The following is a 57,671-nucleotide window of genomic DNA, read 5'->3' as shown; positions in this document are numbered from 1 at the left end:
AGTTTATAATATTTTGAAAATAGACTCTATAGACATAAGTTCTTTACAACCAATAATATTTGAAAAAAAACCTATCCATAAAATTTTAAATAAAATTTGTGATTTCGCTGTGGAAAATAAACTAATAGAAGATACTACTAGCCAGAGAGATTTATTTGATACTAAAATAATGGGAGAATTTATTTTAAAACCAAGTGACATAACCAAAAAATTTAAAAAAGACTATGAAGTTTCACCAAAATTAGCCACTAGTAATTATTATGAGTTTTCTCAAAATACAAATTATATAAGAATGGATAGAATAGAAAAAAATCTTCACTGGCTATCTAAAACAGAATATGGAAATTTAGAAATAACTATTAATCTTTCTAAACCTGAAAAAGATCCAAGGGATATAGCAAAGGCTAAACTTATTAAATCTTCTTCTTATCCAAAATGTCTTCTTTGTAAAGAAAATGTTGGATATTCAGGAAATCTAAATCATCCTGCAAGACAAAATCATAGGATAATTCCAATAAGTTTAGAAAATGAAGCTTGGTTCTTACAGTATTCTCCATATGTATATTATAATGAGCATTGCATTGTTCTTTCTGGAGAACATAATCCTATGAAAATAAATAAAGATACTTTTGAAAAATTATTTGATTTTATAGATATCTTCCCTCATTATTTCATTGGTTCAAATGCTGATTTACCTATCGTCGGAGGTTCTATATTAAGCCATGAACATTTCCAAGGGGGATGTCATGATTTTCCAATGGCAATAGCTTCTAAAGAAAAAACTTTTACTATAAAAAATTATGAAAATATTCAAGTTGAAAAAGTAAAATGGCCTATGAGTGTTATAAGACTTAGAGGAAAAGATAAAAAAGCTCTAATAGAATTAGCTAATAAAATCTTTATAAAATGGAAAAATTATTCAGATCCTAAATGTGATATCTTAGCTTTTTCAAATGAGACTCCTCACAATACAATAACTCCAATAGCAAGAAAAAAAGATGATGAATATGAGTTAGATCTTGTTTTAAGAAACAATAGAACATCTGAAAAATATCCTTTAGGAATATTTCATCCCCATGAAGAACTTCATCATATAAAAAAAGAAAATATTGGACTTATTGAAGTTATGGGACTTGCTGTTTTACCAGGAAGATTAAAGGAAGAAATTTCAATTCTTATGGAACTTTTACTTAAAAATGATTCGATTAATTTAATAAAAAATAATACAAAAGTTTCAAAACACGTTAAATGGTGTGAAACTTTATTAAAAAAATATAATAACAAGTTAAATAAAAATAATATTGAAAATATCTTACAGGAAGAAATAGGCTTAATCTTTTCTAAAGTTCTTGAAAATGCAGGAGTTTTCAAAAATGATATCAATGGAAATAACGCCTTTGAAACCTTTATAAAATCACTTAATTAATTTGTTTTTTCTCCTTTAATTTATTTTTTTGTTGACAGGATAATCTTTTTGTGTTAATATCCTAATCAAATAAATTAAAAGGAGGAAAACATGATGTTACTAAGGAATTTCAGGATAATGACTAAACATAATAAAACTATTATTCTGAATGTTCGATTAACGTCATAATTTTTTAATTTACTTTTTTATAATTAACAAAATTATTAGATTTGTTTTGCCAACATTCCCTTATGTTGGCTTTTTTTATTTGAACCAGTGTATTTAGAATAATATCTAAATCACTGGTTTTTTTTGTAGGAGGTTAAAATGTTAAAAGTAGGAATCATTGGAGCTACTGGATATGCAGGGCAACAACTTGTTTGGTTACTAGTAAACCACAAATTTGTAAAAATTGAATTTATGGCTTCTAATAGCTATTTTGGTGAAAAATTTAGTGAAATTTATCCTAACTTTAAATACAGGTTGGACTCTAAACTTATATCCCCTGAAGAAGCTTCTAAAAATCTTAAAAATATTGATGTTTTATTTTTAGCTCTTCCTCATGGAAAATCTGCTAATTTAGTAAAATTAGCTGTAGAAAATAATGTTAAAGTAATTGATCTTGGAGCTGATTTTAGATTAACTGATCCTGAAATTTTCTCCAATTGGTATAAAATAAAATTTAATTTCCCTGAACTAATCAAGGACTCTATATATAGTTTACCTGAATTAAAATCAAAGGAAGAAATACAAAAAGCAAAAATAATTGCTAATCCTGGATGTTATGCAACTGCTAGTTTACTAGCTCTTGCTCCTTTAGTTAAAAATAATTTAATTGATCTTAATTCCATTATAATTGATGCTAAGTCAGGAGTTTCTGGAGCTGGTAGATCTTTAAAAACAGGAAGCCTATTTTGTGAATGTAATGAATCTATAAAAGCTTACGGAGTTGGAACTCATAGACATACTGCTGAAATAGAACAAGAACTTTCTTTAATTGGAAACAAAGAAATAAAAACTTTATTTACACCACATCTTGTTCCTATGAACCGTGGAATTTTAGCAGTATCATATGCTAGTTTAAAAGTTTCTAAATCTTTAGAGGATATTTTAAAAATTTATAAAGAGTTTTATAACTCTAGTTATTTTGTTAGAGTTCTAGATTATCTTCCAGAAACAAGATTTGTAAAGGGAAGTAACTTCTGTGATATCAGTTTAAAAATTGATCCTAGAACAAATAAAATAATAGTTATTTCAGCTATTGATAATTTAATAAAAGGAGCTGCAGGTCAAGCAGTTCAAAACATGAATATTTTATTTAATTTTAATGAATTTGAAGGCCTAACGTATTTGGGCATGAATATATAAAAAGGAGAAACATATGAAAATTTTAAAAGACGCATCTATTACAACAGTTAAAGGAATAAAAGCTGCAGGAATATCGTGTGGCCTTAAAAAAAGTGGAAAAAAAGACTTATGTTTAATTTATAGTGAAGAACAATCAATAGCTGCTGGAGCTTTCACACAAAATAAAGTAAAGGCTGCACCTGTTATTTTAAGTATGACTAATATAGAAAATACAAACACTCAAGCTTTAATAATAAACAGTGGAAACGCCAATGCATGTAACGGAGAAAATGGATATGAAGATGCTATTAAAATGACTGAACTTGTTAGTAAAAATTTAAATATCTCACCAAAAGAAGTACTTGTTCAATCAACTGGAATAATTGGTCTTCCTCTTCCAATGGATAAAATAACTTCTGGAATAAATAATATTTGTACAAAATTATCAAAGGATGGAGGAAATGACGCTGCCTTAGCAATACTTACAACTGATACCTTCCCTAAACAAGTTACAGTTCAAATGGAAATTGATAACAAAACAGTTACTCTTTCTGGAATTGCAAAGGGATCAGGTATGATTCATCCTAATATGGCAACTATGCTTGGAAATTTATTTACAGATATTAATATTTCAAAAGAATTACTAAAAAAAATCTTTAAAGAAAGTGTGGACAATACTTTCAATATGATATCTGTTGATGGAGATACTAGTACTAATGATATGTGTATTATTATGGCAAATGGAGCTGCTAAAAATAAATTAATAGATAGTGAAAATGAAGATTTAAAAATATTTAAAGATGCTCTTGATTATGTTAATAAAACTTTAGCTAAATTAATTGCAAAGGACGGAGAAGGAGCTACTAAACTTTTAGAAGTTTCTGTATTAAACGGGAAAACAAAAAAAGATTCTAAATTAGTTGCAAAATCTATAATAACTTCTAATTTAACTAAATGTGCTTTCTTTGGAGAAGATGCTAACTGGGGAAGAATTTTATGTGCTGTTGGATATTCTGAAGCTGATTTTAATATAGAAAACATTGATATCCATTTAAACGCAAATGAAAATTCTATGCAAGTTGTTAAAAATGGAGCTGGAGTCCCATTTAATGAAGATCATATTAAAGAAATTTTAAAAGAAGATGAAATAAATATTTTAGTTGATTTAAAAGATGGAAAATATAATGCTAAAGCATGGGGATGCGACCTTAGCTATCAATATGTAAAAATAAACGGTTCTTATCGTTCATAAAAGGAGAAATTATGGAAAAAAAAGAAATTAAAACTAATGCCTTTATTGAAGCTATTCCTCATATTAATAATCTGGTTGGAAAAATTATAGTTATTAAATATGGTGGTAATGCTTTAGTAAATGAAAATAAAAAACATGAGTTTATAAAAGATATTATCTTTTTAAAAAAATTAGGAAGTCATCCAGTTGTTATTCATGGAGGTGGACCTGATATTAATAAGATGCTAAAAAAATTAAATAAAGATTCTGTTTTCTTAAAAGGAAACAGGGTAACTGATGACGAAACTATGGAAATAGTTGAAATGATTTTATCTGGAAAAGTTAATAAAAACCTAGTTTCTTTAATCAATAAATATGGTGGAAACTCAATTGGACTAAGTGGAAAAGACAGTAACCTTATTCTGGCAGAAAAAAAATATATAATTGATAATAATGAAAAAATTGATATTGGAAATGTAGGGGAAATCTTAGATATTAATCCTAAAATTTTATATACACTTATAAAAGAGGATTATATCCCTGTTATTTCAAGCATTGGGATTGATAATAATGGAAATACTTATAATATAAATGCTGATTATGCTGCTAGCTCAATTGCTAGTAAACTAAAAGCTCATAAATTTATATTTATTACAAATGCTCCTGGAATAATGACTGATATTAATAATTATTCTTCTAAAATAGAATCTTTAAACTATCATGAAGCAAAGACTCTTATTGAAAATAAAATTATTACAGATGGAATGATTCCAAAGGTTGAAGCATGTCTATCTTCTTTAAAAAATGGAGTTGACCATGTTCATATAATTGATGGAAATCTTGATCACTCACTACTTCTTGAATTATTTACAAATTCAAATACTGGAACTACAATTATAAAAAATTAAAGGGAGGAATTTAATGAATACTAACAATGTTTTAAATACATATAATAGATTTGATGCTATATTTACAAAGGGAAAGGGTGTTTATCTTTATGATATAAATAATGAAAAATATTTCGATTTTGTTTCTGGAATTGCTGTAAACTGTTTAGGACATAGTAATCCTGAAATTGTAAAAACTATAAAAAACCAAAGTGAAACTCTTATGCATATATCAAATCTTTATTGGAATGATAAGCAATTAAATCTTGCTGATAAATTAAACAAACTTGGAGATTTAGACAAGGTGTTTTTCTGTAATAGTGGAACAGAAGCAAATGAATTAGCTTTAAAAATAGCTAGAAAATTTGGTAAAAACTTCTCTAAGGATAAAAACAAAATACTTTATATGAAAAACTCTTTTCATGGAAGAACTTTAGGAGCTCTTTCTGTAACTGGACAAGAAAAATATCAAACTCCATATAAGCCTATCCTAGGTGGAACTGTCCAATGTGAATTTAATAATATAAAAGATTTTTATGCTAAGTTTGATAGAACAGTTTGCGGTGTAATTATTGAACTTATACAAGGAGAAGGTGGAATAATTGAAATAGATCCTGAATTTTTACAAACAGTTAAAAATTTATGTGATATAAATAATGCTCTACTTATAACTGATGATGTTCAATGTGGAATAGGTAGACTTGGAACATTCTTTGCCTACCAAAAATTTTCTGTAACTCCTGATATTATAACTGTTGCTAAAGGTCTTGGAGGTGGATTTCCAATTGGAGCTGTTCTTGTTGGAAAAAAAGCTGCTGACACACTAAAACCAGGAGATCACGGATCAACTTTCGGAGGTAATCCCCTAGCTTGCTCAGTTGCAAATACTGTTGTGGATCAATTAACTTCAAATAATATTTTAGCTGAAGTTAATAAAAAAGGTTCTTATTTCAAAGGAAAAATTAATTTGTTAATTGAAAAATATGAATTATTTGAAAATATAAATGGAATGGGCCTTTTACTTGGTCTAAAATTAAAAGATAAAATAAAGGTTGGTGACTTTGTAAAAAAAGCTTTTGAAAAACATTTCTTATTAGTTGGAGCTGGAAATAATACAGTTAGATTACTTCCACCTTTAAATGTTACTTACAAAGAACTGGATAAAGCTGCTGAACTTTTAGAAGAAACTATAAAAGAATTTTAATATTACTGGAGGGAAAAGATGAATAAAAAACATTTTTTAAAATTACTAGATTTTACACAAGAAGAAATTAATAATTTAATAAATTTATCAGCTAAATTAAAAAAAGATAAAAAATTAGGTATGGAAGAAAAAACATTAGTTGGAAAAAATATTGCTCTTATATTTGAAAAAACTTCAACTAGAACTAGATGTGCCTTTGAAGTTGCAGCTTCAGATCAAGGGGCTAATACCACATATCTTGATTCTTCAGGAAGTCAGATTGGAAAAAAAGAATCTATTAAAGATACTGCTAAAGTACTTGGAAGAATGTTTGATGGTATTCAATATAGAGGTTATAAACAAGAAAGTGTTGAGGATTTAGCTCTTTATTCTGGAGTTCCTGTTTGGAATGGACTTACTGATAGTTATCATCCTACTCAAATAATTGCAGATTTTCTAACTATTAAAGAACACAAAGGAAAACTTAAAGGTGTTAAATTAGCATATATTGGAGATGGAAGAAATAATGTAGCTAACTCACTTTTGGTAGGTGCTGCTAAACTAGGATTAGATTTTAGAATTGTTGCTCCTAAAGATTTATTTCCTGAAAAAAATTTAATAGATATTTGTTCTAAAATATCTGAAAAAACAAATGCTAATTTAACTTTCACTGATTCAGTTGAAAAAGGATTAGAAGATGTAGATGCTATTTATACAGATGTTTGGGTTTCAATGGGAGAAACAAAGGAAACTTGGAAAAAAAGAATTGCTTCTTTAAAGCCTTATCAAGTAAATGAAAAAGCAATGTCTTATGCTAAAAATGATGCTATATTCTTACATTGTCTTCCTGCTTTTCATGATTTAGAAACTGATATAGGAAATGAAATTTTCAAAGAATTTGGAACAAAAGAACTTGAAGTTTCAGATGAGGTTTTTCAAAGTGAAAACTCTGTTGTTTTTGATCAAGCTGAAAATAGACTTCATTCAATAAAAGCTATTATGGTTTCTTCTTTCAACAATTAAAAATTTTAATTATATACTTCACTTTAAATATAAAAAGGAATTAAGTTAATATCTAATTCCTTTTTTTTGTATTAATTCTAAAAAGAAATAAAAAAATATTGATTATTTAAGCTCTGTCATGTATAATAGTTTCTAATCGAAACTATACAGGAGGGAAAATTTATGAACAGTAATATTGTTAATTGTTTAAAACCATATTTAGAAACTGTGGTTCTTTTAAGAAGTAATGAAAAACCTAAAAATTCTATTCAAGCCCAACCAGAAAAATATGTATGTATAATGTCTCTTTATGCACAAGTTACTAAAAATAGTAAAATTGCAGTTTTTGATCGTGAAACCTACGGATGCCCAGGTGCTAAAGCTGGATTAGGATTTGGATCAGGTTATTCTAATAATATGGGAGGATATGAAACTTTTTCAGCTTTTTTCTCTAAAGGAATTGAAGACGCTAAAAATCCTGAAGAATATAGAAAAATAGCTGAGCAAGCTAATCCTCATGTTAGAAAAAAACTTATTGAAGGAGAACGGTTTCAAAAGACAAGAGAAAAAGCTTATAAATGGATTACAGAAGAATTACCTATTTATAATTGGCCAGAAAAATATGTAATTTTAAAACCTTTAAAAGATTTAAAAAAAGATGAAATTCCAGAATCTGTAATCTTTAATGTAAATCCTCTTCAGCTAACAGCTCTTATTACCCTTACAGGATCTATCAGAAAAGGAATTAATGAAACAATAACTCCTCAAGGAGCAGCATGTCAAATGATAGGAGCCTATGTTTTTAAAGAAGGAGAAAGTAATAATCCTAAAGCTGTATTAGGAATGATTGATCTAGCTGCCAGAAAAACTATACAAAATATTTTACCAAAAGATTTATTAACTTATGCTGTCCCTTGGAACTTATTTCTAGAACTTGAAAAAGAAGCTAAAGAAGGTATATTTAAGTCCCCTCTTTGGCAAGATATTATTAAATAATATTAACACTAAATAATTATACTAAAAGGAGAATCTTCATGAAAACAAAATTATCCATACTTTCCATTTCTATATTACTTATCATGTCTGGAGCAGCTATAGCTCCAGCTCTTGGAAACATAAGCGAAACTTTTAATAATTCTACAGATTTATTTATAAAAATGATTCTAACAATTTCTTCTCTTATGATTATTCCATCTAGTATAATCTCAGGAAAATTAACAGGCAAAATAAAAAAACGATCTCTATTAATCGTGGGAGTTAGCATTTATATTATAGGTGGTCTTGGAGGTGGATTTGCTAAAAATATTTATGTTTTATTTCTTTTCAGAGCTCTTTTAGGTATTGGAGTTGGATTAATTCTTCCTCTTTCAACAGGATTAATTATAGATTTTTTCAAAGGTGCCGAACGAAACAAAATGATGGGATATGCTATGGCAGTAAATAATTTAGGAGCTGTTATTGCAATAATTTCAGCTGGTGTATTAACCTCTATTAACTGGAGATTCTCATTTGGTGTTTATGGAATTGCCTTTTTTACATTATTTATGATAATTTTTAATTTACCAGAGCATCAAAAACATGAAGCTAAAAAATACAATAAAATTTCTCCTTTAAATAAAAATATATATCTATTAATGTTACTAATAGGAATAGTTAATATTGTTTTTTATTCTGTTCCAACTAACATATCTATAATTATAAAAAATATGCAATTAGGAGATGCACGTATATCAGGGATTATCATTTCTACATTAAATTTAACTTCTTTTGTAATTGGAATTTTTTTCCATACTTTCTCAAATTATTTTAAAAAATACACTTTAACTTTTTCATTAACAACTATGTTTATTGGATTCTTATTGCTAACAATATCTAATTCTATAATAAAAATAGTTTTTTCTTTAATTTTTATTGGTATTGGCCTAGGAATTATACTTCCTTTAATTTTTGTGACTACAGGAAAATATACTTCACATAAAAACAGTACTTTTGCCATGGCATTAGTTAACAGCAGTATGTACTTTGGACAATTTTTATCACCTCTATCAATAAATTTTACAGCAAAATGTCTTAATAATAATTTAATAAAATTTCCATTTATATTTTCTTTTATTTTAATTGGAATATTACTGTCAATTACACTATTTAAGCTTTCCAAAAATAAAATTTCTATTTTTGAATAAAATAAATTATAAATTCTGTCATAATTTGATATACTTTATAGTAAGAAACAATTTGAAAAGGAGATCTATATGGATATGAAATTTATCACAGGAAATGTTTCAATAGGTAAATATATTGATGTTACTTCAAGATATTTATTTAATTATATTTATAAAAAAGTAACCCCTTATAATATAAAAAGACATGAATTTAAAGTTTTAGTAGAACTTTATCATAATGAAGGAATCTGCCAAGAAGATATTGTTGAGAATTTAAAAATTAGAAAATCTGAAGTTGCCAAAGCAATTAAAGAACTAATTGCTAATGATTATGTTTATAAAATAAAAAATCCAGAAAACAAAAGGATTCATAATCTTTATATTACTAAAAAAGGACTAACAATAAAAAATGATATCATAAATATCCTTCTAAAAAGTAGTGAAATACTTACTCAAAATATTTCTCAAGAAGATTTAAAAGTTGCTAAAAAAGTTATGAAACAAATGGCAAATAATATCTATATTGAGGCTAATATAAAAGAAGAAAATGATGAATAATTAAATAAAGCTCCCTAGGGAGCTTTATTATATTATAACTTTTATCCATTTTCCTGATTTTAATCTAGGTATAATAAAGAATATTTTTGCTATATCTTCTGCACAAACAAACATATATACAATTCTTATATCCACTTTTAAATATATTGCTGAAAAGAAAGCTAAAGGAATACCTACTACCCATAAGCTCATCATTTCTGTATAAATAGCATATAAAACATCCCCTCCACTTCTAAATGTTCCTATAATTTGTAAGACTCCAAAAAATCTAAGTGGAAGAACTACTGACATAGTTCTTATTATAAAAATTACATCTTCTTTAACTGACTGAGTTACATTAAATAAAAGCATTACATAAGGAGCTACTATAAAAAATATTATTCCTATAATTATTCCTATTACTATTGTAAATATAGAAATATTATATGCATCTTTTTTTATTTCTAAAAAAGCTTTTCCTTCCCCAATATTATTTCCTATCATTATTGCTGCTGCTATAGCAATTCCTTGCCCGCAAATTAAAAATAAATTATTCATAATAAGAGCTATTTGCATTGTGGCAATTGATTCTGTTCCTAGTAATGCGTAAGCTTTAGAATAAAAAGTCATTCCCATTATCCATAGAAAATCATTTGCAATTACAGGGCTTGCTTTTCTAATATAAGATTTTAACATAAAACTTGAAAAACCAAACATTTCTTTAAATGTTGATTTAATTATATTATCTTTAGAATAAATCATGTATATTAAATATGATAATTCAAAAAATCTTGAAAAAGTTGTACCTATTGCAGCACCAGAAACACCCATAGCAGGTACCCCTAATTTACCAAAAATAAATATATAATTTAAAATACCATTAAAAACTAATCCAATTATACTTCCTTTCATTGGAAGAGCTGTTTGTCCTGTACTTCTAAGACAAGTTTGAATTGTAACAGATAAAGCTGTAAATATATAACTTAAAGCAACAAATTTTAAATATCCCACTCCTAAATTTATTACCTGTATATCATCTGTGAAAATTTTAATTATATATTCCGGATATATAAAGGCTACTAAAGCAAATAATATAGAAAAACCAACTGAAGATATTATTGCTATCCCCAAATATTTTTTTATACTTTTTATATCCTTCCTTCCCCAAAATTGTGACATAAATATACCAGAACCAAATGCACATCCAGTAACAGTCATAAAAAATATCAAATAATATTGATTTGCAAGACCAATAGATGCTATCTCACTAACTCCTAAATGTCCAATCATTATATTGTCTAGCAAATTTAATGATGCTGTAATTAAATTTTGTAATATTATCGGTATGGCTAAAATCACTAGGGATTTAATAAATTTATTGTCCATCTTTTTCATTTCTACTCCTTATTTAACAAAAAAAAATAGCAAGCTATATGGGTTGTTAAAGTCGCCCACCTGCTTACCTCCCATTATAATAACCTTTTTTATCTAATTAGTCAATATTATTTAGTGTTTTAATACACTTTCACAATTATTTTATAGTATTGTAATTTATTTTTTGATATAATTTAGGTGTAATAAAGTCGTAATTAATTGGAGGAATTTATGGGATGCAAATGCAGTGAATATGAAGTTTTGGAACTTGTATCTTTTGTTGGAAAATTATACCTAAAAAATGGAGCAGAAGTCTATAAAACTGAAGAAATAATTTGTACCATTGGTAAAAATTTTGGATACGAAGTTGAAACTTTTTCTACATTAACTTGTATCGTTGTATCTCTTTCAGGAAGAGATAAAGAGTATCGTTCTAAAGTCACTAGAATAAACTCTAGAGATTTGAATATTCAAAAACTTCATCTTGTAAATAACCTCATTAATAATATAGAAAATTATAGTTATAAAGATTTTTATAGAGAAATGACTAAAGTAAATGATAATTACTTCTTAGAATTTCATAGATATGTAATTGGATGTGTTATTGTTGGAATGTCATTTGGAATTGTTTTTGGTGGAGGAAAGTCAGAAGCAATTGTTGGTGCCTTTGGAGGATTTTTCCTAAGCCTTGCTACTTCCTTTTTTAATAAATATAAAATTAATGGAGTTTTAGTAAATATTGCAGGAAGCGCTGCATGTACAACTGTTGCATGTGTTGCTACTTATCTTGGATATACTGAAAAAACTTCAATTATTATTATTGCTTGTCTTATGATATTAGTTCCTGGACTAGCCTTTGCAAATGCAATGAGAGATTTTATTGCTGGAGATTTAATGGCAGGAAGTTCTAGATTAATGGAAGTTATTATGGTAGCCGCTTCACTTTCTGTGGGAGTTGGACTTGTTTTTAAAATATTTACTTTCATGGGAGGTGTTATATATTGATAACTCAATTTATCTTTTCTATCTTAAGTGTTGTTGGATTTACAATTATATTTAATGTCCGTGGAAAAATTGCATTTTGGTCTGCTATCGGTGGAGCTATTGGGTGGATAATATATTTATTTACAACTAAACTTGGATTTTCTATTGGAATTTCTTTCTTTTTAGCTGGAGCTTGGATAACTTTTGTTTCACAACTAATAGCTATCTATTTTAAAACTCCCATAACCTCTGCATTAATTCCAACATTAACTCCACTTGTTCCTGGAGGAGGAGCTTATTATACTATGTTTTATCTTATAAATAAAAAATACTCTATGGCCTTAAAAAAAGGAGCTGAAACACTTATTGTTTGCGGAGCTATAATTTTAGGTTTCCTTGTTGTTTCAGAATTATTTAGATTATATCTTAATAAAAAAACATGTGTGAAATAAAAAAAAGCAGCATGAAAAAAATGCTGCTTTTTAATTTAATTATTTTATAATAACTTCAACTGGGCAATGATCTGAACCTAATATTTCACTATGAATTTCTGCTGATTCTAATTTATCAGCTAAAGATTCTGAAACCATGAAATAATCTATTCTCCAGCCTGCATTCCTTGATCTTGCATTAAATCTATATGACCACCAAGAATATCTTTCTATTGCATCAGGATAGAAATAACGGAAAGTATCTATAAATCCATCATTAACTAAATTATCAAATTTCCCTCTTTCTTCATCTGTAAATCCTGCATTTTTTCTATTTGCTTTTGGGTTTTTTAAATCTATTTCTTTATGAGCTACATTTAAATCTCCACAAAAAACAACAGGTTTAGTTTTTTCTAATCCTTTTAAATATGATTTGAATTCATCTTCCCAAATCATTCTATAATCTAATCTTTCTAATTTTGTTTTTGAATTTGGAGTATAAATAGTTACAAAATAAAAATCTTCGTATTCTGCAGTTATTATTCTTCCTTCCTTATCATGCTCTTCTATTCCCATTCCATAAGTTACTTCAATAGGTTTTACCTTTGTAAATAAAGCTGTACCTGAATATCCTTTTCTTTCTGCATAATTCCAATATTGATGATACCCTTCTAATTCTAAATCTATTTGTCCTGCTTGTAATTTAGTTTCTTGAAGACAAAATATATCTGCATCTGCCTCACTGAAGAAATCTAAAAATCCCTTTTTTACACAAGCTCTAATTCCGTTAACATTCCATGAAATAAATTTCATTTTCCCTCCTAGTAATTTATAATTTAAAATATTTGTTCAAGTAATTTCCAACTCCACTTTCTTCATTGGAATCTGTTATTTCTTCTATTCTTTTCTTTACTATTTCCTTTGCATTTTTAACAGCTACAGCTAAACCTGCCTCTTCTAACATAGCTAAGTCATTTTCATTATCTCCAAAAGCTATTACATCATCTAGAGAAACTCCGCAATCTTTTGATACTATCTTAAGTGCATTTCCTTTATTAGATTCAATATTAACAATATCCATTATTCTATCCCCAGAGACAAAAACATTTACTACTGAAGAATATTTATTTTCAACATAATCTCTTAAAATTTTTAAATGATCCAAATCTCCATAAAAAACCATCTTTTCAAAATCTTTGGCAACTATATTTTTCTTATCCTCATTTGAAATAAAATTAAAGTTTTTTTCCTCAAGAGAAAATTCTTTATAATATTCAGTATCCAGTTGAGAATAACATATATCTTTTCCTGCTGTACCACTATAATTTATATTCATTTCTGTAGCTTTTTTCAATATATCAAAACAAATATCTTTATCTACAGTTTTTTGATATATTATTTCATCATTTTTATAAATCTTAGCCCCGTTCAAACAAATATGATATCTTATCTTCTTAATATCCTTAGTTATATCCTTTATACTTGTATAATCTCTTCCAGAAGCTACTACAAATTCTAGCCCTTTTTCTATTAAGGAATTTACTGCTTTTCTATTTGTTTTTGTAACTTCTTTACTTTTGTTAACAAAAGTCCCATCTAAATCCGTCACTATTAATCTTATATTTTTATCCTTCACTTTTCACCTTTCCTTAAATTTTATATTATAATTTTATCATATTATTAAAATTTCTTCTATATTTTTAAAATTTTTCCTTGATACTTTTATTTTTTAATTGTATACTAAGAGTAGTCTTTTTTAGAAAAGACTGTATTTTAGAGGAGGAAATTATGGAAGGTTACTTAAATTTAAAAGAAAAGGCCTATGACCTTATTAAGCATAAAATTATGGATGTTGAATTTAGACCTGGTGATTATTTAGAAGAAAAAAAGCTAAGTGAATTACTTGATGTAAGTAGAACACCTATAAGAGAAGCACTGGCAAGACTAGAATCTGAACTTTGGATTACAAGTCTTCCAAGAAAAGGAATGTTTGTAACAGAAGTTGATGAAACTATGTTAAATAATATTTTCCAAGCGAGGAAAAATTTTGAGCCTGTTATTGTAAGAATGGCTTTCCCAAATCTTTCAGAAATAAAATTAAAAATTTTTAAGAAAAGATTTGAAGCCTACAATTCTTTATCTCAAGAAGATAGAGATAAATTAGATAACGATTTTCATCTATATTTTTTAAATTCTGTTGACAACGTTTTTGTACAGTCTATGATGAAAACAACATTTGAACATCTTATTAGAGTTAGAAAACTTTCTTTTGATAAAAGAAGCATGGAAAGAATTTTTACATCTAATGACGAACATATTCACATTATCGATTTAATTTTAGATGGTAAAAAAGAAGAAGCTATTAAAGCTTTTGAAGAACATATTGAAAATTCTTATATTTATTATCTTGGATTATTATTTTAATGAAAAAGCCTTGGTTTTTACCAAGGCTTTTATATTTACTTTAAATTCATTTTATATAGAGTATATATTCCTCTAATACTTAATTTTGAACTACAAACATCTATTTCTTTAATTTTTTCACCCATTATTTTGCTAAGACCTCCTGTGGCTATAACAAAACAATCTTCACCTAATTCTTCTTTTATTTTTTCAATTAAATATTTTACCTGACCTATATAGCCGTTAAATATTGCTGCTTGAATTTGTTCCACTGTATCTTTTCCTAAAACAGTATCAATTTCACAATAGTCAACCTTTGGTAATCTAGCTGTTCTTCCAAATAAAGCATTAAATGTTGTTCTTATTCCAGGAAATATTCCTCCACCAACATAAACATTCTTTTTTAAGACCTCATAAGTTGTAGCTGTCCCAAAATCAAATATAATTAAATTTCTATCTGGATATTCCTTTAAAGCTTGTACTATATCTATTATCCTATCTGGCCCCATACCTTTAGGATTATTTCCCTCTTCAAATGTAAATGGTAATTTCTTATTAATATCTACTACAAAAATATCAATATCAAAATATTTTTTTGCAAAATATTTTAACATTTGAGTTACCATAGGTACCACAGATGAAACCATCATTCCTTTAATCTCATCTATTTTAATTTCATTAACCTCAAGCATACTTTTAAAAAAAGTATAAAATTCATCCTCTGTAGTCTTTTCATCAGTTGATTTTCTAAAAGTCTCCAAAACAAATCCATCATTTCTTAATATGCTAGTACACATGTGAGTATTCCCTACATCAAAAACTATATACATCTAATAACCCTCTCTTTTATGCTAAAATTTTATCAGCCATTTCTTTAGCTAATTTTTTTAATCTATTTACAATCTCTTCATCTGGAGCTCCTTTAGCCTCAACAGATTCTCCAATTTGTTCGATTCCTTTTACTTCATTTGCAAAACATTCTAAAGCTTTAACTCCTCCACCGCTCCACATCATATTTCCAAATATTCCTAAATATCTATTTTTAAGCCCGTAATTTTTTAATTTTTCTATCACAGGTAACATTTTTGGATATACTGCATTATTATGAGCACAAGAACCTAATATAAGACCTTGATATTTCCAAATATCACTAATAATTATTGATGAATCTGTTTTAGAAACATCATAAATTTTTACATTTTTCACTCCAGAATCAAATAATTCCTTTGCTATTATTTCAGCCATTTTTTCTGTATTTCCATACATTGTTCCATAAGCTATTACAACTCCTTTTTCTTCTGGAATAAAGCTAGCCCAATCAGAATAAAGTTTTATAACAGTTTCTACTTTTTCTTTCCATAAAAGACCATGAGATGGACAAATATATTTGATTTCTAATGGAGCTAATTTAGAAATAGCTTTATTTACTTGCATTCCGTATTTTCCAACTATATTTGCATAGTATCTTCTCATTTCATCTTTGAAATCATCAAATTCAACTTCATCATCAAAAATTCCACCATTTAATGCTCCAAATCCACCAAAGGCATCATTTGAGAATAATATCTTAGAAGTTGCATCATAAGTTACCATTGATTCTGGCCAGTGTACCATTGGAATTGTAGCAAAAACTAATTTATGTTTTCCTAAATCTAATTCTTCCCCTTCTTTTACACATTTAAATTTATTTTCATCAAAATCATGATAAAAAGCTTTTATCATTCTTAAAGTCATCATATTTCCTACTATTTTGATTTCTGGGAACATTTCCATAATTTCTCCCATAGCTCCAGAATGATCTGGTTCCATATGATTAACTATTAAGTAATCTATTTTTTTATCTCCTATTACATGTTTTATTTTCTTTAAAAATTCTGCACTAGCTCCTGTTTCAACAGTATCCACTAAGCAAACTTTTTCATCATCTATTAAATAAGAATTATATGTTACACCATAAGGTAGTGGTAAATAATTTTCAAATCTTTGTGTCTTTCTATCATTTATCCCTATCCAATATATATCTTCTCCTATTATTTTTCTCAAATTCATCTAATCCCCCTTTATAGTATAAAAAAATACGTTTCCTTTTACCTAGCTAAATTCTATATCATTTTAATTTTTTTTACAATATTTTTCTATTATTTTTTTTAAATAATTTATTTATTACTCATAAAATGATATAATCTAGAGTGAATTAAACATAAATACTAATAAATTTTAAAGGAGAAAACATGAACCCTATACTTTTTTCACTTGGAAAAATAAAAATAACTTACTACGGTCTTATGTATGCAATATCTTTCTTACTTGGAATAGAAATTGCAAAAAAATATGGGCAGAAAAAGGGAATTTCACCTGAAACCATAGAAAACTATGCCTTCATTGCTATGATTTCTGGATTAATTGGAGGACGTACATACTATGTTCTTTTTAATTTAGATTATTATCTTGCTTTTCCTAACGATATTTTCGCTGTTTGGAAGGGAGGAATGGCAATTCACGGTGGTATTTTAGGAGGAATAATTGGAACTTGTATCTATGGATATTTTAAAAAAATTAATCCTTTACTTTTAGGGGATTGCGCTGCTACTCCTCTTCTTTTAGGACAAGCTATTGGTAGAATTGGAAATCTTATGAACGGAGAAATTTATGGAGTACCCACTTTTACTCCCTTAAAATATATCTTCACTCTAAAGCCTAGATTCTATGAATGGTTCAATCAATATAATGCTTTATCTGTTATGGATAAAGGTAAATTTAAAGAACTTGTTCCTTGGGGATTAGTTTTTCCTAATTCTTCCCCTGCAGGTACTGAGTTTCCTAATCTACCATTACATCCTGCCATGTTATATGAATTAGTCTTAAATTTAATTGGAGTTTTATTTCTTTGGTTTTTCTTAAGAAAGAAAAATTATAAAACTGGAACTTTATGGTGTAGTTATATTATCATTTATAGTATTATTAGAATATTTGTTAGTTTCTTTAGAGCTGAAGATTTAATGTTTTATGGATTTAGAGCTCCCCATGTAATTAGCATTGTCTTAATAATAATATCTAGTTTATTTATATATAAACTTAATAAAAAAAATTAATACTAGGAGGATATATGAAAAAAGTTTTATTATCTATTATTTTAGGTTTATCTTTAATAGGATGTTCTTCTTTAAGAAAATTACCTAATCAAGATTTTCTAGGAAAAAGTTATTCTTTAGCTTCTTCTTCTAAGGATTATAAGATTTCTATTGAATTTGCAGAGGATAATTTCTTTGGATATTCAGGAGTTAATAATTACTTTGGTAAATATCAAGTTGAAGGAAACAACCTAAAATTTAGTGCAATTGGTTCTACTATGATGAGTGGTCCTACTAAAGCAATGAATGCTGAAATTAATTATCTTGATGATTTAAGTAAAGTTAATTCATTTAACTTTGAAAATGATCAATTAATTTTAAAAACTATTAATGGTAAAAAATTATTATTCAATAAAATAAAATAATAATAGAAACTAAAGGAGCTGTTACAATAAGTAACAACTCCTTTTTTTTATTTCAAATTTTTTGCTCTTTCAAGAGCTACATGTATATTAGGAACAAAATTATCTTCTCCTATTTTTTGTACATAACCTGCTTTTAATAAAGCTTTATAAGGTTGACTTTGAATATTTGAAATAATTATTTTTATATTATCCTCTTCACATTTTTTTATAAATCCTTTTATTACTTTCATTACTGAAACATCAATAGCTCCCACAGAACGCATTCTTATAATAATAACTCTTGTATTTTTATCTGGTAATATACTTAAAAAAGTTTCTGCTGCTGCAAAGAACATTGGTCCTTCAATTTCATATACTAATATATCTTTTGGAATTTCACGTAAATTCTCTGTATCCATTTCAGTTTCTGTCCAACGACGAACCTTTGTCTCATCAACCATTCTCTTCATAAACAATAAAGAACTTACAATTAATCCAACCTCTATAGCAATTACCAAATCAAATATGATAGTTAGTAAAAAAGTAATTACAAATACTGCTATATCAGATTTCGGAGCTCTTTTTAATATCCCTAAACATTCTCTCCAACCTGACATATTATAAGCTACCATAAATAAAATAGCTGCTATTGTTGGCATTGGAATTAAAGCTGCATAAGGCATTAAAACTATTAATACTAATAATAAAACTACAGCATGTACCATTGCTGCTATTGGAGAACGTCCCCCATTTTTTACATTAGCTGCTGTTCTTGCTATTGCTCCTGTTGCTGGTATTCCTCCAAATAATCCTGAAGCTATATTTCCAAGACCTTGTCCTATTAATTCTGAATTAGAATCATGCTTTCCTCCTATCATTCCATCAGAAACAACACATGAAAGTAATGATTCTATTGAAGCTAATATTGCTATTGTAAAAGCACTTGGTAATAATTCTGTGATTATATTAATATTAACTACTGGAAAATTAAAACTAGGTAAACTTGCTGAAACATTATACAAAGATCCTATTGTATTTACGTTTAATCCTAAAATTTTTACTGCCACTGAAGTAATAACTACTGCTATTAAACTTCCTGGTATTCTTTCATTTATCTTAGGCCAGAATATTAAAATAATTAAAGAAGCCGTCCCTATAATTAAACTTTCAGTTTTAATAGTATTTAAATTAATTATCACCTCATATATTTTATCTAAAGATTCTATTGGAGCTTTATTAAAAGTTAATCCTAAAAAATCTTTTATCTGTCCTATAAGTATTGTTATTGCTATCCCTGCAGTAAATCCCGTGACTATAGTATATGGAATGTATTTAATTAACGCTCCCATCTTAAATACTCCCATTAATATTAAAATAATTCCTGCTAAAATTGTTGCAACTACTAATCCTTCCATACCTTTAGTGGCAACTATTCCTGCAACTATTGTTGCAAAAGCTGCTGTTGGTCCACTAACCTGTACTCTTGACCCACCGAAGGTTGCTATTACAAATCCTGCTACTATAGCTGTATAAAGTCCTTCTTTTGGTCCCACTCCTGAGGCCAAAGCTAAAGCTATAGATAAAGGTAATGCAATAATAGCTACTATCACTCCTGCGATGAAGTCACTCATAAATTGTTCTTTTGAATAAGTTTTCAAAACTTTAAATAATTTTGGTGTATAACTAATCATATCCCAATATCCTCTCCCTCTTTTTTAAGTTAAACTATTTCATTATACAACTTTAAAACTATTTGTCAAAGTTATTTTTAAATAAAAAAAAAGCTACCACAACAAATATGATAGCTTTTAGAATTATTTATTTCTTTGATTTTATATATTCATCTATGGCAATCGCTGATTTTTTCCCTGCTCCCATTGCAAGAATAACTGTTGCTGCACCAGAAACTGCGTCTCCTCCAGCAAATATTCCTTCTCTTGAAGTTTGTCCATCATCATCAGTAACAATTCCATTCCATCTATTTATTTCTAAATTCTCAGTAGTTGAAGGAATTAAAGTATTAGATGAAGTTCCTAAAGCCATTATAACAGTGTCAACATCCATTATAAATTCAGAATTTTCAACTTCTATAAATGAAGATCTTCCTGATGCATCCTTTTCTCCAAGTCTTGTTCTAATACATCTCATACCAACTACATTTCCATTTTCATCTCCTAAGATTTCCTTTGGTAAAGTTAATTCATCAATGATAACTCCCTCTTCCTTAGCGTGATGAACTTCTTCTAATCTAGCTGGGAAATCCTTTTCACTTCTTCTGTATGCAATATGAGCTTCTGCTCCTAATCTTTTAGCAGTTCTTACAGAATCCATTGCAACATTTCCTCCACCGATAACTGCAACTTTTTTTCCAACTCTTACTGGTGTTCTATATTCATCTTTATATGCTTTCATTAGATTTACTCTTGTTAAGAATTCGTTTGCAGAGAAAACTCCATTTAAATTTTCTCCTGGTATATTCATAAATCTAGGAAGTCCTGCTCCACTACCTATGAATATAGCTTCATATCCTTCTTCTCCTAAAAGTTTATCTATTATTGTAGTCTTTCCGATTATTTCATTTGTAGCAAATTTAACTCCTAATTTTTTAATATTATTTATTTCTTTTTGAACAACATCATCCTTAGGTAATCTAAATTCAGGTATACCATATGTAAGAACTCCACCTGTTTTATGTAAAGCTTCAAATACTGTTACATCATATCCCATTTTAGCTAAATCTCCTGCAACAGTTAATCCTGCTGGTCCACTTCCAACAACTGCAACTTTTGCATCTTTCTTTTCTGCTATTTCAACATCTACAGGATTATTTAACATATAATCCCCTACAAATTTTTCTAATTTTCCAATTGCTACTGCTTCTCCCTTTATTCCTAGTATACATTTTCCTTCACATTGTGTCTCTTGAGGGCAAACTCTACCACAAACTGCAGGTAAAGAAGTATATTTCATTAATATTTCTCCTGCTCCCTTTACATTTCCTTTTTTTACTTCTTGAATAAATCCTGGAATATCAATTGAAACCGGACATCCTGCAACACATAAAGGATTTTTACAATTTAAACATCTTGAAGCTTCTTCCATAGCTTCTTCCAATGTATATCCATATGTAACTTCTTTAAAATTAGTAGCTCTAACTTGAGGATCTTGTTCTCTTACAGGAACTCTTCCTTTTATTTTAGTCTCAGTTTTTTCAATCTCATCATGATCGTGCCCTATTGGACAATCTTCTGCTGAATGAGTATCTCCATCTTCTTTAACTAAAATTTCTCTTCCCTCTTGTGTCTTATACATAAGTTGTCTTCTCATAGCTTCATCAAAATCAACCTTATGTCCATCAAATTCAGGACCATCAACACAAGCAAATTTTATATTTTCTCCTATTCTTACTCTACAAGCTCCGCACATTCCAGTTCCATCAACCATTAATGTATTTAGACTAACAATAGTTTTAATATTATATTCTTTTGTTTTTAAACATACAAATTTCATCATAATCATAGGACCTATAGCTACAACATAATCATAATGTTTCCCTTTATTTTTCACAAGATCTTCCAAAACATCTGTAACTAATCCCTTATATCCATAACTTCCATCATCAGTTGCAACATATACATCCCCTGCAACTTCTTTCATTTCTTTTTCTAGTATAACTAAATCTTTAGATTTAGCTCCTATAATAACATCTGCTGTCATTCCTTGTTTGTTAAACCATTTAACTTGAGGATATATTGGAGCTGTTCCAACACCACCTGCTATAAATAAAACTTTTTTATCCTTTAGTTCATCTATATTTTCATGTAAAAATTCGCTTTCTTTTCCAAGAGGTCCAACTACATCTTGGAAGAAATCTCCCTCTTTTAGCTCAGCCATTTCCTTAGTACTTTGACCAACTACAAAGAAAACAATAGTAACAGTTCCTTTTACTTCATCATAATCACATATAGTTAAAGGTATTCTTTCTCCTACTTCATCTATTTTTACAATTAAAAATTGTCCTGGTTTAGCAGAAGAGGATAGTTTCTTCGCCTCTATTTCCATAAGACATATTTTTTCACTTAGCCATTCTTTTTTTAGTATTTTAAACATTTTTTCCTCCCCTATCGTAAACTTTTTAAAATTAATTTATATTTTCAAGATTATATCATATATTTAGCTAGAAAAAAAATTTATTTTATATAAATTTATCTAAAGGTTAATTATTATCCTAATTAAGCCACCAGCCTAAATCTTTTCCTATTCCCATAGCTAAAAATAATAGTATTAATCCTGCTAATATCCTTTTTTTTCTATCATTACTCATAAATCCTAAAACAGCAAAAACTAACCCTAATACTGTTACTATAATTGACGCTATACTCATTTTCATATTTTTCTTCTCCCTATGATAAATTTTAAAACTATTTTTCTATTGAAGCGTTATAAATAAAAAATTTAGAAAAAATATTAATAAATTTTTTCATTTCTTCTATATCTTCCTTATCAAAATCACTATTGCAAAAATCACAATAATTTAGCCATTTATATGATAAAACTAAATTTTTAATTTTAGAATCTTCTATTTCTTCTATCTCATCTTCTAAAGATAAGTTTAAAATTTTATTTTCTTCTTTTTTTCTAAAATTAATTAGATAATCCTTTATCAGAAAATCAATTGATTTTTTGAATCCCATTCCAGCAATCTTATCAAGATTATTTTGTTCTGCAATTAATGATTGATTATACATTTCTATAAATCTTTTAGAAATATTATTTAATTCAATAGGTAATTCATTATTAATTTTTTTATTAGTATACACGTATTCTATAGGTTCTGCAACTTTTGTTCCAAAAGGTAATTTGTAAGCCATTGCAAAATATCTACTACAGCGTGGACACTGGGCCATTATTGCAAAAGTTCTTGTCTCTAAATCAGTTTCAGTTATAGATAAAACATATGGAGCTATTCCTTTATGACAATGAGGACATTCATTTACTTTTGGTACATTGTAAAATTTTTCCACCCCATTAATTTTTATAGATAATTTTTCAAAAACATATCCTGACATTCTTTCTCCTTCCCAATTTTTTATCTTATTTTATTTCTTTTTATTTATAATTTTATTAGTCTTTTCTCTTATATTTTATAGTCAATATATAGTGTTACATTCAATTATAACCTATAACTTATAAAAAAGTCCAATTAAAATTTTAATTGTTCATTTTACTAACATCAATTAAAAAAAATTAATATTAATCTAATAAAAAAAAGTGGAAAAGATATTTCAATTCCACAGTTATATATTCCACAATGGTTAGATTAAGGTTAAACTTCTTGATTAATAAATAATTCAAATCTTTACATTCCATAATGGTTAGATTAATAAGCAAACATATTTTATACAAAAAAATTGTAACATTATATAATTACAACCTTTAATAATATATTTTTTTAGAAAAAAATAGCCTCTTATTTCAAGAATAAGAACATTTTCACACTTTCCCCTTGTAATTACATAGGTTAATTTTGGCCTTCTAGAACCCCTCTAACAGGCACGTTAACCCTCCTTGTAACTCTTTTATTAAAAAGATTTTAAGAAGCAAAAAATACAAAAAACACCTATTTTTACTATTTTCCAGACAATTGTTCATTTAATTAGTACAAAATTAAGCATTTTTTGTTGTTTTTACCCTCATTAAAGGTAGTTTTAACTTGTTCCACAATGGTTAGATTAAATTTTAGAATTATTAAAAGCATCCATAATTTCTTTCTGATAATTTACATTCCACATTGGTTAGATTAAATTTTTATGCAGTGTCTGCTATACAGAGACTATTCATAAATTTACATTCCACATTGGTTAGATTAAATTAAACAAAGATGGTCTTATAGTAGCTCGTGCGGTATTAATTTACATTCCACATTGGTTAGATTAAATTACAGATATAACTCTGTTTCTCTTAACAATCCACCTCCATTTACATTCCACATTGGTTAGATTAAATTCCTATAATTTCCACTATAGGAACATTAATGTTATATTTACATTCCACATTGGTTAGATTAAATTGAACGGAGCAAAGGAAAATGTAAAAGATATAGTATTTATTTACATTCCACATTGGTTAGATTAAATTTCTTGATAAAAATTTATTATCCTTTAAAGATGCCATTGATTTACATTCCACATTGGTTAGATTAAATTGCTAGGACAAACTTTGTGTTTTTTCTGATGAACACAAATTTACATTCCACATTGGTTAGATTAAATTTAAGCTATAATCGAAGAGAGAAGTGCTTAACAGGGGATGAATTTACATTCCACATTGGTTAGATTAAATTTTAGGCACTAAAACTTTAATTTGTCCACCTAATTCATTTACATTCCACATTGGTTAGATTAAATTACCCTGACTATATTCCTGAAGATATGGTAAGCCCCAATTTACATTCCACATTGGTTAGATTAAATTCAAACAGTTGATTTAATATAGCCCCTTGTTTTTCTTTATTTACATTCCACATTGGTTAGATTAAATTATGACAGCAATCCACTAATAAAAATAAATAAAAAAGATTTACATTCCACATTGGTTAGATTAAATTCTATTTGAAAATAATAATTGTTGTAAACTTTTCCGGTATTTACATTCCACATTGGTTAGATTAAATTTCTTTTAAAGCTTTATTTAAAGAGCTTGAAAAATGAATTTACATTCCACATTGGTTAGATTAAATTCCCAGCTTATTTCTTTATAATTTGTGCTTTCAGTTAAATTTACATTCCACATTGGTTAGATTAAATTAAAAAGATAGAGCAAATAAAAGCAATGATGGTAGGTAGATTTACATTCCACATTGGTTAGATTAAATTAGGTACCCTTGTAACCTATTCAAAATTATAGCACAAGAAAGTCGTTTCTGTCGACCCCCTAAATTTTTATAATTTTTACTATAAGTTTTTCTTATCTACTCTCTCAATTTTTATATAATTCTTTTATTTTATTATTTTTATAAAAAACTGTCGATCTATAGGTAAAATTGCCTTATCGGAGGTCGACAGTTTTTGAAACTAATTAATTTTTAATATCAGTTATAGTTAAAATATCTAAAATATTTTGATTTAAAACTTTCACTCGAGATTCTATTAAATTCATTTTATTATATAAAATTTAATTATTCTCTCTTCTTTAATTTTTTAAAAATCCTATTTTTTTTTTATAAAAAATTTTATCTACTTCTTTTCCAATTTATAATATATTTTATTTCTAAGCTACTCCCATATCCTTCAGGCAGAGAGTGAATTACTTCATTTTTATATTTTGTTTGTATTTTTTTAATTTTCTTTAAAACAATATAAATGCTAATATAATTATGCATGAAAATGCTCACTTAAAAATGTAGTAGATTTATATTTAAATCTCACATTAGTGAGTTTAGTCTTTATACACCGAACAAGGACAAAAAGACGAATTTTACAGGTTTAAATCTCACATTAGTGAGTTTAGTCTATATAGATAAGTTTGGTATAAATGAATTTCAAAAATGTTTAAATCTCACATTAGTGAGTTTAGTCTTGTTACATAGAATGTTCAATGTTGATACTAAAAACAGTTTAAATCTCACATTAGTGAGTTTAGTCTATGATGATTCATAATCCTCTTACAGTTGGAATGGAGTTTAAATCTCACATTAGTGAGTTTAGTCTGACTGTATTCCGCAGCAATATTACTGTCAAGTACAAGTTTAAATCTCACATTAGTGAGTTTAGTCTCTTTTCAAAGTGATAAATATTATTTGAAGTTATAGTTTAAATCTCACATTAGTGAGTTTAGTCTATAAAGTTACAGATGAAATTTTTGATATCTCGAGCTTGTTTAAATCTCACATTAGTGAGTTTAGTCTGAGAAAACAAAAGAACAATTAAAAGTTTTAAAAAAAGTTTAAATCTCACATTAGTGAGTTTAGTCTTAAAACTCCACCCAAACCAAGTATGGAACTTTGAAGGTTTAAATCTCACATTAGTGAGTTTAGTCTAGGTAGTGATATAAATCTTTGATATCATTGGCTCAAAGTGTGTACTATTGTCGAACTCATGAAAAAAGCTCTTTTTTTTCACTACTAAAAATAGTATATTACATAATGATAATAAAATCAAGGAATTAAAAATCTGTCGATCTATAGGTGTTTTTTCCTTATCGGAGGTCGACAGTTTTTGAAAGCAAATAAAAAAATATCAAGTTGATATTAATTACAATTATTTAGCAAAATACTGAATAACTGCAATTGCTATATTAGCTATAAGGATAAATAAGTCCATATGTAACCTCCTAAAATTAGATTTGTCTTAACGACTCTTCATTAATAAAATCTATTTAAAAGATTAAAGCTAAAAATAACAACTTGATATTTTCAAAGCAATTATACCACTAAAACTTTTATTTGTAAAGACTTAAGAGTGTTTAACTTCCCAAAATTTAAAATCCCAATCATGTTTTAAATTTTTAGTTCTAACATCTATGTCCTTACCTCCAATTTTAATTTTCTTTTTATACTCAATTTCTTTAGCATTATGTTCTGTTTGATGAAGAATAATTTTATTATTCTTATAATCAAAAGTATTGTGATAATAAACTTTACTTGAATTATTTTTTAAATATCCTTTAATTTCAAAAAATTCTTCACTTTTTTTATTATCATTTTCATATTTAAATTCTATAATTATATTGTCAAACAATTCAATAGAACTATTTTCAGAATCATAATTAAGATACCTATCATCCATATAAACATTTAATTTATTATTTACTATTTCAAAATATAATTTTTTTACTAAATCTACATTTAAGCTATTATGAATTCTAAATGTTAATGCTTTTACATCATCTCTTTTTAAAATTTTATCTGTAATATATTTTTTAATTTTAATGGTCTTCTCTCTTTTATATAAACCAATCAATAAAGAAACATCTTCATTTAATTTTCTTATTAATTGCGCTTTTTCTAATTCATTATTATCTTTTTCTATATTTTCTATGTTTTTTGGATATTTTTCTGTTTTTCTATTTTTCTTTTTGATTAAATTAATTTCTTTCATTCCATATTTATCTTTAAAACCTTTTTTTATTTTTAAATCAAGCTCTCCTTTTTCAATATAAGCATTCACAAAATTAATAGTTTTTATTATTTCTGGATAGTTATCTTTTGTTAATTTATAAAAAGCTAATAATTCTTTTTCTTTAGATTGCTTAGATAAATAATCTTTCGAAGTTTTTTCTTTCATTCCATTTTCTGCTAAATATTTTCTTAAATTAAAGTGAAGCTGTTCTTTCCTCATATAAAAATCATTCATTATATTTTTATCTAAAGCTCTAAAATTAATAACACCTGATAATTCTTTAAAAACTTGTATTAATTTATCTTCCTCTTCTTTTAATTGCCCTTCATTATTTAAAACATCAATAAATAATTCTTTAAAATTTAAATGATCTATTTTATTTCTTAAATCTAATTTTGATTTAATGTTGCTTAAACTTTTTTCCATTTGTAATTTATCTATCAAATTAAATTTTTTTAATGAATATTTAATTACATTTGAAAAATTTAAATATTTTCCTGGTTTTATATCTTTTTCTAATTCATCTATTTCTAATTTTTTATTATTTTCTGAGCAATAAGCAAGTAAACAAGATAATTCTACATCATTACAAAGTTTAAATATATTTTCATAATATTTTATCAAAGTAACAAAAATATTATGTTTGAAAAAATCTTTTTCAACACCATTTCTTTTAAAGAATTTTCCTTCAATTCCTAGTTTAGTATATAAATTTTGTATTTCTATATCTCCACCATTTAAGAAAGAAAAATCATATGAAAAAATTTCTATTTTTTTGTTAATTGCCTCAAATCTTCTTAAATTATGAAAAAAATTATCTTCTTCATTTTCATTTTTTAATTCTTCTGATTCAAAATTATTGTTTTTCATTTGATAATAATTATGCTTTATAAATCCTAAAAAATCTCCTTTTATTTCTCTTGGAAGTAATAAATAAATTAAAGTATAAAATTTAATTAAATTATTCTCTACTTTATCCTTCAAAATACTCTCTTCCTTATTGTTATCTAAAGCTTTAGTTAAATCTTCTATATAACTTTTATTTGAGCTATCATCAATAGAAATTTTTAGATATTCAGCAACTTTATTAATCTTTTCTTGTTTAAATAATTCTGTTCTATTTAAATAATTTCCTTTTAAAGTATGTAAAATCTTCTCTTCATTTAATATCCCAAATGCAATTTTCATTTTATATTCTAACCTATTCAAAGAATTAAAATTTGTTATTTTTTCCATTTCTTGTTTCTTTTTAGTTTGAAGATTATTAAGATCTTTCAATCTTTTCTTCTGATCTTTATTCTTATAATCAATTAATGATGATTGCTCTGTTACAAGCTCTTTTTTTCTATTATATAATTTTTTATAGTCTTTAAATAAATGAATATCTGAATAATAAGCTTCTCCATTTAAAAGTTCCTTATCCTTATTACTTCTATTTTTAAATTTATCTAAATCTCTATTTTCAAAATCATTATTTATTAATTCTTTTACTTCTATTATTTCTTCACCATCATTATAAAAAAAACTATTTACATAATTATTAAAACCTCTTTTAGCATTACATATACGATTATAAAGATTATAGATAGTTTTAGCTTTTTCAGTTTTTTTACCTTGAAAAATTTCTATTTCATCTTTATCAGTTATATAATTTAATTTTTCTTTTAACTGAGCTTCTTTTATTTTTGATAATTCTTTAAAAATATTTAAATCAAGTAAATATTTTAATTTTTGAGATTCTTGTGAATTTAATTTTCCAGTAAAAAGATCATTAAAATATGAATAATCATAATGCATCAATTTATGCCTTAAATCAACTAATAATTCTAATATTTTATCAATGTCTAAATCTAGATGTTCTATTAATTTTTCTTTACTTATTTCAACTAACTCTTGATGTTGATGGTTATCCTTTTCTTTTAATTTTTCTATTCTCTCTTCATAATTTTCAATAAACTGAGATATATTTTCCTTTAATTGTTTCTTTATATCCTCTTTAATATTTTTTATGATATTTATATCTTTAACTTGAAAAATTTTCCAAATTTCTTTTTCATTTCCTTCTTTTAATGATAAATCTTCTTTTTTAACTGATTTCATAATAAAATAATTTATAAAAATATAATAATATAACATATTAGAACGATAATCTAAAAATCTATTTATATTATAAATTTTATTAGAATCTATTTTAGAAAAATCAGTTTTTTCTATTAGAGCATAATTTTTACAAACTTCTTCTTTTAATAATTTTCTAGTAGTTTTTGTTTTAATTGTTCTCTTATCTGAATCATTTTTATTTAATAAATCTTCTAACTCTACTGTTACTAAAATTTCGTTTGATTTTGTTTTTTCATATATTCCTGAAATCTTATAATTTTTTATCATTTCTCCTTCATAATATTTTTTAACAATAATATTATGTTCCTTATCAGTTTCACATTCTAATCCTATGTTTTCTCTTTTTAAAGTATCCTTTCTTCCTTTAGGAGTTCCCTCTACAAAGAATATTTTATTTGTTTCATCAGCAGTATCAAAATTTATTTTTTCCATCTGAATTCCAATAGTATCTACACCTGCATGCTTTTTATAAAGAATCTTTAATTCTTTAATTTTTTCATAATCAAAATTTGAAATAATAATTCTAACAATAGAGCTTTTATTTTTTATTTTTTTAGTCATAAATTTTTCTCCTTCTTACTAGTTTATAATTTATATTCCATACAATATTTTATAAAAAATTAGAGAAAAGCTAGAATTTTACATCTAGCTTTTCTCTATATTATTCACTCTTATCTTCCACCAACTAAAATTTCTTTAATTCTGATTGCTGGTTGTCCAACATTTGTAGGAATGCTTCCAGATACTGAACCACACATCCCTTGTCCATATCCTAAATTATCTCCTACCATGTCTATTTTCTTTAAAACTTCTCCACCATTTCCTATTAATGTAGCCCCTCTTACAGGTTTTGTTATTTTCCCCTCTTCTATTAAATAACCTTCCATAACTGCAAAATTAAAATCTCCTGTGGCTGGATTTACTGATCCACCACCCATATATTTTGCATATAATCCTTTTTTAGTATTTTTTATCATTTCTTCTAAATTAGAATCTCCATTTAAAATAAATGTATTAGTCATTCTAGATGTAGGAGAATATTTATATGATTCTCTTCTTCCGCTTCCTGTAGATTCCATTCCCATTCTTCTACCATTTAGCTTATCTATCATATAACCTTTTAATATTCCTTTTTCTATTAAAACATTTCTTTTTGTTTTTGTTCCTTCATCATCAACAGTCAAACTTCCCCATTCATTTTTCAAAGTTCCATCATCAACAAATGTTACTAAAGGACTTGCAATTTGCTCTCCAACTTTTCCTGCAAATATAGAATTCCCCTTTGCCACACTTGTAGCTTCTAGCCCGTGTCCACAAGCCTCATGGAAAATAACTCCTCCAAATTTATGATCAATTATAACAGGCATCTTACCACTTGGACAATAATCTGCATAAAGCATTGTTTTTGCAATTCTTGAAGCTTCCTTTGCATAGCTTTCAATGTCTAAATCCCTTAGGAATTCAAATCCCATTGAAGCTCCAGGACTTGTTCTTCCTGTTTGCATTTCTCCATTTTCTTCAGCAATACTTTCAATACTTATTCTACTTCTAACTCTTTCATCATCAACCCATAATCCATCACTATTTATTATAGTAACATTTTGTTTTACATCTAAATAAGATATTCTTACTTCTTTTATTATAGGATCATAATTTTTAGCCGCATTATATGCTTTTTTCATAATCTTAACTTTTTCACTTTTATGTACATCTTCTGGATAAACTTCTATTTTATTTATATTTTCATATTCTTTCTTTTCTAAATTTATAACTATATCTTTTTTTATTCCTTCTATAGCTTTAGATATTTTTCTTACTGAATTCATTAAATTTTCTTCTTCAATATCATTTGTATAACCATAGACAGAATAAGTTTCTTTAAATATTCTTATTCCCACACCAAAATCTTTTCCTGAATTTGATCTTTCTAATTTCCCTTCAGTCAAAAAAAGGCTGTTTACATTCTTTTTTTCTATAAAAATTTCTGCGAAATCTCCCCCTGTGGATAGAGCTTCTTCTAAAATTTTATTTAATAATTTTTTATCTAGCATTATTATCACCCTTTCTTATAAGTCTTCTAGTCTTATTATAACATAGTTTATTTATTTTATTTCTGCATTTTTTTGAAAAAAATAGTATAATAAGGATATAACATAATATAATATAATTTCTTAAATTATCAAGGAGGATTCTTATGAAAAAAATAATATTTGGACTTTTAGCTATTTCAACTTTTTCTTTAGGGGCTACTAATGACAATAATATTTATTTTAGAGGTGAATTTTCTCCATTTGCAAAATACAAAATTGAAGAAAAACAAGGAGTAAAAGAACAGGTGGACGAAGCAGCTTATGGATTTGCAATTGAAGGAACTAGAGAAATTTCAAATGGATTTGAAGCAGGTGTTGGTATAGGATATCAGTGGAATGGAGCTTTTAAATATGATTCATCTTTTAAAGATTCTAATATCCCAGATATGCATTCTATCCCTATATATGCAACTGTTAAAACTACCATACCTTCTTTAAGAATCGGACAATGGACTCCATATTTAAAGGGTGATTTAGGTTTTTCTTATAATGACATAAAAGATAATGATAACTATAGTTTTGAAAATGGTTTTTATTATGCTTTTGGAATAGGATTAGAAATTGAAGAATTATCTATTGAACTTTCTTATAAAACAAATACAGGAGAACTTAATGATAAGGCTAGAAATGCTGAATATAATATCGAAAATCACAGATTTATGTTCGCAGCTGCAATAAAATTTTAATTGACTAAAGGAGGAGATTAAATGGTTATTTGGTTTGTATTATTTATTGTGTTTGCCGTAATAGAAATTGCTTTTCCTGCATTAGTTAGTATTTGGTTTGCTATTGCAGCAATGATTTTAACAATTATAGCTGGAAAAATTAATAATTTACTTTATGAATTTTATATTTTTATAGGAATCAGTTTAGCATTACTTATTTTAACAAAACCTTTTGTTAAAAAACTACTTCGTAAAAAAACTCCAATTGAAAATAGAATTTATGGACAAAAAGTAAAAATTATAAAAGTATTAAATCATGACTTATATGAAGTTAAACTAGACGGAAAACATTGGAAAGCTGTTTGCGATGAAAAATTAAATGTAAACGACTTCGGCATTGTTAAGGAAATAACAGGAAACAAATTAATTTTAGAAAAATGTGAATCTTAAGGGAGGTAAAAAATGCTTATACTATTTTTATTAATACTAGTTTTAATTATATTAACTATAATGAATATCAGAATCGTTCCTCAATCTCGTGCCTTTGTTATTGAGAGATTAGGAGCTTATTTAACAACTTGGGGAGTTGGATTAAAGGTGAAAATTCCATTCATCGATCGTATCTCAAGAAAAGTTTCTTTAAAGGAACAAGTAATTGATTTCCCACCTCAACCAGTTATAACTAGAGATAATGTAACTATGCAAATAGATACTGTTATTTATTTTCAAATAACTGACCCAAAACTATATACTTATGGTGTGGAACATCCTTTAAATGCAATTGAAAATTTAACTGCCACTACACTTAGAAATATAATTGGAGATTTAGAATTAGATGCTACTTTAACTTCTAGAGATGTAATTAATACAAAAATGAGAGCTATCTTAGATGAAGCTACTGATCCTTGGGGAATTAAAGTTAACAGAGTGGAACTTAAAAACATAATTCCTCCTGCTGAAATTCAAGATGCTATGGAAAAACAAATGAAAGCAGAAAGAGAAAGAAGAGAATCTGTTTTAATTGCTGAAGGTAAGAAAAAATCTGCAATTTTAGTTGCTGAAGGAGAAAAAGAATCAGCTATCTTAAGAGCAGAAGCTTCTAAAGAAGCTGCTATAAAAGTAGCTCAAGGGGAAGCTGAAGCTTTAATTGAAGTAACTACTGCACAAGCTAAAGCTCTTAAACTTTTAACTGAAGCTAATCCAAGTGAAAAAGTTTTATCTTTAAAAGCAATGGAAACTTTCACTCAAGTAGCAGATGGAAAAGCAACAAAAATAATTATTCCTTCTGAACTTCAAGGTGTAGCAAATCTTGCAACTGCATTTTCTGCAGTTAGTGACAAAGGAAAAGTTGAGGTAAAACCTACTGCTAAAGCTAAAAAATAAAAAGATTATTCTCAGGAGGATGTATGAAATTAAATTTTATAAAAATAAATCCTACAGAAAATATGACAGTACTAGTATTAGATCCATTACCAAGAAGTAAATATATAGAAATTGCAAATAAGATTATGAATTATAATAATATTCATGCAGAACAAGTTGGTTTTTTAGAAAAGTCACAAAAAAATGATGAAAGAATTGGAATCAAATTATATATGATGGGTGGTGAATTTTGTTGCAATGCAAGTTGCGCTCTTGCAGCAGTCCTTGTAAATAGAAATCACCATACTGTTAGAAATGTTGGAGATAGACATTTAGTAAAGTTTGAAGTTTCAGGTTCTAATGAGGATATTTCATGTGAAGTTATATCCAAAGGAAATAGTAAAACTTATGAAGCTAAAATAAAAATGGCTCTTCATGAAAGCATTGAAAAATTTGATCTTTCCTTTAAAAACAAAGTCTACTCAGGATATATTGTAAAGTTTCCTGGAATAGCTCATTATGTAGTTGAAGGTGTTTATGAAAAAGATAGAAAAGAATTCTTTCAAGAATTTTTAAAAGAATCCAAGTTAGATAATTTTGAAGCTATTGGAATTATGTTTTTAGATAGTGAATCCATGTTCATAACTCCTCTTGTTTATGTAAAAGAAACTAATAGTTTAGTTTGGGAAAGAGGATGCGGATCTGGTTCAACAGCTGTAGGAATTATTAAATCCTATCTTTTAAAAAAAAATGTTGAAGTTGATGTCCACCAACCTGGAGGAACTTTAAAAATAAACGTTCATCAAAGTGATAATATTATCTCCTCTGTGTACTTAACTGGATTAGTCCACATAGTTGCAGAAGGAGTATTATACATAGACTAAAAAAAGGAAGCATTCGCTTCCTTTTTTAATTTATCTATTATATTTTTTTATTAAAAATATATTCTTCTATTGTTTTTACTACTCCTGCATCATTATTATCTCCACCACTATATTTTGCAATAGCTTTTAATTCTGGATGAGCATTTTCCATAGCAAAACTATAATCTCCTTGTTGCATTAATTCATAATCATTTAAATAATCTCCAAAAACCATTGTTTCAGCTTTCTTTATTCCTAATTTTTCTTGCAAGATTTCTAAAGCTACTCCCTTGTTTATATCTTTATCAACTACATCTACCCATATTTCACCAGAAATAGCTACCTTATACTTATCATAATAATCTTTATAATAAGGATAAGTATTTTTTTCTGCTCCTGTTAAATCACAAATAGTTATTTTCAAAGCCTCATCATCAACCTTAGTAATATCCTCTACAATTTCATATTTTTTATAATATTTTTCTAATTCAGTTATAAATTCAGGATCTGTATTTTCTATATAAGCTTTCTTCTTACCACAGAAGATTAAATGACCTGTTGGAATATTTCTTCCAACCTCAATAAGTTTTATTGCATCTTCCTTTGGTAAACATTTTGAAAATAATTCCTTCCCATCTTCCATTATAATAGAACCATTTTCTGCAAGAATTATAATATTTGCTTTTAAATGTTTTACATATTCAAAAATATTATAATATTGTCTTCCACTTGCTATTAAAAAATGTATTCCTTTTTCTGTTAATTTCTCATGAATATTCCAAAATTTATTATCTATTTGCTTTTCATCATTAAGCAAAGTTCCGTCCATATCTGTAGCTATTAATTTTATCATTTTTTCTCCTTAACTCTTATTTTAATATGTCTAGTTTTGCCTATAGTATAATATAGTTTTATTTTTTTATCAATGTTTTTGGACAAAAGAAAAAAGAGAGAATGGGAAATTTCTCTCTTTTCTCTTAAACAAATGTGATTTTATAACTAAAAACTCTTCTACAATTTTATAACTATTCTGCCTTACCTGCTTCAAAATCCCAAGGATGTTTTTTAATATACATATCTGCAAATGGAATATATATTGAAACTAGAGTAAGAACTAATAATAGTCCTTGGTACCATAATAATGGGAACACATCTAAGAAACTGATAGCTCCATTTGTAAAACTCAAAAGAATTAACATTTGAGCCCCGTATGGTATTACTCCTTGTCCTACACAAGAAAATATATCAAGTATTGTAGCAGTTTTTCTAGGGTCTATTTCATACTTATCACTAATATTCTTGGCAATTGGTCCACTAATGATAATTGCAACTGTATTATTTGCTACAGCTACATCTATTAATCCTACTAACATTCCTATTCCTAATGTAGCACTTTTCTTTCCTGTCATCATTTTTGATGCTTGATCTATTAACCAATGAACTCCTCCAGCTCTTCTAACCAAGGCTGCAAGTCCTCCTGTTAATAAAGATAGTAAGAATATTTCGTTCATACCTTTGAAACCATTATAAATTTCTCCAGCATAAGCAAGTAATGTGAATTCTCCAAAAGAAAATCCTATTATTCCTGAAACTACTATTCCTAAAGTAAGTACTACGAATACATTTATTCCTGCAAGGGATAATCCTAAAACTAAAATATAAGGAACTATTTTAATTATATTATAAGAATATTCTTGCACTTCTGGAACCATTTCTGGTTTTCCAAACACTACTAATAAAACTAAAGTAATAATTGCAGCTATTCCTGCTATTACTAAGTTTACTCTAAATTTATCTCTCATTTCAACACCTTGTGTTCTTGTTGCAGCAATGGTAGTATCTGATATAACTGATAAATTATCACCAAACATTGCTCCACCTATTAAAGCTGCCATAACAAAGGCCATTGGAACTCCACTTTTTTCTGCAAGTCCTACACCTATAGGTCCTAGTGCAACTATTGATCCTACTGATGTTCCTGTTGCTGTGGAAATAAAAGCTGCAATTATAAATAATCCAGCTGCAATAAATTGAGGCGGGATATAAGTCAATCCAAAGTTTACTGTAGAATCTACTCCGCCCATGGCTTTAGAAACTGCTGCGAATCCTCCTGCCAATAAATAGATTATACACATAATTAGAATGTCCTGATCTCCACATCCTTTAAGAAAACAATCAAACTTCTCTGTTAATTTACCTTTAAATATTAAAAACGCTACAATTACACCTACAAATATAGCTACTGGTGCTGGCAATTGATAAAATGCCATTGGAACACCTTTTAAATTTAAAGTAATCCCAGTTCCTAAATATATCAATATGAAAACTAAAAATGGTACTAATCCTAAAAAACTACTTTTTTTCTCCTCCATACTTCCTCCCTTAGCAGTTATGGCCCCCTATAGAGGAGGCCTGCACTACTTTATTTGTTTTTTCCCTACAAAAAGACAAATTTATTATTCTTTAAAGATTACCGCGTATCATGTTCATATTTTATTTAATTGTTCTTACTGTTCTTATTATTTTTATTTATTTTATTATAATTCTTCTCCACATCTTTTTAATAATCTTTCCCATCTTAGATCAACTTCTTTTTGGAATTGTTCTAACATGTGCTCATTTCCTTTTTTGAATAGATGTTTAAATCTACCTTGAGTTTTTAAGAATTCTGTAACTGGAAGTTTCTTTTTAGGTTTATATGAAAGTTTCCATTCTCCATCGATAACTTCATATAATGGCCAGTAGCAAGTTTCAACTGCTGCTTTACAAATTTCCATTATTTTTTCTGCACTATATCTCCATCCTCTTGGACATGGTGCCATTACTGATAAGTAAGATGCTCCTTCTGTATATATTGCTTTTTCAGCTTTTTCATATAAATCTTTCATGTTTCCTAAGAATGTAGATTGCCCAACATAAGCTACATTATGAGCAGCTATTATAGCACCTAAATCTTTTTGAACTTGAATTTTTCCTGGAATTACTGATCCAGCTGGAGTTGTAGTTGTATCAGCAAAATGAGGAGTTGCTGAAGATCTTTGAATACCTGTATTCATGTAAGCTCCATTGTCATAACATACATAAACCATGTCATGTCCTCTTTCCATTGCTCCTGATAATGATTGGAATCCGATATCATATGTTCCACCGTCTCCACCAAAGGCGATAAATTTAAAGTTTTCTTTAACTTTACCTTTTTTCTTTAATACTTTATAAGCTGTTTCTACTCCACTTATTGTAGCTGCTGCATTTTCAAATGCTGAGTGAATAAATGAATCAGTCCAAGCTGTATATGGATATAAGAATGTAGATACTTCTAAACAACTTGTAGCACTACATATAACTGCGTGATCTTCTGGTTTTAATGCTCTTAAGACTGTTCTAACCGCGATTGGTCCTCCACAACCAGCACACATTCTTTGTCCACCAGTTAGTCTTTCAGGCTTATTCATTACTTCTTTAAAATTATATGCCATTGAATTTCCTCCTATTCTCTTACACCTAGATATCTGTATGTTTCCAAAGCCTCTTTACTATCTTTTTCAGCTAGTAAAGTTTCAAAAATTCCTCTTATGTGATTAACAGTTACGTCTCTTCCTCCTAAACCATAAACATAGTTTACTATTTTTGGAGCATTTACTACATCATATAAAGCTGATCTAGTTTCTGCGAAAACTGGTCCTCCACAAGCTGAGAATCCTTCTGATTTATCCATAACTGCTACCATATCTAAATGCTTAAGGGCATCAGCAATTTCTTTCATTGGGAATGGTCTAAATACTCTAATTTTTAACACTCCTACTTTTTTACCTTCAGCTCTTAATTCATCAACTGCTTCTTTTGCTGTACCAGCTGTTGAGTTTATAACTACAACTGCTACTTCTGCATCATCTAATTTATATTCTTCAAATAATCCGTATTTTCTTCCAGAAATTTTTTCAAATTTTTCAGCTACTTTTAAAATAACTTCTTTAGCATTGATCATTCCTTGAGCTTGTAATCTCTTATGTTCTATATAATATTTTTCAATATCATAAGGTCCATGAGCTATTGGTCTAGCTGCATTTAATAAGTAATCTTCTGGCTCATATTCTCCTACGAAATCTTTAACTACTTTATCTTCTAATAATTCAATATTTTCAACTGCGTGAGAAGTAATAAATCCATCTTGACAAACCATTACTGGTAATTGAACTTCTGGATCTTCTCCAATTATAACAGCTTGAATAAAGTTATCATAAGCTTCTTGATTTGTTTCACTATATATTTGAATCCAACCTGCATCTCTTGCACCCATAGAATCACTATGATCTGCATTGATATTTATTGGACCTGATAAAGCTCTGTTTACACAAGCTAAAGTTATTGGTAATCTTGATGAAGCTGCTACATATAGCATTTCCCACATTAAAGCTAATCCACAAGATGAAGTAGCACTAAATGTTCTTGCTCCTGCTGCTTCAGCACCAATTGCTGCTGACATAGCACTATGTTCTGATTCAACTGGAATAAATTCAGTATCCACTTTTCCATTAGCAACAAATTGTGAGAAATATTGAGGTATCTCAGTTGATGGTGTAATAGGGAAAGCTGGCATTACATCTGGATTTATTTGTCTCATAGCTATTGCTATGGCTTCATTACCTGACATTCTTTCTTTTATACTCATTAATTTTTCCTCCCAACTCTATTCTTTAACAAATTCGATTGCCCCAAATGGACATACTTCATAACAAATTCCACAACCCTTACAATGATCGTAGTCAAAATCTTCTCTTTTTCCATCTTTTACTGGAATTGAAGAATCTGGACAAACTGGAGCACATAATAAACATTGTTTACATTTATCAGCAACAAATACTGGTCTCATTGATCTCCAGTCACCTGTTTTAAAGTGTCTTGCACTTCCTGCTTCATAAACTATTCCACCTGGAGTTATGTCTTTCCAAGACATTGTTTCTTCTATAGCTACACCTTTTTTATTTTTCATCCTATTCTTTCACCTCTTTCATAGAACGTACTAAAGCTTCCATATTTCCTTTAAGCACTTCTGGTTTAGTTGCAAATTTGTGTTTAAAAGAATCTTCCATTGATTCTATAAATTGAGCCTCGTCAATAACACCACTAACTTTTACTATGGCACCTAACATTGGAGTATTTGGGAAATTTTTTCCTAAACATTCTTCAGAGATTTCTCTTGCATCGCAAGTATAAACTCTTCCTTTATATCCTTTTAATAAAGGTTTAATTTCTTCAGGAGATTTAGCTGAATTAATTACTATTGCTCCTTTTTCTTGTAATCCTTTTGTAACATCAACACTAGAAAGTAAAGTTTCATCTACTACAACTACAAACTCAGGTTCGTAAATGTTAGAATGAACTCTAACTCTTTCTTTCGATATACGGTTATACGCTGTAATCGGCGCACCCATTCTTTCAGGACCGTACTCAGGGAATCCTTGAACATACATACCAGTACTAAAAGCAGAATCTGCTAAAAGAAGTGATGCAGTTTTTGCTCCTTGTCCACCTCTACCATGCCATCTAATTTCTACTACGTCTTTCATCCTTTCGTCTCCTTTACTATCTTTTCTATATAAATTCTATAGACCACAGCAGCCTAACAAATTTTTTAGCTTTCCATTTTTTTTACAATATTTAAATATCTATATATTGTAGGTTCTGAAATTTTTAAAGATTCTGAAACTTCTGAAATTCCACCTCTTAAATTAAATATTCCTTTACTATTTAATTTTTTTATTACATTTAATTTTTCTTCTTTATTAAGTCTTTGCCAATCATAACCATTTTTTGTTAAATAACTAGAAAGAGAAGCATTTATCATTTCTTTTACTGATTTTGGAAAATCTGCAACCATGGTAGGCTTATCTATATCCTCTTTCTTTATTCCATAATAAGCTAAATCATTTAATTCTTTACTCATTGTAAGATATTTAGTAATATCTACATTCACACAAAGCATACCTAAAAGATTCTCTTTATCATCCTTTATAAATAAAGTTGATGATCTTAAAATTTTCCCTCCAGTGACACCTTTATAATTCATAACAAAATCTTCATTTTTAAATATTTCACTTTCAAGTAAATTAAGACCAAACTCAGTCATTGGAGCACCATCACTTCTACCACTTACGTAATTATTAAATATTTTTACACCTGAGTGATCAATATCTCTTAAATCATGTAGGATAACTTCAACGTTCTCTCCAAAACATTTAGAAATGAATTCTCCTATAATCATATATTTGTTTAAAATCTGTTCCGCTTTAGACATAATTCACCTCTTTTTTAACTCTATGTTGATTTTTGTAACTTTCATAATAAAAGAATACCTTTTTTTATCAGATTTGTCAATAATTTTTTTATCACTAGTGATAGCTTTTTTATCACTCACCCCTGCCTAAGCCTTTATTTACCAAAGCTTGAGCTTATATAATTTTTTTATTAACCCTAATAAAATTTTTATCATTTTTTTATCATTTTTCTCTAAAAACAAAAAAAAGCAACCTTATTTTCATAAGATTGCTTTATATTTTTTTTTGTTTATTAGACTTATGCTGCAAACACACTTTTGTCATCTATTTGGCCCTTTGCATTTTGGAATTTTTCTAATAATTTTTCTGTAGTTAAATTTTTCTTCTCTTTTCCAGAAACATTTAAAATTATTTTCCCCTCATGAAGCATTATCAGTCTGTCTCCATAAGTAATTGCATCTTCCAAATTATGAGTTATCATCATAGCTGTTATATTATTTTTTCTAACAATTTCATCAGTTTTATCTAATATTATTTTAGAAGTTTTTGGATCTAAAGCTGCTGTATGCTCATCTAAAAGTAATAATTTTGGTTTATTTAAAGTTACCATTAATAGAGCTAAACACTGTCTTTGTCCTCCTGATAATAACCCAACTTCTGTATCTAATTGATTTTCTATTCCTAAATCTAATTCTTTTAAAAGATTTTTATATATAGATTTTCTTTTATGATTTAAACCCATAGTGAAATTAAATCTTTTTCCTTTATTATCTGCCATTGAAAGATTTTCAAAAACAGTCATAGATGGTGCAGTTCCCACTTTAGGATCTTGATAAACCTTAGATATGAAAGTATTTTTCTTATAGAATTTCAAATTTGTAATATCTTTTTCTTCTAAAGAAACCTTACCTTGATCTGGCTCTATACTACCCATTATTAAATTTAAAAGAGTTGATTTTCCAGCTCCATTACTTCCTATTACTGTTATAAATTCACCTTTATTCACTTCTAAATTTAAGTTATTGAAAACCTTCTTTTCAGTCCCTAACTCCGATGTAAATGTTTTTGTTATAGAATTTAATTTAAGCATTTTTAATCCCCCCTTTTTTCAATACTTTATTATTCTTTAAAGCTAAGATAACAACTACTATAATAGCTGATATTAATTTTAAATCACTTGCATTGAATCCAATCTTTAAAGCTAAAGTTATTATAATCTTATAAATAATAGTTCCTACTATAACAGTAGTTGTTAAAGCAAACTTTCTTCTATTTTTTATAATCGTTTCTCCTATTATTATAGAAGCTAGTCCTGTTACGATTGTTCCAGTTCCCATTCCAACATCTGCAAAGCCTTGATACTGTGCATATAATCCACCTGACAAAGCAACTATTCCATTGGAAATAACTAGTCCATATATTTTTAATTTGTTTTTATTCACTCCCAAAGTTTCAACTAAAGTTTCATTATCTCCCAAAGCTTTTAGTATGAAACCAAATTTTGTTTTAAATAGGAAATCTAAAGCTAATTTACAAAGAACAACTATGATTCCAATTAATAATAATTTATTAATATTTAAAGTAAACAAATGATTTACTGTGAATAATGAAATGTTTGATCTTCCCATTATTTTTATATTAATACTGTATAGTCCTGTCATTACAATTATTCCTGCAAGTAAATTTGCTATTTTATATTTAACATTTATATACCCTGTTATAAATCCTGCTATACTACCACCAATTACAGCTAAAATTAAAGCTAAAACTGGATTAACTCCTTTTACTAGACAACTAGCAACTATTGATGCACCTAGGGGAAAACTTCCGTCAACTGTCATATCAGGAAAGTCTAATATCCTAAAAGATATATATACCCCCATAACCATTATTGCAAATATCAAACTCTGTTCTAAAGTACCAACTAACATCCCTTTTCCCCCTTTACCTTTACATCATTTCTGCTCTATCTTTAAGTTCTTGTGGTAAATTAATATTTAATCTACTTACTGCTTCTTTGTTTATTAATAATTTCGTATCTTTTTGTGTTTCAACTGGAATATCTTTAGGATCTTCTCCATTTAATACTCTTATTGCTATCTCTCCTGTTTGATAACCTAATTGTTTATAATCTAATGTTTCTGTTGCTAATGCTCCTTTTTCAACTTGGTCTTTTATGCAACCTATAACTGGAACATTTTCTTCATTTGCTTTAGCTAATACTAAAGGTGTTGCTGCAACAACTAAATTATCTGTTGGTGTATAAAGTACATCTATATCCTTTAGTAAAACATCTAAAGCTTGTCCAATTTCATTTATATTAGTTATACCCTTTTCTATAACTTTATAACCATATTTTTCACCTTCAATTTTTAACTTTTTAACTAAAACTTGAGAATTTTCTTCACTTGTATTATAAACAACTCCTATTGTTTTTGATTCTGGTAATAATTTTTTCATTAATTGAACTTGTTTATCAACTGGAGCCATATCACTTGTTCCTGTTATATTATCTCCTGTTAATCCTACAGCTTCTGGAGAAGTTACTGCTGAAATTAATACTGGTATCTCCTTTGTAGCATTATACATTGCTTGAGCTGAAGGAGTAGATATTGCTAAGACTAAATCTTTTTTATCTTGTACATATGAAGAAGCTATTGTTTGAGCTACTCCAAAATCCCCTTGAGCATTTTGCATTTCTATATTTACTTTATCTGCTGTATATCCTCCATCTGCTAAAGCTTCTTTAAAACCTTCAGCAACAGCATCTAAAGCTGCATGTTCTATTATTTGTGTTATTCCTATATTTATCTTTTTAGTTTCTTTAGCTTTTTCCTTTCCACATCCAACTAAAAACATTAAACCTAGTAAAGTCATTCCTATCTTTTTTATATTTTTCTTAATTATTTTCATATTCATCATCTCCTAAAGATTTGTTTTTATATGAGATAATGATATCACTATTAAGTATTTATTTATAGATAACAATTTTTTTATTCTTTTGTTCTCTATTTCAAGGATTTTTTTTCATAAAGCCTTTATTTTCAATGAATTTTTTTTAAAAATTTCTATTTTCTTGTTCGTATATATCATTAATTTAATTTATTTTTTAGTTCTTTTGGAATAATTACGTTAAATTTTTTAGCCATTTCTTCATTTATCATTAGCTCAGTATCCTTTAAAGTTTCTATTGGCATGTCACTTGGTTTCTCACCATTTAATACTCTTACTGCCATTTTTCCTGTTTGATATCCTAATTTTTTAAAGTCAATTGCTTCTGTTGCTAAAGCTCCTGCTTCAAATTGTGCTCCGTCAGATGTTATCACAGGAATATTTTTTCCTTCTGCTCTATTTGATATTAAACTCATAGATGCAGTTACAACATTATCACTTGGAGTATACAATACATCTATTTCATCTAATAGTACATCTATTGCTTGTCCAACTTCATTTATATTAGTAACTCCCTTTTCCACTATCTCAAATCCTTGTGGCTCTGCTATTTCTTTCATCTTCTTTAAAAACACTCTTGAATTTTCTTCACTTGTATTATACAAGAAACCTATTCTCTTAGCATTTGGAAGTAATGCTTTCATTAATTGAATTTGTTTATCAATTGGAGCCATATCACTTGTTCCTGTTATATTATCTCCAACTAAACCTACTGCAACTGGATCTGTTACTGCTGTTATTAAAAGAGGAATCTCTTTTGTAACATTAAATACTGATTGAGCTGATGGTGTTGATACAGCTAAAATCAAATCTTTTTTATCTTGAACAAATGAAGAAGCTATTGTTTGAGCCACTCCAAAATCTCCTTGAGCATTTTGTACTTCTATATTTACTTTATCTTCTGTATAGCCTCCATCTGCTAAAGCTTCTTTAAAACCTTCAGTGGCCGCATCTAAAGCTGGATGCTCTATTATTTGAGTTATTCCTATATTTATTTTCTCTTGTTTTTTTCCACATCCAAACATAAACAAACTTGCTATCACTAAAATTATTACTTTTTTCATATAAACCATCCCCTCACATTGAAATTATTTAATTTTGTACATATTAACACAAGTAATATGTAAATTGCAACCTTTTTTTGTTTTATTTATTTGTTTAATTATTTTTGTTTAAATTTTTGTTTAAATCCCTGTTTTTTTTACACAATTATTATAATTTCTAATTTTATGTTCATTTTAAAAATCTTTTTTTCTAAAAATGAAATTTCTATTTTTAAATCCATTTATAATCTTTTATTTTTCAAAGCTTTATAAAAGATATTAAAAAAATTATAAAAAAACTATTGCAAAAAATTTTTTTTGATGTAATATTATCTAGCTAGTAATTAATTTGAAAGGAAATGGATGCAAAATGACTACAAAAATTGATTTAGAGAGAGACTCTATTTTTTCTCTTTTTATTAAATTTGCTATCCCTTCTATAGTAAGTATGTTGGTGATTTCACTATACACTATTATAGATGGAATTTTTATCGCTAGAGGAGTTGGAAGTACTGCTATGGCAGCGGTTAACATCGGATATCCTGTCTTAACTTTAGGAACCTCTGTTAGTTTTATGCTTGGGATAGGTGGAGCTACTTTAATTGCTTTTAAAAAAGGAGATATTAAATACCAAAACAAATGCTTCACTCATATTATTTTTTTGAATTTAGTTATTTATTTACTAATTGCTCTTTTAGTATTTAAATTCACAAATCCATTAATTTATTTTTTAGGAGGAAATGATGAAATTCTCCCTTTAATTAAAGGGTATTTATATCCTTGTACAACAGCAGCTTTTTTCCTGATGCTATCTTCTTCACTAAATGCAGTGGTTAGAAATGACGGTAATCCTAAAAAAGCTATGACTTCAACTATAATTGGAGCAATTACAAATATAATCTTAGACTATATTTTTATTTTCAAATTTAATATGGGTATTGAAGGGGGAGCTACTGCTACAGCAATAAGTCAAATTGTCTCAGCTCTTTATCTTTTCACTCATTTTATTAATTCTACTTTTAAAATAGAATTTAAAAAAATAGATTTTAATTTAATTTTCTCAATAATTTTAATTGGTTTTCCTTCTTTTATGTTGGAATTTTCAGTTGGAGTTATTTCTATTTTATTAAATATCGAATTTATGAGAATAGGTGGTGTTTTTGCTGCTGCAGCCTATAGTATTGTGGCCTACGCTTTTATGTTTTATAGAATGTTATTCTTAGGTTTAGCTCAAGCAGGTCAGCCAATTATTAGTTATAATTACGGAAAACAAAAATTAGATAAAATAAAGGAATCTTTTAAAATTGCACATAAATTTACTTTTATTATTTCAGTTATATCTTTAGTCAGTGTTTTTACTTTTTCTGATAATATAATTAGAATTTTCACAAAGGATCCTGAAATGATAGCAGCATGCACTAGAGGTTTCATATTATATTCAGTGGCAATATCTTTTCTTGGATTTAATTGTGTCAACATAGCTTACCTTCAAGCTATCAATCAACCACTTATATCAGTTGTACTTTCAGTAGCTAGAAGTTTTGGATTTGGATGTGTTGCATTTATGTTTTTCCCTGATATTTTAAGTCTTGATGGTGTTTGGTTAAATCTTCCCTTTGCAGATTTTGCAACTAGCCTAGCTAGCATGCCATTTATAAAAAGATTTACAAATATAAAGAGTTATAAATTAAGCTGATAAGGGTTGACATTAAAAGATTTTAGTCGTATATTTAAAGTAGATACTAGTTATTTATTAACAAGGAGGTAGATAAATATGTCACAATATCATGAAGCTAATTTGAGCGCTAAAGTTAAAGATCAAAGCAGAGCTCTTAACAGCTTAAAAGAAGAAGTTGAAGCTATTGATTGGTACAATCAAAGAGCTGATGTATGTGAAGATCCTGAATTAAAAGCTATTTTAGAACATAATAGAGATGAGGAGACAGAACATGCTGTAATGCTTTTTGAATGGTTAAGAAGAAATATGCCTGCATTTGCAAAGGAATCTGCAGACTATTTATTTACTGAAGGATCTCTTTTAGATTTAGAAGAAAATACCGATAAAAATATTACAGAAGAAAAAGATGATTCTGATGATATTTTTTTAAAGTAAAGGAGAGTATTTATGAATAATCTAAATAAAAACATGGCTCCAATATCAAATGAAGCTTGGGAAGTTTTAAATGAAAGAACTAAAGAAATTTTAGTGAAAATTATTTCTGCTAGAAAAGTTATGTCCATTAAAAATGTAGGAGATTTAAAAAGTATTCCAACTGGAAAGATAAATTTAAAAAAAGTAGAAGATATGGAATATGGAGTTTACGATGTCTTACCTTTAATTGAAACTAGATTCAATTTTACTTTAAATAGATGGGAACTTGATAATATCAGTAGAGGTGATAACAACATCAACTTAACAAATCTTGATAAAGCTATATTTAAAGCTGCTAAATTTGAAGAAGATTTAATCTATAATGGATTAGATAATGTGGAAGGACTTATAAATTCTTGTGAAAATCCTCCTATGAAGATAGGGGAAACTCCTAAAGAAATTTTAGAAAGCATATCTAAAGCTGTAATAATTTTAAAGGATAAATATATTTCTGATAAATTAGATTTAATTGTTAATTACGACACATGGATTAAATTAAATTCTATAGATAGCCATATCCCTCTTATAAAAAGAATAAAAGAACTTATAAAGGGAGAAGTTATAGTTAGTAAATTTACTCCAAAAACTATTTTAATTCCTCATAAAAATGAAAACTTTGAATTATCCATAGGAAATGATTTTTCAATAGGTTATCAAACTCACACAAGCAGAGAAGTTACTTTATTTATAACTGAAAGTTTTGTTTTTAGAATACTAGATAAAGAATTATTTATAATTTTAGAATAATCATAGTTTTATTACTTTAATAACAAACCAGGAGTGTTAGACACCCCTGGTTTTATTATTATCTACTGACATCAAAAACTTCATTTTCTAATAATTCTTTTTTCCTTAAATTCTCTCCCTTTAAAATATAGACTAAATCCACAACCAAATGAATAATATGATCTGCAAATCTTTCATATTTTTTAGTAAGTATTATTCCTTTTACTAAATGATGAATTTTTTCATCATCTTCTTTCATACATTCTTCCATTTCTAGAATTATCCTATTTGCCTCTTGATTTATCTTTTCATCAGAAACTATCAATTCATACAAAAGAGATTCTTGACCGTTTATAAAAGAAGAAATATATACTTCATAAACATCTTTAATTTGTTTTATATAGGAAAGCAACCTTTTATTTAAAATTTTAGCTAACTCTGGAGACTCTTCATTAATTTCCTTTAATATCTTGATATTTTTCTTTAAAATATCTCCCATTCTTTCAACTAATCTTCCACCATCTATAAGCATCACAAGTTCTCTTAAATTTTTAGCTGCAGGTTGAAATCTAGCTATGGCTATTATTGAATTTTCTTTTAAGTTAACTTCAAAAGCATTTATTATATCTTCAATAACAAGACATTCTCCATATAAACTACTGATATTACTTCCCTCTTCCACCATTTCAATATTCACATCTAACATTCTATTTAAATTTTTCAACATCTCTAAATAATGTTCATTCAATCCCTTTAAACTCTCTTCTAAATTTCTCATGTTTCCTCCTAATTTTTTCATCTTTTTAGTATCTTACCCAAATTTTCCAGTAATATAATCCTCTGTCTTTTTATTATTTGGTGCTGTAAAAATTATTTCTGTTTTATCAAATTCTTCTAAATTTCCTTGATAGAAAAATCCTGTATATTCTGAGATTCTTGAAGCTTGTTGCATATTATGAGTAACAATTACAATAGTATAGTCCTTTGATAATTTTCTAATTAATTCTTCTATCCTTGTTGTTGATATTGGATCTAGAGCTGATGTTGGTTCATCCATAAGTAATATTTCTGGATTAACTGATATTGCTCTTGCTATACATAATCTTTGCTGTTGCCCTCCTGATAATCTTAAGGCTGATTCATGTAGTTTATCTTTTACCTCATCCCATAAAGCAACTGCCTTTAAAGAATTTTCAACAATTTCATCTAAAACCTTCGTATCCTTTTCCCCGTGAAGAATTGGAGCGTAAGTTATATTTTCATATATACTTTTTGGAAATGGATTTGGTTTTTGAAATACCATTCCTACTTTTTTTCTAAGTTCTGTAACATTATAGTTTTTATCAAGAACATCCTTTCCATCTAAAGAAATCTTACCCTCATATTTAATATCTAAAATAAGATCATTCATTCTATTGATTGATCTTAAAAATGTTGATTTCCCGCATCCTGATGGACCAATCAAAGCTGTTACCTTTTTATCCTTTATATTCATATTTATATTTTTTATTGCTTGAAATTTCCCATAATAAAAATTAAAATCTTCTATTTTTATTCTATCCATGATTATTCTCCTTTATTCTTATAAATTCTTCTTATAAAAGCACCTAACAAATTAAAGCCAACAGTTATAAACACAAGTACAAATAAAGTTCCATACATATTTGAAATTGGCATATTAGGAACTTGAGTTGATATTACAAATAAGTGATATGGAAGAGCCATTACCTTATCAAATATTCCACTTGGCAAAAATGGAAAATAAAAAGCTGCTGCTGTAAACATAATCGGAGCCGTTTCTCCAGCTGCCCTAGAAACACTTAGAATTATCCCTGTTAATATTCCAGGAAGAGCTGCTGGAAGAACTACTTTAATAGTTGTCTCCCACTTAGTTGCACCAAGAGCTAGAGAAGCTTCCCTTAAACTATTTGGAACATTTAACAAAGCTTCCCTTACTGCTGTTATAATAACAGGTAAACACATTATCCCAAGAGTTAAAGATCCCGCTAATATTGATGATCCAAAATTTAAAAATACTACAAATAAAGCCATTCCAAAAAGACCATAAATTATACTTGGTATTCCTGCTAGATTTATAATAGTTAAGTTTATAAATCTTTTAAAAAAACTTTCTTTAGCATATTCAACTAAATATATTCCTGTAAGTATTCCAAAGGGAACTGCAAATAAAATAGTTCCAAAGGTTAAATAAATCGTTCCAACAATTGCTGGAAATATACCTCCACTACGCATACCATCTGTTGGCATACTAAATATAAAATCAAAATTTATTCCTGAAATTCCCTTTATAGTTATAAACAAAAGAATTAAAATAACTGGAACAATTGATAAAAGTCCTATCGTTTTTATAAAAACTTTAAAAATCTTTTCTCCCCTATCCTTTATTATTATCATATTTTTTTCTCCTTCTTTTAAAATTATCCTTAATTTTTTAAGTTTCTTGATTTTCTAACATAATGCTCTGCTAGGGTATTTGTGATAAAACTAATTATAAAAAGTATTATTCCAATTGCAAATAAAGAATGATAATGAGCACTTCCTTGAACTACTTCTCCCATTTCAGCTGCTATTGTAGCTGTTAATGTTCTTACAGAACTTAAAGGACTTTTAGCTAGAATTGGAGCGTTTCCTGTAATCATTAAAACTGTTAAAGTTTCTCCAACTATTCTTCCAAACCCAAGCATTATACCTGCTAAAATTCCTGGAAAAGCTGCTGGAACTAAAACATTGAATATAGTCTCTGTTTTATTTGCTCCAAGAGCTAAAGAAGCTTCCTTATAAGAACTATCTAGAGCATTCAATGCATCTTCTGTCATTGAAACTATTGTTGGAAAAGCCATGAAAGCTAGCATAACTCCCCCTGTAAGAGCAGTTAATCCACTGTTTAAAGAAAATATTCTTTTCACAGGTCCTGCTAAAATATATAATCCAATAAAACCTAATACAACTGAAGGAATAGCTGACATCACTTCTATTATTATCTTCATTCCAGATTTAATCCTTTTAGGAGCATATTCTCCTATATAAATTGCTGTTAATATTCCAAGGGGAACTGAAATAATAACTCCTATTAAAGTAACCCAAAAGCTTCCAACCAGTAATGGTAAAATTCCAAATTTTCCAGATAGAGATATCCAACTCTTTCCAAATAAAAAATCTTTAACATTATAATCTTTAAAAAATTTCATTCCATTAATAAATATAAATAAAAACATTGCAAAAATTATTCCAATATTTAAAATTCCTGTGCTAAAAAGAAATTTTTTCATAAATAAATCTTTTAACTTTCTTATTTTTTTCATTCTTTCACCTCAAATAATTTATTTTATTATCAGATTCATTATATATTCTTCTTGTTAAATTAATATTAATCTTGTGTAAATTTTATGTTAACTTTTTTTTACACAAAATTTACATTAATTTCATATGTATTTAACAAGAAAATATTATAGTGGTATTGTGAAGTTTAATTAATTTTTTACATTTAAATTTTTAAGGAGGAATACATGAAATTAAAAAAGAGAAATTTATTAGGAATTTGTTTAGTTATTGGAGCTTTATTTACAGGATGCGGAAGTAAAAAATCAACTATTATAGAATTAAAAGGATCTGATACAATCCTTAATGTTTCACAAGGAATAGCAGAAAAATATATGTCTAAAAATCCAGATACAAAAATAGCAGTTACTGGAGGAGGTTCTGGAGTAGGAATATCATCTTTATTAAATAAAACAACTGATATAGCAATGGCCTCTAGAAGCATGAAAGGTAAGGAATATGAAAAGGCAAAGGAAGGAAATATAAAAGTTGAAGAAATTGTTCTTGGATACGACGGAATAACTATAATAGTTAACAATAATAATAAAGTAAAAGATATTAGTTCTAAAAAATTAGGAGAGATATTTAGAGGAGAAATCACAAACTGGAAAGAAATAGGTGGAACAGATAGCCCTATAGTTGTTCTTTCAAGAGATTCTTCTTCAGGAACTCACGAATTTTTCAAAGAACATATTATAAGAGAAAACAAGAAAAATAATAAAGAATATGGATCTAAAACTTTATATGCCCCTTCTAACCAAGCTATTAAACAAGAAGTTAAAAGCAATATAAATGCAATTGGTTATATCGGAATGGGATATATGGATGAAACTGTTCATTCTTTAGCTGTTGATGGAATTACTCCTTCAGTTAAAAACGTTTCTAATAAATCATACCCTATAGCAAGAGAAGTATATTGGTATGTTCCTAAAAATTCAGATAAAGAAGAAACAATTGAAAAACTTGTTGATTTTGCAACTTCAAATGATGGACAACAAATTGTAAAAAATGAAGGATTTATACCAAGAGGTTTATAATTTTGTGGTATAATACAAGAAAACACAAGGAGAAGTTTTATGAGAATACTAATTATTGAAGATGACTTAGAAATACAAAAATTAATTTATTATTTTTTAAAAAAAGAAAATTTTCAAGTAGATAAAACTGAAAATGGACTAGATGGATTAAAGTTTCTTAAGGAAAATCATTACGATGCTATAATCCTTGATTTAATGATACCTGGAATTGATGGGACTAACTTTACAAAAATAATAAAAACCCTTCCTGGTGAATATGGAAATCCTAAAATAATAATGGTCACTGCTAAAACTGACATTGATGATGTATTACAAGGACTTGAAATAGGAGCTGATGATTATCTAAAAAAACCATTTGATCCTAGAGAATTAGTACTTAGAACAAAAAAACTTCTTAAGGAAAATAACATAGATATAGAAGATAATATTATTTTCAAAGATATAATGATAAAATCAAAGGAACATGTTGTTATTTCAGAAGAAAAGGAAGTGGAACTTTCAAAAAAAGAATATGACTTACTTAGTTTTCTTATACAAAACAAAAATTTAGTTATTACAAGGGAACAAATATTAGATAAAATTTGGAATAGTAGTTATTATCCTGGAGATAGAACTGTGGATGTTTATATTTCCAAGCTTCGGGATAAACTTCCTACTTTTTCAAAATACATAAAAACTATAAAAGGAGTTGGTTACAAATTAGAAGAAAAGAAATAGTTACATTAATAATAATTTTATTTTTAGAACTTATTTTTGTTTTTGTTAATTCTGAAATTTTATCCAACCTTTATAGAAACATTGAGAAACAAAATTTGCAAAAGGACGCTTTACTTATAAAAACTATTGCAGAAAAAAATCCTTATGAAAAATACACTAATCTTTTTGAAAGATCTAAGATAAGATTTACTCTTATAGATAACAAAGGAACTGTAATATATGATTCTAAAAATAAAGATAATGAACATTTTATGGATAATCATAGGGACAGAGAAGAAATTAAGGAAGCCATTACTTTAGGAGAAGGTTTTGCAATTAGAAAAAGTAAAACTTTAGACTTAAACTATGCTTATTATGCCCTTAGATTTAAAAATATTAATAATGATTTTTACATCCTTAGAACTTCTGGAGATTATAGTAAACAGTTATATCAACTTAAATTATTTTCTTCTTTATTAATAATATTTTTCTTAATTTTAAATTATTCTATTCATTTTTTCTATAAAAATTATATTAAAAGAGATCTTTATAATAAAATAAATAAAATGAAAACTTTTTTAATTGACGGAGAAAAATTAAATTCAAAAACTTTAAAGGATGAAGCTTGGCTTCTTGAATTTTGGAATATTTTAAAAGAATGGCAAAAATTTAATTTAGAAAATATTAATTCTTTAGATGTTGAAAGAAAAATTTTAAATACAGTTATCACATCTGTGGATTCTTTCATTGGTTTACTTGACGCCAATGGAAACTTCATTATAAAGAATAATTCTTTAGATTATTTAGTCTTAAAGGATAAATATAAATATTTAGAAGCTATTAAACACATTGAAATAGTTAGCATCATAAAAGAAAGTTTGAAAGAAAATAAAGATATATCAAAGGAAATTTATATTTCATCTATAAAGGAATATTTTATAGTTTCCATAAAAAATCTAAAATCTGAAGCTAGACTTCTTATTACTATAAAAAATATAACTAAAACTAAAAAAACAATAGAGTTTCAAAAAAAATTCATTAATAATGTGGGCCATGAATTAAAAACTCCTTTGACAAATATAAAGGGATATTTAATTGCTCTAGAAGATGCACCTGATGAGTTAAAATCTGAATTTTTAGAAACTGTTAATCACAATGTAAATAAATTAGAAAATATAATTTCTGATTTCTTAAATATTTCAAAAATTGAAAATTATCCATCAACAAATTTAAAACTTTTCTCCCTTGAAGATCTTAAAAAATCAGTTTTAAAATCTTTGGATATGATCATTTTAAATAAGAATGCCAATGTTTCATTTGAATTTCATGATAATATCAGTGATATTTTCAGTGACTTTGAAAAACTAGATTTAATACTTAAAAACCTTATAGAAAATAGTATTGTGTATAACAAATCTGAAATTCCAAAAGTTAATATATCCATAAAGGAAAACTATGCTACCTATAGTATTAATGTAACAGATAACGGAATTGGAATTCCAAAAAATAAATTAAATAAGATATTTGATAGATTTTATAGGATTGATAAGGCTAGAACTACTAATCTAGGTGGAACTGGACTTGGTCTTTCCATAGTTAAAACTCTAGTTGAACAATTAGATGGTGAAATTTCAGTATTATCAGAAGAAAATAAAGGATCTACCTTTAAAATAGAAATAAAAAAGCAGTAGCTTACAAGCTACTGCTTTTTTTTATTCTAAAGATATTAATTTTGCAGAAATAACATCTTTTATATCCTTTAGTCCCACAATAATTTCTTCAATTGGTATATTTATATCTGAAATATCCAAAGAAATTATTACAGAAGCAGAATTATTAATTGGCATATTTTGATTTATTGTAATTATATTTCCGTTTACAGTTGATAAATAATTAATAACCTCTGATAAAACTCCTCTTTTATGTTCTAACATTAAAGAAACTAAAGCTTTTTTTCCTAGGGTGCTGTTACAAGGTAAAAAAACATCATCCTTATATTTATAATAAGTGCTCCTACTTATTCCCACCATTTTAACTGCTTCACTGACACTCTTTGTCTTACCTAATTCTAACATTCTTCTAGCTTCAATAACTTTTTCGTAATAATCTGGAAGTATTTTTTTACTAACTATTAAATATTTATCCTTCATAATTCCCCCTCTACATCCTTTATAAAACCAAAGCCCCTTGTAAATCTACATCTAATTTTTGTATCGCCCAATGATTTTTCAAATTAGATATTTCCTTTTCTAAATTTTCCTTATTTAAATCACCATCTACAATTCCCATTAAAGTTGGCCCTGCTCCACTTATAAAAAATCCAATAACTTGATTTCTTTCACATATATCTCTAACTTCCTTATACTCATCTATGAGATTTTTTCTATAAGGTTCATGAATTTTATCTTCTAGAGCTATCTTAATTAAATCTTTATTTCCATCTTCTAGTGACTTCAATAAAACTGCGGTTCTAGAAATATTATGTGTTGCTTGATTATATAATACTATATTTGGCAAAACTTTTCTAGCTTCCTCTGTGGATAACTTAAATCCTGGTATCATTGCACAAAATGAAAAATTTTCATTTATATTATATTTTGTAAAATAAGGAACATTGTCATGAACTAAAGAAGCTGTTAATCCACCAAAAATAGCTGGACTAATATTATCAGGATGCCCTTCTATTTCATTACAAATATTAAATATTTCCATCTTAGAAAGTTTTCCACCACATATTTCATTTGCTCCCATAACTCCACCTATTATACAAGCTGCGCTGCTTCCAAGTCCTCTTGAAACTGGAATATTACTTTCTATTTTTATTCTAACTCCCTTAACGAAAACTTCTAATTTATCCAAAGTTTTTTTAAAAGAAGTGTAAACAAGATTTTCTTTATTTCTATATTCTTCCTCACATCCAAGAATCTCTAATCCCTCTTCTATTTCTTCAAATGAAAAATATGAATATAATTTAAAAGCTAATCCTAAAGAATCAAATCCTGGTCCTATATTAGCAGTAGTTGCTGGAACTTTTATCTTTATCATAATATCACCTCGAAACAATCTTTAATTTTATCCTTATCTATTACAGAAGTATGAATATCCTTCTTATCTTTTAAATTTCTTAGATTACTAGGAATTTCAACCTTTGTTTTTTCATATAATTTTTCCATAATTTCAAACTCGTCAACCATTGCATCTGATTCTTTTTCATCTTGAAATATTGCTTCGTATACAGATTTACTAAATTTATATGGACTTGCAGTTGCTAAAACTACATTTTTATAACCCTCTTCTCTATTTTTTTCCATAACATTGAATGCTACTGCTGTATGAGGATCTAAAACATATGAATATTTTTCATAAATTCTTTTTATCTCTGCTTTTGTTTCTATATCTGTGGAATATCCACCTTTAAATATTTTCTTTATGTTATCCTTTACATCTCCGCTTATTTCATACTTACCTTTATTTTTAAGACTTTCCATTAAGTTATTAATATAATGATTTTCATTACCACTCATATGATAAAGCAATCTTTCTAAATTACTTGAAATTAATATATCCATTGAAGGAGAAATTGTTTTATAAAATTCTCTATTCTTATCATAACTTCCTGTTTTTATAAAGTCACAAAGAACATTATTTTCATTAGATGCACAAATCAATTTATTGATAGGTAGACCTAAAAGTTTTGCATAATATCCTGCTAATATATCTCCAAAATTTCCTGTTGGAACTGTGAAATTTATTTCATCTCCAAAATTAATTTCTTTTAAATTTACAAGTTTCATATAAGAATAGAAATAATAAACCATTTGAGGTACTAATCTTCCTATATTAATTGAATTAGCTGAAGATAATCTAACTTTCTTTTCTAATAATTCTTCTTTTAAATTATCATCTGTAAATAATTTTTTCACTTGACTTTGAGCATCATCAAAATTTCCATTTATAGCATAAACAAAAGTGTTTGACCCCTCTTGAGATCTCATTTGTTTTTCTTGAACCTTACTTACTCCATCATTTGGATATATTACTAATATTTTTATTCCAGGAACATCTTTAAATCCCTCTAAAGCCGCTTTTCCCGTATCTCCTGAAGTAGCTGTTAATATTAACACCTCTTCTTTTATATTATTTTTCTCTAGTGATTTTTTTAATAAATGTGGTAATAATGAAAGAGCTATATCCTTAAAAGCTGAAGTTGGTCCGTGGAAAAGTTCCACAACAAAGTCTTCCCCTACTTTTTTAACTGGAGTTATCTCTTCATTTGAAAATTTATTCTTGTAAGCTTTTTCAACTAGCTCATCTATTTCCTCTTCAGTGTAATCATCCAACATTTTGGATAAAACAACCTTAGCTATATCTATATAGGATTTATTTAATAAATCTTTCAAATTTAATTTTAAATCTTCAATGTCATTTCTAACAAATAATCCTCCATCTAAAGCTATTCCCTTTGCCACAGCTTCAGAAGCTAAACATTTAATTTTTTGGTTTCTTGTGCTCTCATAATTAGGTTTCATAATTTTTCCTCCAAAGTATATTGCATTTAATTACTTGCTATGATATAATGTTTTTCAAATAAATACAAGTGTTTTTATGAAAAAAACATAATTTTTTTTACAATTTTAGCAAAAAAGGGAGAATACTTATGATAAAAGTCGCAAAATTTGGTGGATCTTCTCTAGCTGATGCCAAACAATTCAAAAAAGTCAAAGATATTATACTAAAGGATAGCAATATAAGTGCAACTGTTGTATCTGCTCCTGGAAAAAGATTTTCAGAAGATAGTAAAATAACGGAC

At 27.3% G+C, this 57,671-nt stretch carries 53 protein-coding genes and 2 CRISPR repeat arrays (1 of these 55 running past the window's edge); of the genes, 24 read left to right on the top strand and 29 right to left on the bottom strand.

All coding sequences use genetic code 11. The features are described 5' to 3' along the window. The 9 genes from galT to Q7K47_00465 form a co-directional block, all read left to right on the top strand. Positions 1-1,426, top strand: the 3' portion of a protein-coding gene (gene galT, locus Q7K47_00505; GenBank protein MDP0505682.1) for a UDP-glucose--hexose-1-phosphate uridylyltransferase. 101 nt of this gene lie to the left of the window's left edge; 1,426 of the gene's 1,527 nt are visible here — the last part of the coding sequence; the start codon falls outside the window, past its left edge; the stop codon is at positions 1,424-1,426. Positions 1,427-1,732: 306 nt separating this feature from the next. Beyond that, positions 1,733-2,773: an N-acetyl-gamma-glutamyl-phosphate reductase gene (gene argC, locus Q7K47_00500; GenBank protein ID MDP0505681.1), complete on the top strand. Its 1,041-nt coding sequence runs from the start codon at positions 1,733-1,735 to the stop codon at positions 2,771-2,773. 13 nt (positions 2,774-2,786) lie between these two features. Then, the gene (argJ, locus tag Q7K47_00495; GenBank protein ID MDP0505680.1) at positions 2,787-4,004 is read left to right on the top strand and encodes a bifunctional glutamate N-acetyltransferase/amino-acid acetyltransferase ArgJ; all 1,218 of its coding nucleotides are present in this window, start codon (positions 2,787-2,789) and stop codon (positions 4,002-4,004) included. Between the two features lie 11 nt (positions 4,005-4,015). Further along, a complete protein-coding gene (gene argB, locus Q7K47_00490) occupies positions 4,016-4,891 on the top strand; it encodes an acetylglutamate kinase (GenBank protein ID MDP0505679.1) in 876 nt (291 codons plus the stop codon). A 13-nt stretch (positions 4,892-4,904) separates the two neighbouring features. Next, a complete protein-coding gene (locus Q7K47_00485; GenBank protein MDP0505678.1) occupies positions 4,905-6,074 on the top strand; it encodes an aspartate aminotransferase family protein in 1,170 nt (389 codons plus the stop codon). A gap of 18 nt (positions 6,075-6,092) precedes the next feature. Then, complete coding sequence (argF, locus tag Q7K47_00480; GenBank protein ID MDP0505677.1) at positions 6,093-7,076, top strand: ornithine carbamoyltransferase; 984 nt, start codon at positions 6,093-6,095, stop codon at positions 7,074-7,076. 162 nt (positions 7,077-7,238) lie between these two features. Further along, a complete protein-coding gene (locus Q7K47_00475; GenBank protein ID MDP0505676.1) occupies positions 7,239-8,051 on the top strand; it encodes a DUF169 domain-containing protein in 813 nt (270 codons plus the stop codon). Between the two features lie 38 nt (positions 8,052-8,089). Continuing rightward, positions 8,090-9,238, top strand: a complete 1,149-nt coding sequence (locus Q7K47_00470; protein ID MDP0505675.1) for an MFS transporter — start codon at positions 8,090-8,092, stop codon at positions 9,236-9,238. Between the two features lie 69 nt (positions 9,239-9,307). After that, complete coding sequence (locus tag Q7K47_00465; GenBank protein MDP0505674.1) at positions 9,308-9,775, top strand: MarR family winged helix-turn-helix transcriptional regulator; 468 nt, start codon at positions 9,308-9,310, stop codon at positions 9,773-9,775. A gap of 27 nt (positions 9,776-9,802) precedes the next feature. On the opposite strand, the gene Q7K47_00460 is transcribed toward Q7K47_00465, so the two are convergent. Beyond that, complete coding sequence (locus tag Q7K47_00460; protein ID MDP0505673.1) at positions 9,803-11,149, bottom strand: MATE family efflux transporter; 1,347 nt, start codon at positions 11,147-11,149, stop codon at positions 9,803-9,805. 210 nt (positions 11,150-11,359) lie between these two features. Between Q7K47_00460 and Q7K47_00455 the strand changes: the two genes are divergently transcribed. Further along, positions 11,360-12,133 (top strand): threonine/serine exporter family protein, encoded by a 774-nt coding sequence (locus tag Q7K47_00455; protein MDP0505672.1) that lies wholly within the window; start codon positions 11,360-11,362, stop codon positions 12,131-12,133. Beyond that, entirely contained in the window at positions 12,130-12,564 is a 435-nt protein-coding gene (locus tag Q7K47_00450) for a threonine/serine exporter family protein (GenBank protein ID MDP0505671.1), read from the top strand. Before Q7K47_00455 ends, Q7K47_00450 begins: the two co-directional genes overlap by 4 nt. A 39-nt stretch (positions 12,565-12,603) precedes the next feature. Here Q7K47_00450 and Q7K47_00445 read toward each other — a convergent pair whose 3' ends face one another. Both Q7K47_00445 and Q7K47_00440 read right to left on the bottom strand, forming a co-directional pair. Next, positions 12,604-13,356 (bottom strand): exodeoxyribonuclease III, encoded by a 753-nt coding sequence (locus tag Q7K47_00445; protein MDP0505670.1) that lies wholly within the window; start codon positions 13,354-13,356, stop codon positions 12,604-12,606. Positions 13,357-13,372: 16 nt separating this feature from the next. Beyond that, positions 13,373-14,179: an HAD family hydrolase gene (locus Q7K47_00440; GenBank protein MDP0505669.1), complete on the bottom strand. Its 807-nt coding sequence runs from the start codon at positions 14,177-14,179 to the stop codon at positions 13,373-13,375. 152 nt (positions 14,180-14,331) lie between these two features. Here Q7K47_00440 and Q7K47_00435 point away from each other — a divergent pair, with 152 nt between their 5' ends. Continuing rightward, on the top strand, positions 14,332-14,967 hold the full coding sequence (locus tag Q7K47_00435) for a GntR family transcriptional regulator (protein ID MDP0505668.1): 636 nt from the start codon (positions 14,332-14,334) through the stop codon (positions 14,965-14,967). Positions 14,968-15,002: 35 nt separating this feature from the next. Here the strand turns inward: Q7K47_00435 and Q7K47_00430 are convergent, their stop codons facing one another. Then, positions 15,003-15,776: a type III pantothenate kinase gene (locus tag Q7K47_00430; GenBank protein MDP0505667.1), complete on the bottom strand. Its 774-nt coding sequence runs from the start codon at positions 15,774-15,776 to the stop codon at positions 15,003-15,005. A gap of 16 nt (positions 15,777-15,792) precedes the next feature. Further along, the gene (locus Q7K47_00425; GenBank protein MDP0505666.1) at positions 15,793-16,995 is read right to left on the bottom strand and encodes an FprA family A-type flavoprotein; all 1,203 of its coding nucleotides are present in this window, start codon (positions 16,993-16,995) and stop codon (positions 15,793-15,795) included. A 182-nt stretch (positions 16,996-17,177) separates the two neighbouring features. Here Q7K47_00425 and lgt point away from each other — a divergent pair, with 182 nt between their 5' ends. Beyond that, complete coding sequence (lgt, locus tag Q7K47_00420) at positions 17,178-18,038, top strand: prolipoprotein diacylglyceryl transferase (GenBank protein ID MDP0505665.1); 861 nt, start codon at positions 17,178-17,180, stop codon at positions 18,036-18,038. Between the two features lie 14 nt (positions 18,039-18,052). Next, a complete protein-coding gene (locus Q7K47_00415; GenBank protein ID MDP0505664.1) occupies positions 18,053-18,442 on the top strand; it encodes an META domain-containing protein in 390 nt (129 codons plus the stop codon). 47 nt (positions 18,443-18,489) lie between these two features. Here Q7K47_00415 and Q7K47_00410 read toward each other — a convergent pair whose 3' ends face one another. The 6 genes from Q7K47_00410 to Q7K47_00385 form a co-directional block, all read right to left on the bottom strand. Next, positions 18,490-20,112: a SulP family inorganic anion transporter gene (locus tag Q7K47_00410; protein MDP0505663.1), complete on the bottom strand. Its 1,623-nt coding sequence runs from the start codon at positions 20,110-20,112 to the stop codon at positions 18,490-18,492. A 127-nt stretch (positions 20,113-20,239) separates the two neighbouring features. Then, positions 20,240-22,531: a bifunctional dihydroorotate dehydrogenase B NAD binding subunit/NADPH-dependent glutamate synthase gene (locus Q7K47_00405; protein MDP0505662.1), complete on the bottom strand. Its 2,292-nt coding sequence runs from the start codon at positions 22,529-22,531 to the stop codon at positions 20,240-20,242. Positions 22,532-22,649: 118 nt separating this feature from the next. Beyond that, a complete protein-coding gene (locus tag Q7K47_00400; GenBank protein ID MDP0505661.1) occupies positions 22,650-22,811 on the bottom strand; it encodes a hypothetical protein in 162 nt (53 codons plus the stop codon). Between the two features lie 31 nt (positions 22,812-22,842). Then, positions 22,843-23,490 carry a hypothetical protein gene (locus tag Q7K47_00395; protein MDP0505660.1) on the bottom strand — a complete coding sequence of 216 codons (648 nt, stop codon included), beginning with the start codon at positions 23,488-23,490 and terminating at the stop codon, positions 22,843-22,845. Between the two features lie 640 nt (positions 23,491-24,130). Further along, a CRISPR array of direct repeats spans positions 24,131-25,296; the repeat unit is 30 nt; unit sequence ATTTACATTCCACATTGGTTAGATTAAATT. A 539-nt stretch (positions 25,297-25,835) separates the two neighbouring features. After that, a CRISPR array of direct repeats spans positions 25,836-26,459; the repeat unit is 30 nt; unit sequence GTTTAAATCTCACATTAGTGAGTTTAGTCT. A 415-nt stretch (positions 26,460-26,874) separates the two neighbouring features. Then, positions 26,875-30,222 carry a type VI-C CRISPR-associated RNA-guided ribonuclease Cas13c gene (gene cas13c / locus Q7K47_00390; GenBank protein MDP0505659.1) on the bottom strand — a complete coding sequence of 1,116 codons (3,348 nt, stop codon included), beginning with the start codon at positions 30,220-30,222 and terminating at the stop codon, positions 26,875-26,877. Positions 30,223-30,332: 110 nt separating this feature from the next. After that, complete coding sequence (locus tag Q7K47_00385) at positions 30,333-31,712, bottom strand: TldD/PmbA family protein (GenBank protein MDP0505658.1); 1,380 nt, start codon at positions 31,710-31,712, stop codon at positions 30,333-30,335. A gap of 143 nt (positions 31,713-31,855) precedes the next feature. Between Q7K47_00385 and Q7K47_00380 the strand changes: the two genes are divergently transcribed. Genes Q7K47_00380 through Q7K47_00365 form a run of 4 tightly spaced genes read left to right on the top strand, consistent with a single transcriptional unit; the run spans position 31,856 to position 34,662 of the window. After that, entirely contained in the window at positions 31,856-32,437 is a 582-nt protein-coding gene (locus tag Q7K47_00380) for an outer membrane beta-barrel protein (GenBank protein ID MDP0505657.1), read from the top strand. 21 nt (positions 32,438-32,458) lie between these two features. After that, positions 32,459-32,866 carry an NfeD family protein gene (locus tag Q7K47_00375; GenBank protein MDP0505656.1) on the top strand — a complete coding sequence of 136 codons (408 nt, stop codon included), beginning with the start codon at positions 32,459-32,461 and terminating at the stop codon, positions 32,864-32,866. 12 nt (positions 32,867-32,878) lie between these two features. Further along, on the top strand, positions 32,879-33,799 hold the full coding sequence (locus Q7K47_00370; protein MDP0505655.1) for a stomatin-like protein: 921 nt from the start codon (positions 32,879-32,881) through the stop codon (positions 33,797-33,799). A gap of 23 nt (positions 33,800-33,822) precedes the next feature. Continuing rightward, positions 33,823-34,662 (top strand): hypothetical protein, encoded by an 840-nt coding sequence (locus Q7K47_00365; GenBank protein ID MDP0505654.1) that lies wholly within the window; start codon positions 33,823-33,825, stop codon positions 34,660-34,662. A 37-nt stretch (positions 34,663-34,699) separates the two neighbouring features. Here the strand turns inward: Q7K47_00365 and Q7K47_00360 are convergent, their stop codons facing one another. The 11 genes from Q7K47_00360 to Q7K47_00310 form a co-directional block, all read right to left on the bottom strand. After that, complete coding sequence (locus tag Q7K47_00360) at positions 34,700-35,494, bottom strand: HAD family hydrolase (GenBank protein ID MDP0505653.1); 795 nt, start codon at positions 35,492-35,494, stop codon at positions 34,700-34,702. A 172-nt stretch (positions 35,495-35,666) separates the two neighbouring features. Next, positions 35,667-37,013: a Na+/H+ antiporter NhaC family protein gene (locus Q7K47_00355; protein ID MDP0505652.1), complete on the bottom strand. Its 1,347-nt coding sequence runs from the start codon at positions 37,011-37,013 to the stop codon at positions 35,667-35,669. A gap of 165 nt (positions 37,014-37,178) precedes the next feature. Beyond that, entirely contained in the window at positions 37,179-38,117 is a 939-nt protein-coding gene (locus Q7K47_00350) for a thiamine pyrophosphate-dependent enzyme (protein MDP0505651.1), read from the bottom strand. A gap of 11 nt (positions 38,118-38,128) precedes the next feature. After that, on the bottom strand, positions 38,129-39,310 hold the full coding sequence (gene porA / locus Q7K47_00345) for a pyruvate ferredoxin oxidoreductase (GenBank protein ID MDP0505650.1): 1,182 nt from the start codon (positions 39,308-39,310) through the stop codon (positions 38,129-38,131). A gap of 18 nt (positions 39,311-39,328) precedes the next feature. Then, positions 39,329-39,631 (bottom strand): 4Fe-4S binding protein, encoded by a 303-nt coding sequence (locus tag Q7K47_00340; protein ID MDP0505649.1) that lies wholly within the window; start codon positions 39,629-39,631, stop codon positions 39,329-39,331. Position 39,632: 1 nt separating this feature from the next. Further along, positions 39,633-40,208 (bottom strand): 2-oxoacid:acceptor oxidoreductase family protein, encoded by a 576-nt coding sequence (locus tag Q7K47_00335; protein ID MDP0505648.1) that lies wholly within the window; start codon positions 40,206-40,208, stop codon positions 39,633-39,635. A 65-nt stretch (positions 40,209-40,273) separates the two neighbouring features. Next, entirely contained in the window at positions 40,274-40,936 is a 663-nt protein-coding gene (locus Q7K47_00330; protein MDP0505647.1) for a PAS domain-containing protein, read from the bottom strand. A gap of 278 nt (positions 40,937-41,214) precedes the next feature. After that, positions 41,215-42,006 (bottom strand): ATP-binding cassette domain-containing protein, encoded by a 792-nt coding sequence (locus Q7K47_00325; protein ID MDP0505646.1) that lies wholly within the window; start codon positions 42,004-42,006, stop codon positions 41,215-41,217. Beyond that, positions 41,999-42,847 (bottom strand): ABC transporter permease, encoded by an 849-nt coding sequence (locus tag Q7K47_00320; GenBank protein ID MDP0505645.1) that lies wholly within the window; start codon positions 42,845-42,847, stop codon positions 41,999-42,001. The genes Q7K47_00325 and Q7K47_00320 overlap by 8 nt, the downstream gene beginning before the upstream one ends. 19 nt (positions 42,848-42,866) lie before the next feature. After that, a complete protein-coding gene (locus Q7K47_00315; protein MDP0505644.1) occupies positions 42,867-43,808 on the bottom strand; it encodes an ABC transporter substrate-binding protein in 942 nt (313 codons plus the stop codon). Positions 43,809-44,008: 200 nt separating this feature from the next. Then, entirely contained in the window at positions 44,009-44,932 is a 924-nt protein-coding gene (locus Q7K47_00310; GenBank protein MDP0505643.1) for an ABC transporter substrate-binding protein, read from the bottom strand. A 349-nt stretch (positions 44,933-45,281) separates the two neighbouring features. Here Q7K47_00310 and Q7K47_00305 point away from each other — a divergent pair, with 349 nt between their 5' ends. The 3 genes from Q7K47_00305 to Q7K47_00295 all read left to right on the top strand — a co-directional run bounded on the left by Q7K47_00305 (position 45,282) and on the right by Q7K47_00295 (position 47,810). Continuing rightward, positions 45,282-46,607, top strand: a complete 1,326-nt coding sequence (locus tag Q7K47_00305; protein MDP0505642.1) for an MATE family efflux transporter — start codon at positions 45,282-45,284, stop codon at positions 46,605-46,607. A gap of 78 nt (positions 46,608-46,685) precedes the next feature. Further along, a complete protein-coding gene (locus tag Q7K47_00300; GenBank protein ID MDP0505641.1) occupies positions 46,686-47,024 on the top strand; it encodes a ferritin in 339 nt (112 codons plus the stop codon). Between the two features lie 12 nt (positions 47,025-47,036). Next, the gene (locus Q7K47_00295) at positions 47,037-47,810 is read left to right on the top strand and encodes a family 1 encapsulin nanocompartment shell protein (protein MDP0505640.1); all 774 of its coding nucleotides are present in this window, start codon (positions 47,037-47,039) and stop codon (positions 47,808-47,810) included. Between the two features lie 58 nt (positions 47,811-47,868). Here the strand turns inward: Q7K47_00295 and Q7K47_00290 are convergent, their stop codons facing one another. From Q7K47_00290 to pstC, 4 genes are read right to left on the bottom strand one after another with little or no spacing between them, the layout of a single operon-like run. Next, complete coding sequence (locus Q7K47_00290; GenBank protein MDP0505639.1) at positions 47,869-48,567, bottom strand: hypothetical protein; 699 nt, start codon at positions 48,565-48,567, stop codon at positions 47,869-47,871. Positions 48,568-48,600: 33 nt separating this feature from the next. After that, positions 48,601-49,356 (bottom strand): phosphate ABC transporter ATP-binding protein PstB, encoded by a 756-nt coding sequence (gene pstB / locus Q7K47_00285; protein MDP0505638.1) that lies wholly within the window; start codon positions 49,354-49,356, stop codon positions 48,601-48,603. Next, the gene (pstA, locus tag Q7K47_00280; protein ID MDP0505637.1) at positions 49,356-50,204 is read right to left on the bottom strand and encodes a phosphate ABC transporter permease PstA; all 849 of its coding nucleotides are present in this window, start codon (positions 50,202-50,204) and stop codon (positions 49,356-49,358) included. The genes pstB and pstA overlap by 1 nt, the downstream gene beginning before the upstream one ends. Positions 50,205-50,233: 29 nt before the next feature. Next, positions 50,234-51,112 (bottom strand): phosphate ABC transporter permease subunit PstC, encoded by an 879-nt coding sequence (pstC, locus tag Q7K47_00275; protein MDP0505636.1) that lies wholly within the window; start codon positions 51,110-51,112, stop codon positions 50,234-50,236. Between the two features lie 204 nt (positions 51,113-51,316). Here pstC and Q7K47_00270 point away from each other — a divergent pair, with 204 nt between their 5' ends. The 3 genes from Q7K47_00270 (at position 51,317) to Q7K47_00260 (ending at position 54,552) form a co-directional block, all read left to right on the top strand. Then, the gene (locus Q7K47_00270; protein ID MDP0505635.1) at positions 51,317-52,165 is read left to right on the top strand and encodes a PstS family phosphate ABC transporter substrate-binding protein; all 849 of its coding nucleotides are present in this window, start codon (positions 51,317-51,319) and stop codon (positions 52,163-52,165) included. A 39-nt stretch (positions 52,166-52,204) separates the two neighbouring features. Next, positions 52,205-52,882, top strand: coding sequence for a response regulator transcription factor (locus Q7K47_00265; protein MDP0505634.1), 678 nt, complete (start codon positions 52,205-52,207; stop codon positions 52,880-52,882). Positions 52,883-52,977: 95 nt separating this feature from the next. Continuing rightward, on the top strand, positions 52,978-54,552 hold the full coding sequence (locus Q7K47_00260; GenBank protein ID MDP0505633.1) for an ATP-binding protein: 1,575 nt from the start codon (positions 52,978-52,980) through the stop codon (positions 54,550-54,552). Positions 54,553-54,573: 21 nt separating this feature from the next. On the opposite strand, the gene Q7K47_00255 is transcribed toward Q7K47_00260, so the two are convergent. From Q7K47_00255 to thrC, 3 genes are read right to left on the bottom strand one after another with little or no spacing between them, the layout of a single operon-like run. Then, positions 54,574-55,011, bottom strand: a complete 438-nt coding sequence (locus tag Q7K47_00255; protein MDP0505632.1) for an ACT domain-containing protein — start codon at positions 55,009-55,011, stop codon at positions 54,574-54,576. A 19-nt stretch (positions 55,012-55,030) separates the two neighbouring features. Then, complete coding sequence (gene thrB / locus Q7K47_00250; GenBank protein MDP0505631.1) at positions 55,031-55,906, bottom strand: homoserine kinase; 876 nt, start codon at positions 55,904-55,906, stop codon at positions 55,031-55,033. Beyond that, a complete protein-coding gene (thrC, locus tag Q7K47_00245) occupies positions 55,903-57,390 on the bottom strand; it encodes a threonine synthase (protein MDP0505630.1) in 1,488 nt (495 codons plus the stop codon). The genes thrB and thrC overlap by 4 nt, the downstream gene beginning before the upstream one ends. Between the last annotated feature and the right edge of the window lie 281 nt (positions 57,391-57,671).

The sequence above is a fragment of the Fusobacterium sp. JB019 genome, assembly GCA_030673965.1.
In the GTDB taxonomy this organism is placed as follows: Bacteria; Fusobacteriota; Fusobacteriia; order Fusobacteriales; family Fusobacteriaceae; genus Fusobacterium_B.
Note: the sequence above shows the minus strand (reverse complement) of the source record. Positions and strands in the feature narration are given on the sequence as shown.

Coding starts and splice junctions, on each gene's coding strand:
- argC (MDP0505681.1), top strand. CDS start 1,733: ATGTTAAAAGTAGGAATCATTGGAGCTACTGGATATGCAGGGCAACAA.
- argJ (MDP0505680.1), top strand. CDS start 2,787: ATGAAAATTTTAAAAGACGCATCTATTACAACAGTTAAAGGAATAAAA.
- argB (MDP0505679.1), top strand. CDS start 4,016: ATGGAAAAAAAAGAAATTAAAACTAATGCCTTTATTGAAGCTATTCCT.
- Q7K47_00485 (MDP0505678.1), top strand. CDS start 4,905: ATGAATACTAACAATGTTTTAAATACATATAATAGATTTGATGCTATA.
- argF (MDP0505677.1), top strand. CDS start 6,093: ATGAATAAAAAACATTTTTTAAAATTACTAGATTTTACACAAGAAGAA.
- Q7K47_00475 (MDP0505676.1), top strand. CDS start 7,239: ATGAACAGTAATATTGTTAATTGTTTAAAACCATATTTAGAAACTGTG.
- Q7K47_00470 (MDP0505675.1), top strand. CDS start 8,090: ATGAAAACAAAATTATCCATACTTTCCATTTCTATATTACTTATCATG.
- Q7K47_00465 (MDP0505674.1), top strand. CDS start 9,308: ATGGATATGAAATTTATCACAGGAAATGTTTCAATAGGTAAATATATT.
- Q7K47_00460 (MDP0505673.1), bottom strand. CDS start 11,149: ATGAAAAAGATGGACAATAAATTTATTAAATCCCTAGTGATTTTAGCC.
- Q7K47_00455 (MDP0505672.1), top strand. CDS start 11,360: ATGGGATGCAAATGCAGTGAATATGAAGTTTTGGAACTTGTATCTTTT.
- Q7K47_00445 (MDP0505670.1), bottom strand. CDS start 13,356: ATGAAATTTATTTCATGGAATGTTAACGGAATTAGAGCTTGTGTAAAA.
- Q7K47_00435 (MDP0505668.1), top strand. CDS start 14,332: ATGGAAGGTTACTTAAATTTAAAAGAAAAGGCCTATGACCTTATTAAG.
- Q7K47_00430 (MDP0505667.1), bottom strand. CDS start 15,776: ATGTATATAGTTTTTGATGTAGGGAATACTCACATGTGTACTAGCATA.
- Q7K47_00425 (MDP0505666.1), bottom strand. CDS start 16,995: ATGAATTTGAGAAAAATAATAGGAGAAGATATATATTGGATAGGGATA.
- lgt (MDP0505665.1), top strand. CDS start 17,178: ATGAACCCTATACTTTTTTCACTTGGAAAAATAAAAATAACTTACTAC.
- Q7K47_00415 (MDP0505664.1), top strand. CDS start 18,053: ATGAAAAAAGTTTTATTATCTATTATTTTAGGTTTATCTTTAATAGGA.
- Q7K47_00410 (MDP0505663.1), bottom strand. CDS start 20,112: ATGATTAGTTATACACCAAAATTATTTAAAGTTTTGAAAACTTATTCA.
- Q7K47_00405 (MDP0505662.1), bottom strand. CDS start 22,531: ATGTTTAAAATACTAAAAAAAGAATGGCTAAGTGAAAAAATATGTCTT.
- Q7K47_00400 (MDP0505661.1), bottom strand. CDS start 22,811: ATGAAAATGAGTATAGCGTCAATTATAGTAACAGTATTAGGGTTAGTT.
- Q7K47_00395 (MDP0505660.1), bottom strand. CDS start 23,490: ATGTCAGGATATGTTTTTGAAAAATTATCTATAAAAATTAATGGGGTG.
- cas13c (MDP0505659.1), bottom strand. CDS start 30,222: ATGACTAAAAAAATAAAAAATAAAAGCTCTATTGTTAGAATTATTATT.
- Q7K47_00385 (MDP0505658.1), bottom strand. CDS start 31,712: ATGCTAGATAAAAAATTATTAAATAAAATTTTAGAAGAAGCTCTATCC.
- Q7K47_00380 (MDP0505657.1), top strand. CDS start 31,856: ATGAAAAAAATAATATTTGGACTTTTAGCTATTTCAACTTTTTCTTTA.
- Q7K47_00375 (MDP0505656.1), top strand. CDS start 32,459: ATGGTTATTTGGTTTGTATTATTTATTGTGTTTGCCGTAATAGAAATT.
- Q7K47_00370 (MDP0505655.1), top strand. CDS start 32,879: ATGCTTATACTATTTTTATTAATACTAGTTTTAATTATATTAACTATA.
- Q7K47_00365 (MDP0505654.1), top strand. CDS start 33,823: ATGAAATTAAATTTTATAAAAATAAATCCTACAGAAAATATGACAGTA.
- Q7K47_00360 (MDP0505653.1), bottom strand. CDS start 35,494: ATGATAAAATTAATAGCTACAGATATGGACGGAACTTTGCTTAATGAT.
- Q7K47_00355 (MDP0505652.1), bottom strand. CDS start 37,013: ATGGAGGAGAAAAAAAGTAGTTTTTTAGGATTAGTACCATTTTTAGTT.
- Q7K47_00350 (MDP0505651.1), bottom strand. CDS start 38,117: ATGGCATATAATTTTAAAGAAGTAATGAATAAGCCTGAAAGACTAACT.
- porA (MDP0505650.1), bottom strand. CDS start 39,310: ATGAGTATAAAAGAAAGAATGTCAGGTAATGAAGCCATAGCAATAGCT.
- Q7K47_00340 (MDP0505649.1), bottom strand. CDS start 39,631: ATGAAAAATAAAAAAGGTGTAGCTATAGAAGAAACAATGTCTTGGAAA.
- Q7K47_00335 (MDP0505648.1), bottom strand. CDS start 40,208: ATGAAAGACGTAGTAGAAATTAGATGGCATGGTAGAGGTGGACAAGGA.
- Q7K47_00330 (MDP0505647.1), bottom strand. CDS start 40,936: ATGTCTAAAGCGGAACAGATTTTAAACAAATATATGATTATAGGAGAA.
- Q7K47_00325 (MDP0505646.1), bottom strand. CDS start 42,006: ATGCTTAAATTAAATTCTATAACAAAAACATTTACATCGGAGTTAGGG.
- Q7K47_00320 (MDP0505645.1), bottom strand. CDS start 42,847: ATGTTAGTTGGTACTTTAGAACAGAGTTTGATATTTGCAATAATGGTT.
- Q7K47_00310 (MDP0505643.1), bottom strand. CDS start 44,932: ATGAAAAAAGTAATAATTTTAGTGATAGCAAGTTTGTTTATGTTTGGA.
- Q7K47_00305 (MDP0505642.1), top strand. CDS start 45,282: ATGACTACAAAAATTGATTTAGAGAGAGACTCTATTTTTTCTCTTTTT.
- Q7K47_00300 (MDP0505641.1), top strand. CDS start 46,686: ATGTCACAATATCATGAAGCTAATTTGAGCGCTAAAGTTAAAGATCAA.
- Q7K47_00295 (MDP0505640.1), top strand. CDS start 47,037: ATGAATAATCTAAATAAAAACATGGCTCCAATATCAAATGAAGCTTGG.
- Q7K47_00290 (MDP0505639.1), bottom strand. CDS start 48,567: ATGAGAAATTTAGAAGAGAGTTTAAAGGGATTGAATGAACATTATTTA.
- pstA (MDP0505637.1), bottom strand. CDS start 50,204: ATGATAATAATAAAGGATAGGGGAGAAAAGATTTTTAAAGTTTTTATA.
- pstC (MDP0505636.1), bottom strand. CDS start 51,112: ATGAAAAAAATAAGAAAGTTAAAAGATTTATTTATGAAAAAATTTCTT.
- Q7K47_00270 (MDP0505635.1), top strand. CDS start 51,317: ATGAAATTAAAAAAGAGAAATTTATTAGGAATTTGTTTAGTTATTGGA.
- Q7K47_00265 (MDP0505634.1), top strand. CDS start 52,205: ATGAGAATACTAATTATTGAAGATGACTTAGAAATACAAAAATTAATT.
- Q7K47_00255 (MDP0505632.1), bottom strand. CDS start 55,011: ATGAAGGATAAATATTTAATAGTTAGTAAAAAAATACTTCCAGATTAT.
- thrB (MDP0505631.1), bottom strand. CDS start 55,906: ATGATAAAGATAAAAGTTCCAGCAACTACTGCTAATATAGGACCAGGA.
- thrC (MDP0505630.1), bottom strand. CDS start 57,390: ATGAAACCTAATTATGAGAGCACAAGAAACCAAAAAATTAAATGTTTA.